53 protein-coding genes (2 of these 53 running past the window's edge) are annotated in these 57,671 nt (G+C 44.3%); 37 read left to right on the top strand and 16 right to left on the bottom strand.

Going from position 1 to position 57,671, the window contains the following annotated elements; translation table 11 throughout:
* The 11 genes from ACWPWY_RS20550 to ACWPWY_RS20600 form a co-directional block, all read left to right on the top strand.
* Positions 1–69: the 3' portion of a M56 family metallopeptidase gene (locus ACWPWY_RS20550; protein WP_454193453.1), read on the top strand. The gene continues 795 nt to the left of window position 1, outside the view; 69 of the gene's 864 nt are visible here — the last part of the coding sequence; its start codon lies beyond the left edge, outside the window; it ends in the stop codon at positions 67–69.
* A gap of 62 nt (positions 70–131) precedes the next feature.
* Positions 132–542 carry a DoxX family protein gene (locus tag ACWPWY_RS20555; protein ID WP_454193454.1) on the top strand — a complete coding sequence of 137 codons (411 nt, stop codon included), beginning with the start codon at positions 132–134 and terminating at the stop codon, positions 540–542.
* A 55-nt stretch (positions 543–597) separates the two neighbouring features.
* A complete protein-coding gene (locus ACWPWY_RS20560; RefSeq protein ID WP_454193455.1) occupies positions 598–1,419 on the top strand; it encodes a uroporphyrinogen-III synthase in 822 nt (273 codons plus the stop codon).
* A 215-nt stretch (positions 1,420–1,634) separates the two neighbouring features.
* Positions 1,635–2,984 (top strand): hemolysin family protein, encoded by a 1,350-nt coding sequence (locus ACWPWY_RS20565; RefSeq protein ID WP_454193456.1) that lies wholly within the window; start codon positions 1,635–1,637, stop codon positions 2,982–2,984.
* A 370-nt stretch (positions 2,985–3,354) separates the two neighbouring features.
* Complete coding sequence (locus ACWPWY_RS20570; RefSeq protein WP_454193457.1) at positions 3,355–4,005, top strand: ThuA domain-containing protein; 651 nt, start codon at positions 3,355–3,357, stop codon at positions 4,003–4,005.
* A gap of 84 nt (positions 4,006–4,089) precedes the next feature.
* Positions 4,090–4,479 (top strand): phasin family protein, encoded by a 390-nt coding sequence (locus ACWPWY_RS20575; protein WP_191800661.1) that lies wholly within the window; start codon positions 4,090–4,092, stop codon positions 4,477–4,479.
* Positions 4,480–6,144 (top strand): ABC1 kinase family protein, encoded by a 1,665-nt coding sequence (locus ACWPWY_RS20580; RefSeq protein WP_454193458.1) that lies wholly within the window; start codon positions 4,480–4,482, stop codon positions 6,142–6,144.
* Positions 6,145–6,287: 143 nt separating this feature from the next.
* Positions 6,288–7,652 (top strand): aldehyde dehydrogenase, encoded by a 1,365-nt coding sequence (locus tag ACWPWY_RS20585; RefSeq protein ID WP_454193459.1) that lies wholly within the window; start codon positions 6,288–6,290, stop codon positions 7,650–7,652.
* 64 nt (positions 7,653–7,716) lie between these two features.
* Positions 7,717–9,408 (top strand): DEAD/DEAH box helicase, encoded by a 1,692-nt coding sequence (locus ACWPWY_RS20590; protein WP_454193460.1) that lies wholly within the window; start codon positions 7,717–7,719, stop codon positions 9,406–9,408.
* 259 nt (positions 9,409–9,667) lie between these two features.
* Positions 9,668–10,522 (top strand): ABC transporter ATP-binding protein, encoded by an 855-nt coding sequence (locus ACWPWY_RS20595; RefSeq protein ID WP_454193461.1) that lies wholly within the window; start codon positions 9,668–9,670, stop codon positions 10,520–10,522.
* 46 nt (positions 10,523–10,568) lie between these two features.
* Complete coding sequence (locus tag ACWPWY_RS20600) at positions 10,569–11,372, top strand: hypothetical protein (RefSeq protein WP_454193462.1); 804 nt, start codon at positions 10,569–10,571, stop codon at positions 11,370–11,372.
* Between the two features lie 89 nt (positions 11,373–11,461).
* Here ACWPWY_RS20600 and ACWPWY_RS20605 read toward each other — a convergent pair whose 3' ends face one another.
* Positions 11,462–12,010 (bottom strand): GNAT family N-acetyltransferase, encoded by a 549-nt coding sequence (locus ACWPWY_RS20605; protein ID WP_454193463.1) that lies wholly within the window; start codon positions 12,008–12,010, stop codon positions 11,462–11,464.
* Between the two features lie 207 nt (positions 12,011–12,217).
* Here ACWPWY_RS20605 and ACWPWY_RS20610 point away from each other — a divergent pair, with 207 nt between their 5' ends.
* On the top strand, positions 12,218–13,873 hold the full coding sequence (locus tag ACWPWY_RS20610; protein WP_454193464.1) for an amidohydrolase: 1,656 nt from the start codon (positions 12,218–12,220) through the stop codon (positions 13,871–13,873).
* Between the two features lie 247 nt (positions 13,874–14,120).
* Positions 14,121–14,597, top strand: coding sequence for a glutathione peroxidase (locus ACWPWY_RS20615; RefSeq protein WP_454193465.1), 477 nt, complete (start codon positions 14,121–14,123; stop codon positions 14,595–14,597).
* Positions 14,598–14,689: 92 nt separating this feature from the next.
* Here the strand turns inward: ACWPWY_RS20615 and ACWPWY_RS20620 are convergent, their stop codons facing one another.
* Positions 14,690–15,940 carry an MFS transporter gene (locus tag ACWPWY_RS20620; protein ID WP_454193466.1) on the bottom strand — a complete coding sequence of 417 codons (1,251 nt, stop codon included), beginning with the start codon at positions 15,938–15,940 and terminating at the stop codon, positions 14,690–14,692.
* Positions 15,941–16,339: 399 nt separating this feature from the next.
* On the opposite strand from ACWPWY_RS20620, the gene ACWPWY_RS20625 reads away from it, so the two are divergent.
* The 3 genes from ACWPWY_RS20625 to ACWPWY_RS20635 all read left to right on the top strand — a co-directional run bounded on the left by ACWPWY_RS20625 (position 16,340) and on the right by ACWPWY_RS20635 (position 19,712).
* Positions 16,340–17,701, top strand: a complete 1,362-nt coding sequence (locus ACWPWY_RS20625; RefSeq protein WP_454193467.1) for an FAD-dependent oxidoreductase — start codon at positions 16,340–16,342, stop codon at positions 17,699–17,701.
* A gap of 167 nt (positions 17,702–17,868) precedes the next feature.
* On the top strand, positions 17,869–18,717 hold the full coding sequence (locus ACWPWY_RS20630; RefSeq protein WP_454193468.1) for a formate/nitrite transporter family protein: 849 nt from the start codon (positions 17,869–17,871) through the stop codon (positions 18,715–18,717).
* A 470-nt stretch (positions 18,718–19,187) separates the two neighbouring features.
* Positions 19,188–19,712 (top strand): N-acetyltransferase family protein, encoded by a 525-nt coding sequence (locus tag ACWPWY_RS20635; protein ID WP_454193469.1) that lies wholly within the window; start codon positions 19,188–19,190, stop codon positions 19,710–19,712.
* Positions 19,713–19,809: 97 nt separating this feature from the next.
* Here ACWPWY_RS20635 and ACWPWY_RS20640 read toward each other — a convergent pair whose 3' ends face one another.
* The 3 genes from ACWPWY_RS20640 to ACWPWY_RS20650 all read right to left on the bottom strand — a co-directional run bounded on the left by ACWPWY_RS20640 (position 19,810) and on the right by ACWPWY_RS20650 (position 21,112).
* Positions 19,810–20,046, bottom strand: a complete 237-nt coding sequence (locus tag ACWPWY_RS20640) for a hypothetical protein (protein ID WP_454193470.1) — start codon at positions 20,044–20,046, stop codon at positions 19,810–19,812.
* Positions 20,047–20,225: 179 nt separating this feature from the next.
* Complete coding sequence (locus ACWPWY_RS20645; protein ID WP_454193471.1) at positions 20,226–20,774, bottom strand: GNAT family N-acetyltransferase; 549 nt, start codon at positions 20,772–20,774, stop codon at positions 20,226–20,228.
* Between the two features lie 83 nt (positions 20,775–20,857).
* Positions 20,858–21,112: a DUF2164 domain-containing protein gene (locus tag ACWPWY_RS20650; protein ID WP_191800633.1), complete on the bottom strand. Its 255-nt coding sequence runs from the start codon at positions 21,110–21,112 to the stop codon at positions 20,858–20,860.
* A gap of 338 nt (positions 21,113–21,450) precedes the next feature.
* Between ACWPWY_RS20650 and ACWPWY_RS20655 the strand changes: the two genes are divergently transcribed.
* On the top strand, positions 21,451–23,154 hold the full coding sequence (locus ACWPWY_RS20655; protein WP_454193472.1) for a glutamine--tRNA ligase/YqeY domain fusion protein: 1,704 nt from the start codon (positions 21,451–21,453) through the stop codon (positions 23,152–23,154).
* Positions 23,155–23,207: 53 nt separating this feature from the next.
* On the opposite strand, the gene ACWPWY_RS20660 is transcribed toward ACWPWY_RS20655, so the two are convergent.
* Positions 23,208–24,173, bottom strand: coding sequence for a helix-turn-helix transcriptional regulator (locus ACWPWY_RS20660; protein ID WP_454193473.1), 966 nt, complete (start codon positions 24,171–24,173; stop codon positions 23,208–23,210).
* Between the two features lie 102 nt (positions 24,174–24,275).
* On the opposite strand from ACWPWY_RS20660, the gene ACWPWY_RS20665 reads away from it, so the two are divergent.
* On the top strand, positions 24,276–25,097 hold the full coding sequence (locus ACWPWY_RS20665; RefSeq protein WP_454193474.1) for an alpha/beta fold hydrolase: 822 nt from the start codon (positions 24,276–24,278) through the stop codon (positions 25,095–25,097).
* Between the two features lie 87 nt (positions 25,098–25,184).
* Here the strand turns inward: ACWPWY_RS20665 and ACWPWY_RS20670 are convergent, their stop codons facing one another.
* On the bottom strand, positions 25,185–26,387 hold the full coding sequence (locus tag ACWPWY_RS20670; protein WP_454193475.1) for an MFS transporter: 1,203 nt from the start codon (positions 26,385–26,387) through the stop codon (positions 25,185–25,187).
* Between the two features lie 219 nt (positions 26,388–26,606).
* Here ACWPWY_RS20670 and mobA point away from each other — a divergent pair, with 219 nt between their 5' ends.
* A complete protein-coding gene (gene mobA / locus ACWPWY_RS20675; RefSeq protein ID WP_454193476.1) occupies positions 26,607–27,239 on the top strand; it encodes a molybdenum cofactor guanylyltransferase in 633 nt (210 codons plus the stop codon).
* Positions 27,240–27,353: 114 nt separating this feature from the next.
* On the opposite strand, the gene ACWPWY_RS20680 is transcribed toward mobA, so the two are convergent.
* From ACWPWY_RS20680 to ACWPWY_RS20720, 9 genes are all read right to left on the bottom strand, one after another.
* Positions 27,354–28,187, bottom strand: a complete 834-nt coding sequence (locus tag ACWPWY_RS20680; RefSeq protein WP_454193477.1) for an aldo/keto reductase — start codon at positions 28,185–28,187, stop codon at positions 27,354–27,356.
* Between the two features lie 258 nt (positions 28,188–28,445).
* The gene (locus ACWPWY_RS20685; RefSeq protein WP_454193478.1) at positions 28,446–29,543 is read right to left on the bottom strand and encodes a stalk domain-containing protein; all 1,098 of its coding nucleotides are present in this window, start codon (positions 29,541–29,543) and stop codon (positions 28,446–28,448) included.
* 88 nt (positions 29,544–29,631) lie between these two features.
* Positions 29,632–30,609, bottom strand: a complete 978-nt coding sequence (locus ACWPWY_RS20690) for a 1-phosphofructokinase family hexose kinase (RefSeq protein WP_454193479.1) — start codon at positions 30,607–30,609, stop codon at positions 29,632–29,634.
* 130 nt (positions 30,610–30,739) lie between these two features.
* The gene (locus ACWPWY_RS20695) at positions 30,740–33,898 is read right to left on the bottom strand and encodes an efflux RND transporter permease subunit (RefSeq protein ID WP_454193480.1); all 3,159 of its coding nucleotides are present in this window, start codon (positions 33,896–33,898) and stop codon (positions 30,740–30,742) included.
* Positions 33,899–33,958: 60 nt separating this feature from the next.
* Positions 33,959–34,876 (bottom strand): TetR/AcrR family transcriptional regulator, encoded by a 918-nt coding sequence (locus ACWPWY_RS20700; RefSeq protein ID WP_454193481.1) that lies wholly within the window; start codon positions 34,874–34,876, stop codon positions 33,959–33,961.
* A gap of 220 nt (positions 34,877–35,096) precedes the next feature.
* The gene (locus ACWPWY_RS20705; RefSeq protein ID WP_454193482.1) at positions 35,097–35,411 is read right to left on the bottom strand and encodes a DMT family transporter; all 315 of its coding nucleotides are present in this window, start codon (positions 35,409–35,411) and stop codon (positions 35,097–35,099) included.
* Positions 35,412–35,771: a DMT family transporter gene (locus tag ACWPWY_RS20710; RefSeq protein ID WP_454193483.1), complete on the bottom strand. Its 360-nt coding sequence runs from the start codon at positions 35,769–35,771 to the stop codon at positions 35,412–35,414. It abuts the gene before it with no gap.
* Positions 35,768–36,379 carry a TetR/AcrR family transcriptional regulator gene (locus tag ACWPWY_RS20715; protein ID WP_454193484.1) on the bottom strand — a complete coding sequence of 204 codons (612 nt, stop codon included), beginning with the start codon at positions 36,377–36,379 and terminating at the stop codon, positions 35,768–35,770. Before ACWPWY_RS20715 ends, ACWPWY_RS20710 begins: the two co-directional genes overlap by 4 nt.
* Before the next feature lie 147 nt (positions 36,380–36,526).
* A complete protein-coding gene (locus ACWPWY_RS20720) occupies positions 36,527–38,038 on the bottom strand; it encodes a phospholipase D family protein (RefSeq protein ID WP_454193485.1) in 1,512 nt (503 codons plus the stop codon).
* Positions 38,039–38,300: 262 nt separating this feature from the next.
* On the opposite strand from ACWPWY_RS20720, the gene ACWPWY_RS20725 reads away from it, so the two are divergent.
* From ACWPWY_RS20725 to ACWPWY_RS20810, 18 genes are all read left to right on the top strand, one after another.
* Positions 38,301–39,242, top strand: coding sequence for a MerR family transcriptional regulator (locus ACWPWY_RS20725; RefSeq protein WP_454193486.1), 942 nt, complete (start codon positions 38,301–38,303; stop codon positions 39,240–39,242).
* A 276-nt stretch (positions 39,243–39,518) separates the two neighbouring features.
* Complete coding sequence (locus ACWPWY_RS20730) at positions 39,519–41,069, top strand: phytoene desaturase family protein (protein ID WP_454193487.1); 1,551 nt, start codon at positions 39,519–39,521, stop codon at positions 41,067–41,069.
* Positions 41,066–42,529: a phytoene desaturase family protein gene (locus ACWPWY_RS20735; RefSeq protein ID WP_454193488.1), complete on the top strand. Its 1,464-nt coding sequence runs from the start codon at positions 41,066–41,068 to the stop codon at positions 42,527–42,529. The genes ACWPWY_RS20730 and ACWPWY_RS20735 overlap by 4 nt, the downstream gene beginning before the upstream one ends.
* Entirely contained in the window at positions 42,526–43,398 is an 873-nt protein-coding gene (locus ACWPWY_RS20740) for a phytoene/squalene synthase family protein (protein ID WP_454193489.1), read from the top strand. Before ACWPWY_RS20735 ends, ACWPWY_RS20740 begins: the two co-directional genes overlap by 4 nt.
* Complete coding sequence (locus tag ACWPWY_RS20745) at positions 43,398–44,168, top strand: carotenoid biosynthesis protein (protein WP_454193490.1); 771 nt, start codon at positions 43,398–43,400, stop codon at positions 44,166–44,168. Before ACWPWY_RS20740 ends, ACWPWY_RS20745 begins: the two co-directional genes overlap by 1 nt.
* Entirely contained in the window at positions 44,137–44,874 is a 738-nt protein-coding gene (locus ACWPWY_RS20750; RefSeq protein WP_454193491.1) for a lysophospholipid acyltransferase family protein, read from the top strand. The genes ACWPWY_RS20745 and ACWPWY_RS20750 overlap by 32 nt, the downstream gene beginning before the upstream one ends.
* Positions 44,875–44,877: 3 nt before the next feature.
* On the top strand, positions 44,878–46,083 hold the full coding sequence (locus ACWPWY_RS20755; RefSeq protein ID WP_454193492.1) for a glycosyltransferase: 1,206 nt from the start codon (positions 44,878–44,880) through the stop codon (positions 46,081–46,083).
* The gene (locus ACWPWY_RS20760) at positions 46,080–47,567 is read left to right on the top strand and encodes a phytoene desaturase family protein (RefSeq protein WP_454193493.1); all 1,488 of its coding nucleotides are present in this window, start codon (positions 46,080–46,082) and stop codon (positions 47,565–47,567) included. The genes ACWPWY_RS20755 and ACWPWY_RS20760 overlap by 4 nt, the downstream gene beginning before the upstream one ends.
* Before the next feature lie 120 nt (positions 47,568–47,687).
* A complete protein-coding gene (gene fni, locus ACWPWY_RS20765; RefSeq protein ID WP_454193494.1) occupies positions 47,688–48,794 on the top strand; it encodes a type 2 isopentenyl-diphosphate Delta-isomerase in 1,107 nt (368 codons plus the stop codon).
* 13 nt (positions 48,795–48,807) lie between these two features.
* Complete coding sequence (locus ACWPWY_RS20770) at positions 48,808–49,290, top strand: GNAT family N-acetyltransferase (protein WP_454193495.1); 483 nt, start codon at positions 48,808–48,810, stop codon at positions 49,288–49,290.
* Between the two features lie 197 nt (positions 49,291–49,487).
* The gene (gene ychF / locus ACWPWY_RS20775; RefSeq protein WP_454193496.1) at positions 49,488–50,588 is read left to right on the top strand and encodes a redox-regulated ATPase YchF; all 1,101 of its coding nucleotides are present in this window, start codon (positions 49,488–49,490) and stop codon (positions 50,586–50,588) included.
* Positions 50,589–50,938: 350 nt separating this feature from the next.
* The gene (gene prfA, locus ACWPWY_RS20780; RefSeq protein ID WP_454193497.1) at positions 50,939–52,006 is read left to right on the top strand and encodes a peptide chain release factor 1; all 1,068 of its coding nucleotides are present in this window, start codon (positions 50,939–50,941) and stop codon (positions 52,004–52,006) included.
* Positions 52,007–52,012: 6 nt separating this feature from the next.
* Positions 52,013–52,909: a peptide chain release factor N(5)-glutamine methyltransferase gene (gene prmC, locus ACWPWY_RS20785; protein ID WP_454193907.1), complete on the top strand. Its 897-nt coding sequence runs from the start codon at positions 52,013–52,015 to the stop codon at positions 52,907–52,909.
* A 178-nt stretch (positions 52,910–53,087) separates the two neighbouring features.
* Complete coding sequence (locus tag ACWPWY_RS20790) at positions 53,088–54,296, top strand: FtsW/RodA/SpoVE family cell cycle protein (protein ID WP_454193498.1); 1,209 nt, start codon at positions 53,088–53,090, stop codon at positions 54,294–54,296.
* A gap of 247 nt (positions 54,297–54,543) precedes the next feature.
* Positions 54,544–55,194 (top strand): stage II sporulation protein R, encoded by a 651-nt coding sequence (gene spoIIR / locus ACWPWY_RS20795; RefSeq protein ID WP_454193499.1) that lies wholly within the window; start codon positions 54,544–54,546, stop codon positions 55,192–55,194.
* Between the two features lie 85 nt (positions 55,195–55,279).
* Positions 55,280–56,428 carry an L-threonylcarbamoyladenylate synthase gene (locus tag ACWPWY_RS20800; RefSeq protein ID WP_454193500.1) on the top strand — a complete coding sequence of 383 codons (1,149 nt, stop codon included), beginning with the start codon at positions 55,280–55,282 and terminating at the stop codon, positions 56,426–56,428.
* Between the two features lie 72 nt (positions 56,429–56,500).
* The gene (locus tag ACWPWY_RS20805; RefSeq protein WP_454193501.1) at positions 56,501–57,061 is read left to right on the top strand and encodes a manganese efflux pump MntP; all 561 of its coding nucleotides are present in this window, start codon (positions 56,501–56,503) and stop codon (positions 57,059–57,061) included.
* Positions 57,062–57,182: 121 nt separating this feature from the next.
* Positions 57,183–57,671: the 5' portion of a low molecular weight protein arginine phosphatase gene (locus tag ACWPWY_RS20810; RefSeq protein WP_454193502.1), read on the top strand. It continues 81 nt past the right edge of the window; only the first 489 of its 570 coding nucleotides appear in the window; its start codon is at positions 57,183–57,185; the stop codon falls past the right edge of the window.

The following is a 57,671-nucleotide window of genomic DNA, read 5'->3' on the forward strand; positions in this document are numbered from 1 at the left end:
TGGAGCTTGCTATGCTCAGTCTTCATTCTGATTGCATTATTTGTTGTATTTAACGTAGTTCCTCATTGATAGATAAATGAATAAAGGAAATAAAAAGAAACACATTATTAATCCGCAGGAGGAATGGGAAAATGTATAGCAATCGAAATCAAAGCCAAACTCGAAACATGGAACTTGGACTTCTAATTACTAGATTAGTACTTGGTATCATTTTTTTAATCCATGGCATTACCAAGTTCCAAGGCATGGAAGATACACAAAGCTATTTTGTTAGTTTGGGACTGCCAGGCTCGATGGCGACCATTGTAGGTTTGGTAGAGTTCTTTGGCGGAGTGTTTTTAATTATTGGTTTGTTTACACGAATCGTTAGTCTTCTATTTGTTGCTGTTCTATTCGTAGCTATCTTTACTGCAAAGGCAGAGAGTGGGTTTATTGGCGGCTATGAGCTCGATGTTGCACTGATTGGAATGGGAATCACACTTGCTGTAGCAGGCAGCAGGTATGTGGCAGTAGATCGTTTATTCCGAAGAAATCGCAGATAACATACGATTCATCTATACGTAGGACAACATAAGCATAGAGGGGGATTCATAAGAAATGGCACAAAATTTACTTGGAAAAAAAGTTGCACTCGCTGGACCCCGAAAGTCTGAAGAGATGTCCATGATCGTGAAAAAATTAGGCGGTACTCCGCTGCTGCGACCTGCACAAGGAACCGTTTTTGTGGATGATGAACATTTGAAAAGCAGTATAGAAGCTTGGGTGAAGAATCCACCGGATTGGACGATCCTTACGACAGGGATGGGGCTTGATGCCATCTTTCAGGCAGCCGAGCAACTTGAACTTGATGAAGAGCTACTGAAGGCTCTGAAGCAGTCACATATTGCTGCACGTGGTTATAAGACAGTGAATGCACTTCGTAAGCGGAATTTGATACCTGCCGTTAGAGATGATGATGGGAGTACATCGGGACTGATTCGAGAGCTTATGAATTATGATCTTCAGGAAAAACGTATCCTCGTTCAGCTTCATGGAGAGTCAGCTCCGCGCCTTATGGCATGGTTGAAAGAGAGAGGAACATCGGAGATCAGGGAAGTATTGCCTTATCGCCATGTGCCCCCTCAAGAGATGGATCTCGAAGAACTGCTCGAAGACATTCTTCAGCGAAGAATTGATGCGGTTACTTTTACGAGTGCTCCGCAGATTCGCTTTCTTACAGCTTATGCAGAAATGCATGGGAAGCTATCAGACATGAAACAGCGTTTTGAAGACGATGTGGTTGCTGCAGCGGTTGGTAGAGTAACTGCACAAGCCATGGTGGAGGAAGGGGTTACCCCTAAGGTGATTCCTGAGGAAGAGCGTATGGGAAGTATGATCGTTTCATTAGGTAAGTATTTTGCTGAGAAAGAGCGAGTATAAGAAGGCCCATCTTGTTACAACCTATAGGGCAAGAACACCTGACCAGGAGAGGTGAGGTGTTTTTGCGTTATTTAGCTAGAAGATGCATTCCTAAGCGTGTCGTTACTCGAATTTGTGTTTAGATAGGTAGGAGACTTATTATTTATAGTGTACATATTTCGACACTTACAGGAGTTCCTGAAAGTGGACTGATGAATTAGGAGGTGCAACAACCATTGGGGTTTGATATTTTAGTCATTCTTATCTTACTTGTAGTTAATGCTTTCTTTGCAGCTTCTGAGATGGCACTGATCTCCATTAATGACAACCGAATTCGCATTTTATCGCTCGAAGGAAATAAACGTGCACAGAAGCTGGAGAAGTTACTGGAGGAACCAACTGGCTTTCTATCCACGATTCAGATCGGAATCACACTTGCCGGATTTTTGAACAGTGCATTTGCAGCAGATAAATTTGCGTCCCTGCTTGTGGATTATGTGGTTTCGCTTGGTGTTGATATTTCACCGTCTGTGCTTTCTTCTGTATCGGTCATTGTTATTACCTTGATTCTTTCCTACTTTACGCTGGTATTCGGTGAGCTTGTTCCGAAACGGATTGCAATGAAAAAGGCAGAGGCGATTGCACTCGCGGTATCGACTCCGCTCAGTGTGTTGTCTAAGGTCGTCAATCCTTTTGTAAAACTGCTTACGGTATCAACAAACCTAACCGTCCGTTTATTTGGTATTGATCCCAATGCGGAAGATGAGGAAGCTTCTGAAGAAGAGATTCGGATGCTTGTAGATACAGGGCTTGAGAGAGGAACTATTCAGCAAAGCGAAAAGATGATCATCCACAACATATTTGATTTCGATAATAAAGATGTATCGGATATGATGACTCATCGTACGGATATGGTCGCGATTTCTGCGGACACTCCGCTAGAAGATGTGCTGGAAATTGTACAGTCCGAGCAGTATACCCGGTTCCCTGTATTTGAAGAACGTGTCGATAATATCATTGGAATCCTGCATGTCAAAGACTTGATTGTTCAATTTAGAAAAGATACTACAATGCCGAAAAGTATTATGGATATGATCCGTCCTGCTTATTTTGTATCTGAGTCAAAAAAAGGGGACGACCTTCTCGAAGAACTTCAGCAGAACCGGGTACATATGGCCATTGTGGTCGATGAATACGGAGGTACTGCAGGTATTATTACGATTGAAGATTTAATCGAAGAGATTGTAGGCTCTATTTATGATGAATATGATGAAGAAGAGTCGATCTTTGAACAAGTGGATGAAGACACCTACATTTTTACAGGGATTGCCCATTTGGATGAAGTAAGCCAGATTACAAAAGCAAGTTTGCCGGAAGAAGAGTACGATACGCTTAGTGGATTTGTAGTGGGTACCATCAGTCGTATTCCCACAAAACAAGAACGCCCTGAATTTGAATTCCGAGGCTTCCGTTATAAAGTGTTAGAAGTTGGAAAACAGCGTATTCGCCGGGTTCAAATGACAAGGCTGCCCGAAGAAGAAAAATCACTCCATCAAGATGGTGAGGAATTGCCTCCTGAAGAGTAAAGTTATTATAAAACAAATCGCAGAGATTTTTTTCTGTGGTTTGTTTGTTTTTATACGGAATTATATGACGAATATGGTAAACTCACAGAATGAATAAAGGGTATTTTCGAATAGCGCCGAATTCAAAAGTAGTGGTAAATACAAAGCTTTTTGTCTGTTATGTAACTTATGGATTTAGAAGAACGATTGCGGCTATACTAGGCAAATCAACAGACCATGAAGTTAATTCGTTTCTAATTTTACCTCTTTAGGGCGGTAAGGATAGATATGATCATATAAGCGAGTAAAGGGTTTACGAACTTTCTTGCTTTGCGTAAGCAAATGAAACGAAAATGAATCAGACAAAAGCAGAGCAAAGGAGAAATGGTTAATGAGTCGAAAAAAAGTATTACTATTGGGAGATTACACACACCCCATGTATCACCCCTTGCAAGGTGTTGACGCGGAAGTCAGCCGAATTTTGCAAGATGAGATGACTGTACAGTGCAGTGAAAATCGAAATTTGATGTTAATGGAAAACTTGGCTGGTTATGATCTGCTTATTTCTTATCTTGATGATTGGAAAGGAGCGATTGCTCCGCAGCAAGCTGCAGGATTACTTAGTTACGTCAGCGGAGGAGGTGCTCTCCTAGTGCTTCATAACGGTATTTCTATGCATAATCGTTACGAAATAGCTCAATTACTAGGCGGCAGATTCACGGGTCATCCTGCTCCGCGTGAACTCAGGTTCCAAGTCACAGATCCACTTCATCCCATTGTGTCGGGGATAGATAATTTTTCAATGGAAGAAGAGCCTTATGAGATTGAATTTGATAACTTCGCCGATATCACGGTTCTTCTTGAGTACATGAATGAAGATGGAAAGTCATGGCCTGCAGCTTGGGCTCATAACTATGGTATGGGGCGTGTCGTTTATCTGATGCCAGGACATTCAGTTCCATCTTTCAATAACGAATCATTCAGACGACTCCTCTTACAATCCGCAATGTGGGCTACACGTACGAAGCCAAAACGTAATTAGAGATCAGACGTACTTTCGCTTGATTGGGTAATATAGGTATATACTAGTATAGAATCAGATTTTTTCAGAAGGAGGACGAAAGGCATGAGCGATTTGTTTAAAAAGGCGGTTTCTCTAGGATTGGGACTTACTCTCGTTAGTAAAGAGAAAGTGGAGAGTGTTGTAGGCGACCTCGTCAAACGCGGTGAACTGGCACCATCCGAATCCAAGGCACTCGTTGATAAGCTTATGGAACGTGGAAATGAAGAACAAACAGGCTTTAAGAAAATGATTGAAGGTCAAGTGGAGAAAGTGCTGATTGACCTGGGTGTACCTACCAAAACAGATGTAAACCGACTAAACATGCGAATCGAGGAACTGGAACAGAAACTGTCTGCACTGGAAACAAGTCAGCCTGCGAAACATCCAGAAACACCGATTCTGACGTCAACGCCTGAAATAGAGCAGCCTCCTAAAGGAAACGAGATTGAATAAATGGTAGTGCATATTAAAAATGCCGGACGATATAGAGAAATTGCCATGGCGCTGATGCGTCATGGCTTCGGCTATATTGTGGAAGAAATCAGCTTTTTTCAGGTGTTATCTTTACCAAGAAGGTGGATTACCCATGAGACAGGTCCGGAAGCGAAGACCCTTGGTGAGCGGATAAGACACGTCTTGGAGGATCTTGGGCCTACTTTTGTTAAATTAGGACAACTTGCAAGTACCAGGTCTGACCTGCTGCCTCCCGGGATTATATCGGAACTGACCAAACTTCAAGATCAGGTTCCTCCTTTTTCGCCCGAGATTGCAAGAGGAATACTGGAACAAGAGCTGAACAGTCCCCTTGAAGAACTTCTCATTGAATTCGATGATACCCCCCTTGCAGCTGCGAGTATCGGTCAGGTACATATCGGCAGACTGCGAAGCGGGGAACAAGTGGCGATCAAGATTCAAAGGCCTGGTATATCGCCTGTAATTCAGCGTGACCTGAATATTCTCAAAGATTTTGTTGCCCTTGCCGAGCGCAGATGGGAATGGGTAACCAGATATCAACTGCGGGAGATGGTAAATGAGTTCGCTGTTTCTTTACTTGCAGAGCTGGATTACAGCTATGAAGGAAGGAATACTGAAAAGGTCGGACTGCAGTTTGCAGAGAATCCAGAGGTTCATGTTCCTGTTATTTATTGGGACTACACGACTGCAAGGGTACTGACGATGGAGTATATGGACGGGATCATGCTGAACCAGCGGGATGTACTCATCGCGAAAGGGTATGATCTAAAAAATATAGCGCAGCGGTTAGTAGATTCCATGCTGCATCAAATTTTTATGGAAGGCTTCTTCCATGCAGACCCCCATCCGGGCAATCTAATGGTCATGAAGAACGGAACACTGGCTTACCTTGATTTTGGAATGGTTGGACGTCTGAATGAGGAATTAAAAGAACAGCTATCTTCGCTGATCATCTCGCTGATGCGAAAAAATACAGAAGGAATGGTGCGTGCTATTCAGCGGCTCGGTATGATTCCGGACGGGACGAAGATGGCTTCCCTTCGCAGAGACCTCGACCGAATTCGGGATGATTATTACGATCTCCCCTTTTCGAGCATCAGTATTGGGCAAGCGCTGAATGACTTATTTGGCGTAGCGCAAAGACACCAAGTAACCATGCCTTCCGATGTCATCTTACTAGGTAAAGCACTGGTGACTCTCGAAGGGGTTATTGAAAATCTAGATCCTACCATTAGTATTATTGATATGGCAGAGCCTTTTGGCCGGAAGCTGATGCGTGAAAAGTTCAGTTCAAGACGGATCAAGGGAAAAGTGCTGGGCGGTATGACAGAGCTGTTTGAGACGTTGATCGACTTGCCGGGACAAGCACGACTGCTGTCTTCCATTATCAGTAAAGGGAAACTGAAGGTCGAAATCAGCATTCCCGAAATAGAACAATTTGAACATAAGCTAGACCAAATCACCAATAAACTATCACTCAGCATCGTATTGCTTTCTTTTAGTATTCTCATGGTAGGTTTGTTTATCGGAGCTTCTAAGATGGAGCAGGTCTGGCATGTACCACTGCTCGAAATAGGCATGAGTATTGCTGCTTTAATGGTATTATGGCTTATTATTTCTATTATTCGATCAAGAAAACAATAAATCAGATGAAGACAAAGCTCTCTTCCCTAGTTCAGGGCGGGGAGCTTTGTAGTTAAGGGGAATCCATGTATAATCAGGAACAAGAAACGAATTCATAGAGAATCGGAGTTTGGTAATGATTAATGTAAAGGGGGTAAGTCCTAATGAACGTAAGCGAAATGGTACATAAACAGAAACTTTACTATAGAACGGGCGCAACCCGGCGTTATGAAGCAAGGATACAACAGCTTGATTTACTGAAAGAGGCTATTCGGCGCAGAGAATCTGAAATCTTGGAAGCACTGAAGATTGATCTTAGCAAAGGCGAACAAGAAGCATATATGACCGAGATCGGTATTTTGTTTGAGGAAATCTCATTCGTATCTAAACGTTTGAAGCGGTGGATGAAGCCTCGAAAAGTAAAGACGGCAAAAACCCATATTGGCAGTAAGGGATACATTGTCCCTGAACCTTATGGCAGTGTACTGATTATTGCACCTTGGAACTATCCATTTCAGCTTGCGATCTCTCCCCTGATCGGAGCAATTGCAGCCGGGAATACGGCTGTCATTAAACCTTCGGAGCTGACACCGCATGTATCGGCTGTCATCACTTCGATGATCGGTGAAGTATTTGATCCTGCTTTTGTAACAGCTGTAGAGGGCGGTGTAGAGGCAAGCGAGATGCTGCTAGCTGAACCTTTTGATAAAATATTTTTCACAGGCAGTGTAGCCGTTGGTAAGGTGGTCATGAAAGCTGCTTCCGAGCGTCTGATTCCCGTGACGCTGGAGCTGGGCGGGAAAAGTCCTTGTATCGTTCACCATGATGCCAATATGAAGCTTGCTGCAAAGCGGATTGCTTTTGGTAAACTGACAAACAGCGGGCAAACTTGTATCGCTCCTGATTATTTACTGGTTCATGAGAGTGTAAGAGACGCATTTGTCACGGAATATGAAAAGGCGATCAAACAATTCTACGGTAAGGAACCGCTATTGAGTGATTATTATGGGAGAATCGTTACCCCTAGACATTTTGAGCGATTGGAATCCTTCCTTACGAATGGCTCTGTTGTTCTTGGCGGGGAGGCAGATCCTGAATCGCTGAAAATAGCACCAACCTTGCTTGATGAAGTGTCTTGGGAAAGTCCTGTTATGCAGGAAGAAATATTTGGCCCAATTTTACCAATGATGACCTATAAGCACCTGGATGAAGTCGTAGATATGGTAAATGCTAGGCCAAAACCGCTCGCTTTGTATCTCTTTACGGTCAATCAGTCCGTTCAAGACCGAATTGTTGAACAAATACCTTTTGGTGGAGGGTCTATTAATGATACACTTATGCATATAGCTACACCGTATCTGCCATTTGGCGGCGTAGGGGAAAGCGGCATGGGCAATTATCACGGAGAGTACAGCTTCACTGCATTCTCACATATGAAAAGTGTACTGAAGCAAACCAATGCTTTTGATATTAAATTTCGTTATCCTTCCAAGAGCGGGTCTGTTATGATGCGCCGGTTCATGAAGTAGAATAATTGCTAGTCATGTTGCTTAAGGTAGACGAATATAAAATAGCTGGAAATAAAACCATGAGGTGAAAAATTTGGTAGGTTTTGATAAGTTGGGCGTTCTGCCCGAATGGAATGAAGCACTGCGTTTGCAGGGAATTGCGGTACCGACACCGGTACAAGAAAAATCGATTCCGATCTTGCTCCAAGGATCGGATATTATTGCGGAAGCACAGACAGGAACAGGGAAGACCTTCGCCTTTATGCTGCCGATCTTGCAGCGTCTTAATGCGGAAGATCGTTCTCCGCAAGCACTGATTGTAGCTCCTACAAGAGAACTAGCTCTACAAATTACAACAGAAGCGAAGAAGCTGACGGAATCAAGAGAAGATATCCGGGTTCTCGCTGTTTACGGTGGACAAGATGTTGAGAAACAATTGCACAAACTTAAAGGTGGAGCACAGATCATCATTGGTACGCCGGGAAGACTGCTGGATCATTTAGGCCGTGGAACCCTTGTGCTTGATAAAGTGAAAATGCTGGTTCTGGATGAAGCAGATCAGATGCTGCATATGGGATTCCTAAATGATGTGGAAATGCTCATGAAGGCTCTTCCTTACAAGCGTCAAACGATGCTCTTCTCAGCAACGATGCCTTCTGGTATTCGTAATCTGGCTCGTGCTTACATGAAAGAACCTGTTGATGTGAAGGTACAGTCAAGTAATATAATTCCTGTAAAACAAATTCGTCAGTTAGTAGTAGAAGTAACGGACCGTACGAAACAAGAAGCACTGATCGGGGCAATTGAGCAATACCGTCCATACCTCGGCATTATTTTCTGTCGTACGAAACGTCGTGCATCGGTTCTTAATGAAGCTTTGCAAGATCTTGGATATGCGAGTGGCGAGCTTCATGGAGACCTCTCTCAAGCGAAGCGCGAGACAGTAATGAAAGCATTCCGCAATGCGAAGCTGCAACTTCTTGTGGCTACTGATGTAGCAGCCCGAGGTCTTGATGTGGAAGGCGTAACGCATGTATTCAATTACGATATTCCTCATGATGCGGAAAGCTATATTCACCGAATCGGAAGAACGGGCCGTGCAGGCGGCAAAGGGCTGGCAATTACATTTGCTGCTCAGAAAGACAAGCCGGAGATTGCACGCATTGAAGAAGGAACAGAGCAGCGTCTTGACCGCGCCGTATGGCAAAGCGGTGTTGCTGGTGAGCCGGGAACGATCGAGAAGCTTGCTCTTGGTACAAGCTCATGGGGCAGCGGTGGAGAAACACGCAGAGTTCGTCCTGATGCGAAACGAGAAGCTAGCCGTGCCGGCAGCGGAAGAAGCGGCGGTCGCAGTGGATCACGCAAGAGTGAAGATTCATCTGGTAATGGCCGAGGCAGAAGCCGCGGACAGCAAGGTGCCTTCTATGATCTAGAGCGCGGGGGCAGCAAGCGAAGCAGCGAACCTGTACGTCAAGATTCGGACAAACCACGCAGTAATGGACGCTCTGGAGGAAGTACGGGACCGAAAAGAACGGAAAGTGTTCGCTCTGGAGGCAGTGCTGGCCCGAAGAGAGCGGAAAGTGATCGCCCATGGCGTTCTGCTTCAGAAGGAGCAGCTGGCGCTGGCGGTAGATCACGTTCAAGCAGCGGCGGCTATGGCAGTGGAAGAAGCTCACAAAGCAGCAGTCGCAGCGGTTCATCATCTCAAAGCAGAGATAACCGTCGTTCCTCGAGCAGCAGTGACCGCAGTCGTTCTGGTGGACGAAAAGGACGTTAATTCGATTATAGGTATATCAAAAGTTCAAAACACGCCTTTGAAAAAAGGCGTGTTTTTTTGTGTTTATTTAGTCAATTGGCAGCAAAAACTAACAAAGCATGACTTGACAAGTGATAATGATTATCAGTATCTTTAAATAGATTACAAAAATCATCATGAATTATTCATTTGTTGTTCGTCTGAACTTCATATTACACATACATACATCATGCATGCCGCTTTTCAATAGATTAGCCAATTAAGTGGAGGAGATGATTTTATGTTTCGCCTGGAAACTGCAGGACTAAGCATTGCTTATGAAGACCGTTTGATCGTTGATGATCTGAATATACAAATACCTCAAGGCAAGATTACCGCACTAGTAGGTGCGAACGGCTCTGGGAAGTCTACAATTCTTAAAACAATGGCACGTCTAATGCAGCCGAAAAAGGGCCAAGTATTACTCGATGGGAAATCTATTCATAAGCAATCCACTCGGGAAGTGGCGAAACAACTGGCAATTCTTCCACAAAACCCAACTGCGCCGGAAGGACTGACGGTAACAGAGCTGGTGTCTTACGGACGCTTTCCTTATCAGAAGGGTTTTGGCTCACTGCAAGCGGAGGATAAGAAAATGATTGAGTGGGCCATTGAGTCTACTCGTCTTCATGAATTCCACGATCGTCCTATTGATCAATTGTCGGGTGGTCAACGTCAGCGTGCTTGGATTGCAATGGCACTGGCGCAAGATACAGACATTCTTTTTCTGGATGAACCAACGACATTTCTTGATATGGCGCATCAGCTTGAAGTACTGCAGTTACTCGAGGAACTGAATGTTACAGCAAAACGCACGATTGTCATGGTCGTCCATGATCTGAATCATGCATCTCGTTATGCGCACCATATGATTGCGATCAAACAAGGAAAGGCCGCTGCAACAGGATCACCGGTGGAAGTGATGACTCCAGACGTGCTGAGAGAAGTGTTCGGAATTGAAGCAGACATTGTAACGGATCCACGGACAGGCGTTCCGCTCTGTCTGCCATATGCACTTGCAGGTAAGGAGCAAAGAGGACTTATCGGTGTGGAAAGTTCAATACAAACTCAAGTACGCCAGGTTGCTGGTGTATAGATTTTATAGATAGAAATAATCTGAAAAGGAAAGTGGGGAGATGAAGATGGCGCTAGATTATGCTGTACTTGCTCAATATGGAGGAATTCACACAAAGCCCTCCCCAGAATCGGTAAGAGATATTAGTTTGCTTGAGCTGATCCGTCCGGAATATGGAAAGCCATGGCTAGAGATGTATCAGCGCCATCTTCAGGCTGAGACCATAGGAGTAGCTGCGGTGTATGTAATGCATACCATTCGCGGTCTGCTTGCAGCAGCCCATTATATGATCTCGAAGTGCGGTACCTATGTGGATCTCTCCCTCACGAACCTAAGTATACAGATGAAGTTGAATGATTCCGGTGTGCCGCAGTTATCCTTTGTACTTCACAAGACAGAAGAACGTGAACTCGTGAATCACGCGGATGCATCTGAACGCAGACAGATGCTGGAGCAGTTCTATGTTAGAACACTCAGTCCAATAATAGAGGGATTGGCAGCAGGAGGGAGAGTGCCTGTTTTAGCATTATGGAAGCAGTTACCCGCTGTCCTCGTTTATTATGTGGATCTGTTTAAGGGAGGACTGTCCTGCGGGGAGCAGGAGCTTGCGGATTATCTGACAGCAGACTTAGAGGCTGTGCAAGGTTTTGGTTCGGACGTATTTAATGTCAAAAAGAATCCATTTGATCTGGAGCCTGTATACATAGAGAATCCGCTAAATACGGAAGAACCGTTTCGAATGAAAGACGCATGCTGCGAGTTCTACCGGGTATCGGATGGGAAGAATCGCAAATGTTTTACATGCCCTAGAATGACAGCGGAGGAACGGAACGCTAGGGCTGAGGAAATGCGGGGTACAGTAACCATCTAGTGATGGACTAATGATAGATCCTAACAATTAAATTCTAAGAAGCGTATATAGAAAAGAGGCAGATACATTGGTATCTGCCTCTTTTATTTTTAATGTAGGGCTGTTTCATATTCGCTTATCGTTATACCGTAATAGACGAGATCTTCGTATTCTCCCCACTTCTTGATATGTTGTACGAGCGTTCCTTCATACTTCATTCCATTCTTCTGCATAACGGCGGAAGAAGCAGGATTTCTAGTCAAGGCAGCGGCCCAGAGCCGATTGAGCTTCAGCTCATCAAATCCATACTCCATCATACGCTGTACCGCCTCTGTCGCGTAGCCGCTTCCCCAATAAGGTTTGCCGATCCAGTAAGCGAGTTCCGCTCTGTTATAATCGCTGACGATATGCATTCCTGCACAGCCGAGAAGTTCACTCGTTTCCTTCGAGACCAAGGCAAAGGTGCTTCCGAGGTTCTTACGGTATCTATCATGAGTAGCCATAATGAAAGCCTCTGCTGCACCATCCGGATAAGGATGAGGAATAGATAAAGTAGTACTTGCTACTTCCTTCTCTCCAGCAAGTTTCTGTATCGACGGTGCGTCAGCTAGTTGAAGAGGTCTTAGTATCAGTCTTTCGGTTACGAATGTAGGCTGCATATCCACGGCTCCTTAACTCATGATTTTTTATATTATATATCAAAATATGGAAGATTCAAGGAATTGTTTTGAACCTGTGAGCCAATCCCTTCTAACCTCGAGAATATCTTAACCGAGCAGAATCATTAGTTGTTTTATTTTGGGCATATTAAATGGACTGGATTTTGTAGAAATCTCGAGCTTATAGGACAGGAGGATTTTTTAAAAATGATAGAACTTGATCTGTTGTTAATTAATGCGAATGTGCTGACCTTAGATGGTGATAACAATAAAGCAGGGGCAATTGGTGTGAAGAATGGTAAAATCAGCGCCTTGTGGAAGGAAACCAATCCTGCACGGGAAGAAATCTTAATGTCTGATGACAATGCGGTTATTGATCTTCAAGGGAAAACGGTGCTTCCAGGTTTTATTGAAACACACAATCACCTAATTAGTGCTATTATGCTGAAACGATTCATTGATTGCAAAAGCCCGCTGAATCAAACCATTGCTGATATTCAAAAGAGAATTTCTGAAAAGGCTGCGGAAGTGGGAGAAGATACCTGGATTGTAGGTTTTGGGTATGACGATACTTCTTTACTTGATATGAGACATCCGACCAAAGCAGATCTCGATGCGGCTGCCCCGAAACATCCGGTTGTGGTATATCACATCTCGGGGCATTTGTGTGTGGCGAATTCGGCTGCACTATCCATAGCGGGTATTCAGGATCAAATGCAGGACCCAAAGGGAGGACGTCTTGGCCGGGATGCGAGCGGACAATTGAACGGTATTCTTTATGAGGGGGCGACAATGCTTGTGGGCTCGCATCTGCCAGGACCAAGTGAAGAAGAAGTCCTCTCCTTACTTCGAGAAGAGGCACATACTTATGCTTCTCAGGGAATTACGATGTCTACGGATGCCAAAATAGGGGTGAGTATGGATATAGATGATATGGATTTATGTATGAAGGCAATCGAACAAGGAGCCATTCCATTTCGCCTGAAGCTGATGGTATCTAGCGATAAGCTGAATGAGGATAAGAAACTGCAATCGATGGATGCGGAAAAGGTGGATGCTTACATACGCGAGCGTTCAGGCGGCAGAGCTTCGCTCGACAGCGTCAAACTGTTTCAAGATGGATCTATTCAAGGGTTGACCGGTGCACTTCGAGAGCCGTACTTCTGTGATGCTGAGCGGTATGGTGAACTTATTAAATCGCAGGAGCAATTAAATAGGGAAGTGAAGGAATGGCATGATAAAGGGTTTCGTATCGCAGTACATGGGAATGGGGATCGGGCCATTGGTTCTATATTAGATGCATTTGAATATGCGTTGACATCGAATCCACGCAGTGATCATCGGCACCGGATTGAGCATGTTCAGACAGCTACCAAGGAAGATTTGAAGCGAATGCAGAAACTTGGGGTAGCAGGTTCCTTTTTTATCAATCATGTTTATTACTGGGGCGATCGGCATGAGAAGCTGTTTCTTGGACCGCAGCGAGCGGCGAGAATTAGTCCGCTTGCAGAGGCAAAGGAGCTTGAGGTTCTGTTCACTCTTCATTCCGATTGCCCTGTAACTCCTATCTCTCCTTTATTTTTAGTATGGGCCGCAGTGAATCGGGTAACAAGCAGTGGTAAAGTATTAGGTGCCGAGCAGAGAATCGATGTGCTGACTGCTCTGCGGGCGATGACAAGTTATGGTGCAGAACTGAGTTTTGAAGAAGCAGAGACAGGAACGATTGAACATGGAAAAAGGGCAGACTTCGTCATTCTAGAGGAAGATCCGACCGAGGTGGATCCGATTCGAATAAAGGACATTTCCATTGTCGCTACATTAATGGACGGCAAATTCATCTATGATAATGGTGTTAGCAGGTAGCTTCACCTTAATCATCCTAAGCTGAACAGGTATCGGTACAAACTATAAAAGAACTGACGGTGTGGTGAAGTAAGCCCGGTTTGGTTAGTATGCAGGCCAAGGGAAGTATCCTTGGTCTTTTTGGTCTTTGTTTTTTTGTTATAGCAGGGACAGCGGGTTTACATAGAGAATCTTTGAAGAGAAGGAAAATGGGTATAGTATAGAATACTAGAAGTAGTTAGTAAGAAAAAGAGGAGGAATTAAAAATATGTCTATATATTCGTATCAAGCAGAGACACCGACAAATCAGGAAGTCTCACTAGAGATGTATAAAGGTAAAGTAGTCATCATCGCTAATACAGCCAGTAAGTGTGGACTGACTCCACAATATGGGGAATTACAAAAGTTATATGATCGTTATAAAGACCAAGGATTGGTCGTTCTTGCGTTCCCATGCAATCAGTTTGGTGGACAAGAACCGGGTTCGAGTGAAGAAGCCGAAGAATTTTGCCAAATCAATTATGGTGTAAGTTTCCCCATCTTTGCTAAGGTTGATGTAAACGGAGAGAACACTCACCCCATCTTCCAATACCTAAAAGAACAAAAACCTGGAAGCGGAGAGAGCAGCGACATTCAATGGAACTTTACAAAGTTTGTGATTGATCGTAATGGGGAAGTTGTGGAGCGTTTTGAACCTAAGCAATCTCCGGAAGAGATGACAGCACTTATTGAGAAATTATTATAAGAGCTACTTAAATTTTATCATTCATTCCATTGAAAAATAGATATAAGAAAAGCATCATGGGATTGCCCATGATGCTTTTTCGTTTAAAAAAATTACGACCTCTGTTTGAGATGAGTCTGCTGCTTCACTGTGATTCGTTTTGATTTTGCAGATTTGATCATGAGATGGAGGTTGCCATTGCGAACAATAAGCCATGCGGCTACAAGGAGTGTCAAGCCGTTAAGAATGAAAATCCAGCGGATTGGCAGCCAGATGCCGAGTAATCCACCTACGATGGGTCCTGCCATTGTAGCCAGCTGCGAGGCCGATTGATTCAGACTGAACGCTCTTCCTCGGAAAGAGGAGTCTGTAGTTTCCACGATAAGTGCATTAATTGTGGGATAGACAGCTGCAAAAAACAAACCATAACCGAAGCGCAGAATTCCAAAACCGATATAGTCACTCACAAAGAATTGAGCGATGTTTCCCAGTCCGCCGCCGATCAGCCCAATCATAAGTACTTTAGAGTAACCGATCTTTCTCCCGATTTTACCCCAGCGAGGAGCCATAATAATCGTGGCGATCCCGACAGAAGAGAAGATGATGCCTGAAGTCAGGGAAGCACTACTTTTGTCTACACCCATCTCCATGACGTATACGGTAAGCAGCGGTTCTAAAATCATGACAGAGAAGGTAGTTACGGCCATAACCCCCAGCAGTGCCATAAAAGGTTTGTTGGCAGACGCTTGCTTAATGTCATCTCTTACTCTGGAACGGGGTGAGGAACGATCGAAATTATGCTCCTTCACAAAGAAAGTAGCAATCAGAGCAGAGACAAGCACGATAATTGCAGAGAATAAAAAGGCGTTCCGATTGCCATAGTAGTGACTGACCACACCTCCAATGAGCGGACCAATGATGCTGCCTGTCGCACCAGCTGTAGACATAATCCCAAGCGCATATCCTGTCTTTGCTTCTGGAGTATTGGTGGCGACAAGAGCAATGGATGCGGGAACAAATCCAGCCAGTAACCCTTGAAAGATTCGTACAATAATAAACAGATAAGGGTCATGTACGAAGTAGTTGATCAGGTAAAGAAGGGAAAGGGCGAAACCAGACCGTATAAGCATCGGTTTGCGCCCGTATTTATCAGCTAAAGAGCCCCAAAAGGGAGAAATGAGTGCACTGGCAAGGAAGGTAATCCCAAAGGCTACGCCAGACCATAATTCGAGTGTGTTTTCTCCGATACCAAGCTCTGTATTCATAAAGATAGGTAAGAAGGGAATAGAAATTGAATAGGCTGTACTGCAAAAAAAGACGCCGATCCAGAGTACAGCGAGATTTCGTTTCCAAGGGAAATCCATCGAGACACGTCCTTTCGCATGAACGACCCCCCGGCCCAATATGCATGACAATAAAATGCGAGGTCGTATAATCAATAAGTTAGCCTCTATTCTACTCCTAATAATTGTAAAAACAATTGAAATATGGTTCAAAAGTAGCCTAAGTGAGTGCGAAAAGCGAAAAAATCTTAGAGAAATGATAAAAAGGGCTTGAAATGTGAAAAAGATCACATTATAATCAGGATATAAACATTAGTGAATTAAATCACAAGAAAACAAATGCCTGAACATCTTTAAGAAAAATCGTCAGGCGGAATCGAAACGCATATCCATAACTTTTTTATAGCTTATTTAGTGAAAGTTTTCACAAATCAAATTCGATGTGATTTTATATCACTTACCTTTAGGAGGAACTTTATTATGAAAATTGCTGTTGTTGGATGTACACACGCAGGTACGGCGGCTATTGTGAATACGGCTAAGCTTTATCCCGATGCTCAGATTACGGTATACGAGCGTAATGATAACATTTCTTTTCTATCTTGCGGTATTGCGCTTTATGTTGGCGGGGTAGTGAAAGACCCGGATGGATTGTTTTACTCTTCTCCCGAGCAGCTGAAAGAACTTGGAGTCGAAACGAAAATGCTGCACGAAGTTACAGATATTGATACGGAAGGTCACAAGCTGACGGCGCGTAATCTAGAAACCGGCGAAGAAATCACAGACACTTACGATAAACTGATTATGACAACAGGGTCTTGGCCTATTATTCCAAACTTTGAAGGCGTTGGACTAGAAAACGTACTCCTGTGCAAAAATTATAATCATTCCAACACGATTATCGAGAAATCAAAAGATGTACGTCATGTGACCGTCGTCGGTGCAGGATACATCGGTATTGAGCTCGTCGAAGCATTCCAAATGAATGGAAAAGAAGTTACCCTAATCGATGCGGAAGATCGGATTCTAAGTAAATATCTCGATGCTGAATTCACGGATCGTGTCCAAAAGTCGCTTACGGATAAAGGAATTGAAATTGTTCTTGGCGAGAAAGTAAGCCGATTTGAAGGAAAAGATGGAAAAGTCACTGCGGTCGTAACCGATAAAGGAGAATACCAAACGGATCTAGTTATCCTCTGTATCGGTTTCCGTCCGAATACAGCCTTACTCAAGGGTAAAGTTGATATGATGCCAAATGGAGCGATTCTTGTGGATCGTTATATGCGCACAAGTAATCCTGATATTTTCGCAGCAGGGGACAGCGCAGCCATCTATTATAACCCAACTCGTCAAAGCGCATATATTCCACTAGCAACAAATGCGGTTCGTATGGGCATGCTTGTAGCTCGAAACCTGGTAAACCCTACTATGCCTTATATGGGTACTCAAGGGACATCAGGAATTAAAATTTATGAACAAAATATTGCAGGAACGGGAGTAACAGAAGCTGCGGCAAAAGCAGCAGGTATGGCGGTTCAAGCGGTGACGATTGAAGATAGTTATCGTCCTGAGTTTATGCCTACTTCGGAGAAAGTCCTTATAAAAGTCATCTATGAGACAGAATCCCGCCGAATTGTGGGTGCTCAGATGATGAGTGAAGCCGATCTAACACAGTCAATCAATACAATTTCCGTATGCATTCAGAATGAAATGACGGTAGATCAGCTGGCCTTTATCGACTTTTTCTTCCAGCCTCATTACAATAAGCCTTGGAATTTCCTCAACACTGTAGGGCAAGCAGCACTAGAGCCGGTACCAACAAGAGAAACCGTATCTGTATAACAAGAACCATCCGTACATCATTGTACGGATGGTTTTTTATTGCTTCTTAAGACCAGAAGTTGTGAAAATTCTGTACTGTGTGATTTTAGTAACAAACTTGAGTTGGAAGAAGATTTACAATAAACCTTAGATACGTAATCTATAGGTGAAAGGAAGTTATTCCGACTATGGCAGCATTAAAACCGGCAACAGTTGCTGAGTTAACGGCGGATACAGGTGAACATAAAGCCCATAATCCCGCTATCGTGGTTCTGATATTAGGTTTTTTGGCAGGTGCGTACATTGCCTTAGGATATCTATTGTATATACGAGTGATTGCTGCAGCTCCTGAAGCATGGGGGAGTATGAATGGACTCATTGGGGCTCTTGTTTTCCCCATAGGACTTACACTAGTCTTGATTGCAGGCGGGGAGTTGCTCACCGGAAATATGATGGCATTATCACTTGCACGATTGGCGCGTAAAATTACAACGCGGGAAGTATTTTGGAATTTAACGCTAGTCACATTTTCGAACTTTGTAGGAGCTATTTTTGTAGCTTACTTATTTGGTCATGTACTAGGATTGACAGGCCAAGGCGTATACCTTGATAAAGTGGTGGATGTAGCAGGACATAAAATAGATGAGTCTTTTCTGCAAGCTTTTGTTTCTGGTATTGGCTGTAACTGGCTGGTAGCTTTAGCCGTTTGGCTTGCTTATGCTGCGGATTCAATGAGTGCTAAAATTGTGGGGATCTGGATTCCGACCACTGCTTTTGTAGCTTTAGGATTTCAGCACGTGGTAGCTAATATGTTCCTTATCCCAGCTGCGATTTTTGAAGGACATTTTACTTGGGGACAATACATCATGAACTTTATTCCTGTCTGGCTTGGAAATCTGACGGGGGGAGCCATCTTCGTAGCTGCAGCCTATTATGCTGTTTATCTCCATAAACCAGTCAATACAGTAGTCACGAAGGAAGAGACAGATATCCCGATGAGTTCCAATCCAACTACGATGCAGTCCATTACAGAGTAGTATCTTTCGTTTCCAAGAATCATTGTAGTATATAAAAAAATCCGTCATGGCCAGGTTCGGGGGAACGAAACCTGTTCATGACGGATTTTCGGGAGTGGTCCATGATATGGCATGTGGAGGAGGTCTTTTGCCTGTCTCATAATGCCTTGATCTTCATTACCCGCCCTTATATGAGGTGAAACATCAGAGAATAAAAATTTTTATATGATAATTTGAAGCCATCAGTGAACGATTGAGATCCGTTCACTGATGGCTTTTTTGCTTTTTTTGCACATTAATTTTGCTAGCGTATGCAGAAACTTTGCTTTAGGAAATCTCATGTCAGGATCCTCCTAGAGGATATGTGTGGAACAAGCCATGATGTATGTCTTTGAAGAGCTGATCCGGAGCACATCACAGGCCAAAAAAACTCGGATTTTGTGCTGTTTTGTCTAGTTATGTATAGCATGTGGTAGAATAGGAAAAATACAATGGCTTGCAAAAAGAAAGGTAGATCGCAGATGGTATTAACCAGAGAAGCTCTGACAGTGCGAAGATCGAATCTTCAGGATGTAGCGCAGCTGATGGAGCTGGATGCTCTAATATGGGACGAGCATAATGCACCTGCACCCGTTCTTTGGAAATCAAAAGAAGCATATTTATTGGCATCTCCGCCAGGAAATCAGTTCATTGCTCTGAAGAATAACAAGCTTTGCGGATATATTGGTTTTAGACCTCCAACCTCCTTGTGTAGCAACAATCATGTATATGAGATTCATATTGCCGTGCATCCGGCTTATCAGCGGCAGGGGATCGGCAAGTCACTTATGGACTCGATGATGAAACATGCGAAAAGTGAAGGGATTCGCAAACTTCGTCTGCGTGTATTATCTAGCAACCTTACTGCACTTGCTTTCTATAAGCAATATGGGTTTATGGAAGAGGGAAGACTTAGTTCAGAGTTTTACATCGCAGGAAAATATGTTGACGACATTTTAATGAGGTATATGCTATAAACGGTCATCCAAAAGAGGCTAACCTAATTGCCTAGGTCAGCCTCTTTGTCAATTGTATGAATTCTTGTACTTGCTTAAGGAGACACTCAGGAACATCTTATTTATTATTTTGCTTATTTGAATGGTCTGAACGTTCTGTTTCCTGCGGGGTTACAGCTACGTTTTGTTGTCGTCCTGCTGTACTTCGGTTATCAATAGTGGAGTGCTGTGATTTGTCTGTGTTTGAAGCGGGTTGACCACTGCTCGCATAAGGACTGGTGCTGACAGCCATCCCAATGGTTAACATCATGGCAAACGAGCTTGACATGACCCAATTTGATACTTTGTCATTCATTAATAATACCTTCCCTTCATTCGCGGCTATTTAAAGATAACCGATCAGAATGAGTGCGGTATGAACACAGCCTTAAGAGTAGATTAAATATAAAAAGCATTCTGCATAACCGAGCGGGTTAGCAAAATGCCTGTATACATCATAAATCATCTTTTTATGTAGGAATGTAACGATGCTGATTAACGAAGTAATTTCCATTCACTTTGAAGCATGCCGTATACAGCATGGTTTACATAGCCGAGCGGTAATTTCTCTGCTTGGCGGATAATGCCCTCAAGGACGAACCCGAGTCTTTCTGGAACCCCGCGGCTGCGATGATTGTTGGTTGCACAGCGAATCTCCACCCGGTTCAAATCCAGGTCGAGCAAGGCGTAATCAACGAGAGCGCGGCAAGCTGAGCTCATGATCCCTTGCCCCTCATGAACTTTACCAAGCCAATAACCGATACCTACGGTGCGATTATGCCAATCGATCTCATGAAACCCGATGACACCGGCAAGTTCGCCTTTTACCCAGATCCCTGCAGTAAATCCACCATTATCCGCAGCTTGGCGAATCGCATTCTTGATAAACTGAACGGTGTGTGTTTCTTCTGTTACATTGTCCACCCAAGGAAGCCATTCCCGAAGCCGCTCACGAGACTTATCTGTCAAACTATACAAGGCACCCGTATGCTCCATGGACAGGGGCTTAAGTTCAATATCATCATCTAACTTGTACGCAAACATGATCAAACCTTCCTTCTAATTAAAATCATAGAAATCAAAGTAAAAGAACATATATGAGATAAAGACTAACTAAAAAACAAGAATCAACGGGATAATTTGATGTTTTTCTCTAGTGCATAAACATCCTCTTCTAAGGAGATCATTCGCTGATTCAATAACACTCGGCAGTCACTTAGAGCTTGATTGTAAACATAGGGTGAAAGCTGTGTCATGAAAAAATCGAGAACGCCATCTGCCGCCAAATCACCGATGGTTTCTCCGCGCTCTGTTTCAAAATAAGCTTGAATCAATCGTATCATTTGATCCTTCTGTTCTTTGGGCAGCTTCATCGCTTTCATCACTAATACTCCTTTAACACCTCATTTCCTTCATGCTACCTTATATTAAGCCTGTCGTCAAAAGGCGAGAGATGCTGTAGTTATACCAATTTAAGGGATAGAAGTTCTATCAATTTACGAACATTTCGCATGCTTCAGGTTATCTGTACCAGATAACTTGGGAATGCTGATCGTAAGGGGTATACTGCTCTGCAGGGAATATATTTAGAATAGATATGATCCCTGCGTGCTTTTCCTCATTATCCTACATTATTGCTGAATAACGCCTGAAAAGGTATATTTAATAGAAGGTATTTTTTGAACTACAGAACTTATCACGTAAAGAAAGGTTGATCATCATGGAGAAGCCGTTAACACCCTCCAATTTCATAAAAAATGTGATCTCTGAGGATCTTCGTACAGGAAAAGTAAAAGAAGTGGTGACCCGGTTTCCTCCGGAACCCAATGGTTACCTTCATATTGGACATGCCAAAGCGATTTGGATTAACTTTGCTCTCGCTGAGGAATTTGGCGGGACGACAAATTTGCGTTTTGACGATACGAACCCAGCTAAAGAAGATACGGAGTATGTAAACTCGATCCGTGAGGATGTAAAATGGCTTGGTTATGAATGGAAAGAGAATCCATTTGCATCTGACTATTTTGAAGAAATGTACAACCGTGCTGTAATCCTTATCAAAAAGGGACTTGCCTATGTGGATGATTCTAGTCCTGATCAAATTCGTGAAATGCGCGGAACCTTAAAAGAGCCAGGTACAAACAGTCCTTACCGGGATCGCAGTGTTGAAGAGAACCTTGATCTGTTCACTCGTATGCGTAACGGGGAGTTTAAAGACGGAGAGCGTGTGCTTCGTGCCAAAATCAATATGGCTTCGCCGAATATCAATCTTCGCGATCCTATTATTTACCGTATCGCGCATATCCCGCATCATAATACAGGGGATAAGTGGTGCATCTATCCGATGTATACCTTTGCTCATCCTATTGAAGATGCAATTGAAGGAATTACTCATTCCCTTTGCTCCCTGGAATTTGAGGACCAACGTCCATTTTATGACTGGGTGATTGAGCATTGTGAACTTGAAGCGAAGCCGCATCAATATGAATTTGGCCGTTTGAATCTCGCGCAAACCGTAACGAGCAAACGGAAGCTGAAGCTTCTCGTCGATGAGAAACATGTAGACGGATGGGATGATCCGCGTATGCCGACCATTTCTGGTCTGCGTCGCCGTGGTTATACACCGGAAGCTCTGCGCGAGTTCGTCTATGAGACAGGAATCTCGAAGAGCCAAGGACTGGTTGATCTCGGAATGCTTGAGCATTTTATCAGAGAAGACTTGAAGCTGAAGGCACCGCGTACGATGGCCGTACTTGATCCAATCAAAGTGGTAATTACCAACTACCCAGAAGGACAAGTCGAAATGCTTGAAGCAGAGAATAATCAAGAGAATGAAGAGATGGGCAAACGCGAGATTCCTTTCTCCCGTGAGATTTATATTGAGCGTGAAGATTTCATGGAGAATCCGCCGAATAAATACTTCCGCTTGTTCCCAGGGAACGAAGTTCGCCTGAAACATGCTTACTTTATCAAGTGTAACGATGTGATTAAAGACGAAGAAGGTAATATTGTGGAGATCCACTGTACCTATGATCCTGAAACGAAGAGCGGCTCTGGATTTACCGGCCGTAAAGTAAAAGGAACGATTCACTGGGTAGAAGCGACTCAAGCAATTCCTGCGGAATTCCGTTTGTTCGAACCACTCATTAACAAAGAAGAGCCGGAAAGCGATGATGAGCTTGAGGAAGAGAAGGAAGCAGGGGAACCTGTGGAGAAATCATTCCTTGATGAGCTGAACCCGAATTCGCTTACGATTGTTCAAGGTTTTGTGGAGCCGAACATGAAAGATGCGAAACCACAAGATAAGTTCCAATTCTTCCGTCATGGATACTTTAATGTGGATCCTAAATATTCAGAGCCAGGCAAACCGGTATTTAACCGGGTGGTATCTCTGAAGAGTTCATTCCATTTGCCAAAAGCATAAGAAAATAAAAATAAGCCCCTTTTCTGTTTCTGACAGAGAAGGGGCTTTTGTTTTTATTCTGCACTTATGTCTTTGTTGTACTTTATGACAAGCTCAGCTAGACAGAGACGTATGACCTTTTCAAGTTCATAAGATTCTATGATGCGGACGTCTTCGCCTAGACCAATAAAAAACTGAGCAAAATAAGGGAGATCTTTTTTCTGGATCACTCCTTCGAGCCAGCCTGTTTGGTCTTCCCGGATATAAAGCTGTGGTTCTGACCAAGGCTCGGCTTCGCATCGTTCAATTCCTCTACTAGTCAGTTCTGCACGAATGGAGACGGAATCTATGTTCGGTGTGGAGTTTTCTATATCACTCTTTATAGAGGGAAGGGTTCCGCTCCGATGTTTTGGCTTAACTGGAGAAAGAGTAACAGACTTCATCTTGTCACAGCGAAATACACGGTTACTTTGTTTTTCGTAACAATAGGCTAAGCAGTACCAAAGTCCGCTTCTTGCATAAATCTGTAGGGGCTGAATTTCGCGGATAGAGCATTGGGTTTGCGAGTCATATTCTACACACAATATTTTTTGATCGATTGCCGCATCCAGTAAAAGAGTGAGGTAAGGGGCAAGAGCTGTCCGTTTAGGTGTAATAAAATCAACTCTGTTTTTCATTTGATCAATGCGATCTCGTGTATCTTGCGGCATAAAGTTATAAAATTTCCCTAGTGCGGAAACGGTTTCTGACTCAAATGGAAGAGAATTATAATGACGAAGGGCGTGCACGGCAAAAAAGATCGCTACAGATTCTTCCACGGAAAAAGCAATGGGCGGAAGCATCCGGTCTTGCAATATGCGGTAGCCCCCGTGCGGTCCAACTTCTGAATAAAGAGGAACTCCAAGTTCACTCAGCTCTTGAAGATCTCGAAGTATGGTACGTTTGGATACTCCAAATTCACCAGCAAGTTCTCCTACCGTAAAGATTCGCTTCTGGTTTACAGTCAGCATTAATTCCAGGAGCCTTTTGGATTTAGACATGAAATCATCCTTTATGATCTTAATAATGACTATTTCTGTCACTATTATCTGTTATTTTGTTGATAAGAACCAGAGTTCTTATCAAATTGGAGGAAACATGATATGTATCAAAAGAGTGAAAATCAGACCCTCAGTAGAAAGTATTTTTACTCAGGGTCATTACGGCTATCGTATCTAGATTACGGCGGTGACGGGGATCACCATCTTCTTATGCTGCATGGACATATGGGAGATGCTAAAACATTCTCTGAGTTGGCTCCTCGGTTATCAGGTTGGCGTGTTCTATGTCTCGACCAACGTGGTCACGGATGGAGTGACCACCCTCCTGCTGGAGAATATACAAGAGAAAGTTATATAGAGGACATTTATCGTTTCATCCAAAGTGAGCTACATGGACAGCAAGTTACCATTCTTGGCCATTCACTTGGTGGAGCCAACGCATACCAGTTTGCAGCACAATACCCCGAACTCGTAGAAGCCTTAATAATAGAAGACATTGGAGCAGTCATAAATAGTGATATGTCGTTTACGAAGTCTCTCCCGAATCAATCAGGTTCACTGAAAGAGTTGCGAGCGTTGCTCAAAAAGAATGGGATGAACAACATTGAATATTTTATGGAGAGTATATATGAAAATGAAATTGGGTGGGGATTTCGAGCTGATCTGAAAGGAATACCTATTTCTCAACAGCTACTGAACGGAGATTGGTGGGAAGAATGGATGAGGACAGTCTGCCCTGCATTACTAATTCATGGAGGTAAAAGCTTCGTTCTAGATAAAGATCAGGCTGTGCTTATGGCAGAACGCCGGGTTAATACGAAGCTTACTCATTTTGAGGAGTGCGGGCATGGGGTTCATTTGGATGATCCAGAAGGTTTTTATAAGGTAGTGGGTTCTTTTCTAGAAGAAATATCTCAGAAATAAGGTTATGATTTCATAAAAAGGCAGGAATGGGTTGAATTATTTTCAGCCCACTCCTGCCCTTTATGATTTGGAAAACAACTTATTCTATCAACTAGATTTCACATTGTAGCTTGATGGAAGTGGAGGCTGATAACCGTATCTTCGTACAATGTAGTACATTACACCAAAACCAATGGTTCCGACCGCAGCCATGAATACGCCAACCTGGTACATCACGGACGCTCCAAAGTTCTGGAACATAAAACCACCAAATATACCGGCGATAACACCTGAAACTCCACTCCAGGAAAGCGTGTAGAGCGCTTGGCCCGAGGACCGGTATGGTTTTGGAATGAAGAGCATGGTCAGCTGGGTTCCTACATAAAAATATCCGCCAAATGTAACCGAATGTAGCAGCTGGATAAAGGCAATCTGCATCGGAGTTGTTGCCAGTGCCATCAGTTCCCATCGTAGCACAAAGAGCAGACTGACAACCGTGAGACAAGCGAGCATAACGGTCATTTTCCGTTTCAGAAAACGGTCAAATAATAGAAAGACAACAATCTCTAGAATAGAAGACATAAATACGGCAAGACCTACCATTTGCTTGCTTCCGCCAAGTTCAGTAATGTACAAGGAAATAAATGAGCTATTCATTGCATTGGGAATGGATACTAGAATTCCAAGGATCACAAATGTCATGAAATAGGGATTCAGTATCACCTGAGAGAATCCGCGCATGGTAACAATCGGTGCATCCGATGATCGTTGTAGACGAGGCAGAAGAAGCGCAAACCCAAAGGCTATAATGAGCAAAACACTAAAGACCAGAGACATCTGGGAGTCTCCGAGCCTATCCATGATCGGCCCTGCTAAAATGGCAGTGAAAGCCCAGCCCATGGATCCCCATAAACGGAAGGAACCAAATTTATAGTCCGTTCCATCAATATAGGTCAGAATCATACTGTTTGTCTGTGCAAATAAAGGACTCTGAAAGAAATAGTAAAAGATCATTGCCGTAAAAATAAGACTGTAACTCTGCGCTAAAAATACAGCTTGTACAAATAGTAGCGTACCCGCCACCATAATAAGTACGGTCTTACGGATGTTCTGGGTACGATCACTCATATATCCCCAGAAAGGGTTAGCAAACAGAGAAACAAAAGGACCAATTGCCATCAGGCTGCCGATTTCGATTTTCGTCAGACCGATATCTTGAAGATAGATTTGAAAGAAGCTGGTAAAGACTGCAATGGCTCCATAGACAAAGAAATTATACAGCTTCAGCTGCGAAAAAGAGGACGTACGCAAAGGTAAGCCATTCCTTTCGGTGGTATCTTATATTTTGGCGTAAATTCATGTTTTGTTAACACTTTAGCACGTAATTGTAAGGGGATACAATTTATTTTTATTCTAAGATGTTAATGATGTGGATAATAGGTGAACAGGAAATGGACCCTGTTCGTTATATAGTATTCTTAAGAAGGAACGTAGATCTCATATTTTATTAAGAACGGAGAGGTTTGGCAGATGAAGATGGCAGGCATTGTTTTGGCTGGCGGAGCATCCCGGCGTATGGGGATAGATAAGGCTGCACTCGAGCTTGGGAATAGCAGGGTTCTGGACATCATAGCAAGGGAGCTGTCCAGCATGACATCAAAAGTTTATATTGCAACAGGGTCTGTAAGCAGAGAAGACATGGATTCTGAGTATATAGAGGTCAAAGATATCTATTCGGGGAGCGGCCCGCTAGCAGGGATTCAAGCAGGAATGCTTCGGGGGGAAGCGGATCTGTATGTGGTTGCTTCCTGTGATATTCCTTTGATTCGTGCAGAACTATTATCTGCGATGGTTCAGGTAATGGAGGTCGATCTTGATTCGGGAGTTCAGGCTCTTGTACCGCAGATCAGAGACCAGATTCATCCCCTAGCAGCAGTGTATCATCATAGCGTGATGGATATGCTCGAGAACCAGCTTAGGAAAGATAATCGCAGAGTAAGGGATGCGCTCTCTAAGCTTACCGTTCGTTATATAACCGAATCCGAGCTGGAAGCCATTACTGACATTCCTGCTGCTCGGATTGAAGAGATGTTTATAAATATGAACGAGAAAGAAGACTATGAGCGGGTGAAACAAATATATGGGTCCAGAGATCAGAATTAGTAAGCAGAAAAAAACATGTCCTTAAAGACATGAAATTACATCCTGGCTAAAAGGACAAATTCAATACTTTAAGGACATGCGCTGTTAGAATTTTTCTGCGTAGCTGCCGTTTTATTAGAAGTTAAAGTTATCTGGGTCCGGGCCTGTACGCTCATCTTTGTTCAAGCTGTTAATTGTGTTCATGTCTTCTGCCGTTAATTCGAAGTCAAAAATCGCTACATTTTCTTCGATACGGCTTGGTGTAACGGATTTAGGAATCGTAATCGCATCATTCTGCAGATGCCAGCGAAGAATAACTTGAGCAACTGTTTTGTTATAATTATTTGCAATTTCCTGGATCGAAGCATTGTCTAGCAGTTTACCATTACCAAGTGGTGACCAGCCCTCGAAATAAATTCCTTTGGATTTACAGAATTCACGAAGCGGTTCTTGTGTAAGATACGGATGGAATTCGGACTGATTGACCGCAGGAACCGTTTTGGCTTCGCTGAGCAGATCCTCCAGATGATGAATATTGAAATTACATACTCCAATCGCACGGACTTTACCGTCACTGTATAGGCGTTCGAGTGCTTTCCACGTATCTTTATATTTATCTTTTACCGGCCAGTGGATCAAATATAAATCAAGATATTCAAGGCCAAGTTTTTCTAAACTGGTTTCAAAAGCACGAATGGTAGCATCATAACCATGGTCTGCATTCCATACTTTGGTTGTAATGAAAAGTTCTTCGCGAGGAACACCGGAATCTTTTATTGCTTTTCCGACACTTTCTTCATTCTTATATGCGGCAGCTGTGTCAATTGCACGATATCCGTGCTGAATTGCATGCTTAACGGCTGCGTAAGTTTCTTCTCCGTCTTTCGCTTTCCATACCCCAAGGCCGAGCTGAGGCATTTTCACACCGTTGTTAAGAGTTACTGTATCTTGCAAGTGAGTAATGGTCATAGATAATCCCTCCGTGAATAGATTCTTACTATTATTACACCTATATGGAGCAAGTAACACAAAGCTGTTCAATACTTACATGCGCATACATATAGTTTCTTATTCATTTTAGACTTCAGGTTAGTTGAAAGCAAGCTAGTCCACACTTCATACGTAAACAAAAGGCCCCGAGGGGCCTTTTGTTGTGTTACATGGTATAGGAACTTGAAGACTTATATTTTGAAAATTACGGGTAGGTCAATATTTTAATCTAATCCCTCAGCGTTTTGTAAAGGCAGAGTATGGGATAACAAACTTCGGCATGCCTTCCGCGAAGGCAGTATACTCGTATTGCGTAAAGTAGATAACGATTCCTTTATGACTTAGGAAAAAATCACGATCTCGTTCAATTGTCTTGAACGGAGCGATTAGAGGCAGTTTGCGATCAGAAATCTGTTTCTTTATTTTCTGATTAATGATCGTAACATAATCAGAATGGTCACCTGTGGCCTCTTTCAATGTGAGTAGCTCGCCTGTCGAGAGGTCAAAGGTATAGGCTTTTCGAGCGGTAAAACTGTGCGCCCCACCTGTGTAGATGTAGTAATCAACATAGATGCTTAGCAGTCCCTTTTCGTTATACGTGACGGTAAATCGTCCATCGAGGCTCGGGCGCCGGATCGAAGCATTAGGATCTTTAGCTAACAGGGAGTCATTTTCTTTGACGGCCGGTTCCATTTCTTTTAATCCAGCGGAAACGGATTGATCGGCTTCTTGTTTCAGGAAGTTGTTGATTTTTTGCTGTACCTCGGTATTTTTAAATTTAGACAAGACAGGGTAGAATACAAGCAGTGATTTTCCGTCCCCGTCTGCTCCGATCGTTTCGGCAGTAACGGAGAGCGCGTTCTCCGATATGGCTTTCAATTCGGCAGTCTTTGATTTATTTTCGTACGTTACCTCGTAACCGAAGCTCTCTGACAAGAAACGAAGCGGAAGATATGTCGTGCCGTCCTGTAGGATAACCTCAGGACCTAAGACTGGCTGACCGTTCAGAAGGTAAGAACTATTGGACAGACTAATTTCCATCGTTCGATTTCTCCCTGTCACTTGAACGAGCTGGGTAGAAGGAACGTACTTCGTTTTTAATCCTAACGAGGTGTTTAGATTCCGGAGTGCGATGTACGTCGAACCATTTTTATTTATCGTGCCAATACGTGAGTTTGTCCCTTCGATTTTAAAGGGCTGCGAGATAATCGGATATTTTTTAACCGCTGCTGAAGCGTCGTTTGTGGGTATATAGGCTGCGATAGGAAACACCATAATGGCGGCAAGTGATAAGGTTAGCGCCCGAGAACGCCACCCCTTTTTTTGATTAATCAATGAATTCACTATCCCTTCGTATATTGACGTCGTTACAATTAATAAACGAGACGAATGGCAGAAAGGTTACGAAAACAGGAATATCCGTTTATTCCTGTTGAACAGATATTTGCAGCTCCAGTTTGGTTACATCTTCTGTTGATAGGACACCGGCCATGGGATGGAGCGCTGCTGAAGTACCGCATGCAGCACCTTGCCTTAGAATCGATGGAATGTCATCCGGGTGTTTCAGGGCTGCTGCCACCATGCCTGCTACCATAGCATCTCCGCTGCCGAGCGGACTTACGATGGAGACAGCAGGAACCTCTACGCGGTATATAGTGTCTGCTGTTGCAGCTATAGCACCATCTGCGCCGAGAGAGACAACGGCAAGCTTGGCCCCAGCTTTTACGAGCTGTACAGCAGCTGTCCTAGCCGTATCCGGGGTGATCGCGGAAACCCCGGCATAGCGGGCCGCCTCCTCTGCGTTTGGCTTCACCAGATCCGGTCCGCCTTGGAGCCCTTCCGCGAGCGCCTCGCCGCTTGCATCGAGCGCGGTGCGTGCACCTTGCGCCTTCGCCAGAGCGATCAGCTCGGCGTACAGCCCAGCAGGGCAGCCTTGCGGCAGGCTGCCCGAGAACACGACCCAGGCGGAGCTTCGCGCCAGGGTCATTACTTTGCGGCGCAGCGCCGCAAGCTCATCACGGGTGACGGGTGGCCCCGTCTCGATGAGCTCAGTCTGGGTGCTGGGCGATGACCCCAGCACCGTAATGGCCAGCCGCGTTTCTCCGTTCGCGGCTTCCACAAAGTCGGCTGCGATGCCTTCGCTGCGCAGCCCGTCCAGCACTTGCCGGCCCGTGTGTCCGGCAACGATACCCGTGGCGCCTACAGGTGCTCCGAGTAGGCGCAGGACTCGGGCGGCATTAATGCCTTTGCCGCCCGGAACAGTAACCGCATGTTCAAGGCGATGCACCTGATCTAGCTGAAAATTCGGCAGGGTATACACTTTGTCTAGTGCAGCATTTAAGGTAACGGTGGTAATCATAAGTGTAGACAACTCCTTAATGGATATGGATTCTTTCATCATACAGGAAGGCTTGAAAAGATTCCGCTATGCTTCCTTCTTAAACGAAAAAAAGAGCACCGAATACGCGAGGTATTCGGTGCTCTTATCCTATACAAAGGATTTAATTATCAAGTCTCTTTACGAAAGGTAATTAATCTTCAATCCGTTTTTTCTTAAATTTCATCAAGAATTCGTACACGATCGGTACAATAACGAGCGTGAGCAACGTAGAACTGATCAAACCGCCAATAACCGTAACGCCTAGACCTTTGGAAATAATACCTGCACTGTTCTCCCATCCAAATACAAGCGGGAGAAGAGCTCCAATGGTAGCCAGAGCAGTCATGAGAATCGGACGAAGACGAGTTGAACCTGCTTCAAGCAAAGCGTCTCTTGTCGACATGCCTTCGTTTTCCTTGTGGATAACGCGGTCGATCAGTACGATCGCATTCGTAACAACGATACCGATCAGCATCAGCGCACCCATCAAAGAGGAGACGTTTAAGGTCTCGCCTGTAATAAGCAAACCGATTAATGCTCCAATCACGGTAAATGGCAAGGAGAACAGGATTGCAAATGGTGCAAGTCCGCCGCCAAACGTTACGACAAGTACAAAATACACGATAGCGATCGCAGCCAGCATAGCAAGGCCCAGCTGAGTGAAGGTTTCGTTGATCTGTTCAGTTACCCCGCCAAATTCAACGTGAACCCCTTCTGGTAAATCCATAGCTTCTACTGCTTCTTCAATCGTAGTTGAAGCAGAACCGACATCGGAAGAGAGGATGTTAGCAGTCACCTGTACGACCATATCACTGTCAATACGCATAATGGAGTCAGGAGTCGTTCCTTTTTCCACGGTAGCTACTTCACCAATGGGAACTTCAATACCAAGCGGGGAAGTGATCGTTTCTTTTTCAATCGCTTCAATGCTTCCATATTCTTTACTATCTGTTTCAATGTAGACATTGTAGGACTTACCGTCCACTTCAACTTCAGTTAGTACAGGACGTTCTCTCTCTGGACTGAGCGCCATTGCGAGTTGTCCAGCAGTAAGCCCGAGAGAGCTGAGTTTCTCTTGATCAGCTACGAGGGTATACTGCTCATATCCTTCTGCTAGAGAAGATTCAGCATCTTCAAAGTTTGCTGTATCTTCTTGTACCACTTTTAGAATATCATCAGCAACGGGTTTGATTTGATCAAGACTGTCACCGAATACGCTGACCGTTAGTGTGCTGCCGCCCATAGCTCCAGCAGCCATATCCATTGTAGCCCATTCTCCTTCAGGTACACGTTCTTGGAGTCCCGTCAGAATAGTTTCACTTGCTTCACTTACATTGACACCATCTTTAAAGATGAGATAGAACAAACCGGAGTTGGAGGAACCCATACTCATCGGATTGCCGCCGCCAACAGAGTATTGCATACTTTCAACACCGCTGGAATCAAGAATGAATTTCTCAACGCTTTGCGTACGTTCTTCTACCGTTTCTTGTGTTGCTCCTGGTTCAGGACTGTAAGTTACAAGAGTATAATTGGTTCCTTGCTCTGGCAAGAAGCTGGTGCCGATAAAGCGAGTAAGGAACAAACTTCCGACAAGCAGCAGGACTGCTAATCCTACTGTAATGAGCTTATGCTTCAGTGTCCATTTCAAAATTCGAGTATAACCACCTGCCAGTCGGCTAGGCTTATGCTCATGGTTCTTTTTGTTTTTCAGCCCGCCTCTAAAGAGGGTGTGAGCCATGGCAGGTACGATCGTGATCGCTACAACGAGTGAAGCGAGAAGGGCAAAGACCATCGTAAGTGCGAACGGCATAAAGAGTTCACCGACCATACCGCTAACGAGTGCCAGCGGAAGGAATACCGCAATGGTAACGATGGTTGAGGACATAATCGGTACAAACATTTCACGCGTAGCAGCACCGATCAATTCTCTGCCTTTTAGTTTCTCTCCTGGTAGAGAGAGACGCCGGTAAATATTTTCAATAACAACAATAGAGTCATCGACTACCCGGCCAATCGCAACCGTCATTGCTCCGAGAGTCATTACGTTAAGCGTAATATCCATTAGATAGAGTACGGTTAAGGCAATCAGCAGAGAAAGGGGAATCGAAATGACGGAAATGATAGTCGATCTCCAGTCTCGTAAGAAGAGCAAAATGATAAGTACCGCAAAGATGGCACCAAATAAAGCTTTGGATAACATCGTATGGACGGAGTCTTCAATAGGTTGACCCTGATCAAGAAGAATATCGACATTAATATGATCGTATAGTTCTTCCAGCTCAGCGGACGCCTCTTTCACTCCGTTTACAACGTCCACGGTGTTGGCATCATTTGCTTTTACAATGGAGAATCCGATGGATTCTGCACCGTTTGTGCGAGAGATCGACTCTGCTTTACCGACGACTTCAATAGAAGCAATATCAGAAAGCTTAACGGTAGGTATGCCTGTCATTTGCGCTGCAGCATTACCCGTACTCGGCATTGCTTCAGTGCTTTGCCCAGCACCTGCTCCGCTACTCACATCAGCACTACCCGCAGCATTGCCTTGGGCAGAATTAGAAGGAACAACAGGAATCTCTAGGTTCTTCAGATCATCTACGTCAATCACATTGCCGTCTACAACAACAGCATTCTCTGTGTCTTCCATCGTGAACAGACCTAGAGGAACACGTAAAGAAGAGGCTTGGACTATGTTTTGTACCGTATCTTCTGTTAATCCAAGTTCATTCATTTTGTTTTGGTCGAATGTAAGAGTGACTTCTCTAGTGTATTGACCCGATACCTGAACGGATGCCACACCATCTACATCTTCAAAGGCAGGTGCGATCTCATTCTCTGCAAGCCGAGTCAAGTCTTCGAGTGATTCACCATCTTTACCAGATAAACTTATGGAAGCTACTGGGAAAGAGTTTATACTGAACTTGGAGATGGTAGGCTTCTGAGCATCGTCGGGAAGTGGAACATCGTTCAGCACTTCACGTACCGCAGCCGTCGCATTGTCCAGGTTTGTGCCATAATCAAATTCAATCATGACGGAAGAAACATTCTCCATCGATGTAGACGTAATACTCTTTATCCCATCTACATTTCTCAGGGTTTCTTCGAGGGGCTTGGTTACATCCTCAACGACACCTTCCGGGGCTGCCCCTGGATATACCGCAGTGATGTTTAGGAACGGAATACTGATATTCGGAATCGTTTCCTGCTTCATGGTCAAACCGCTGTACAGTCCGCCAAAGGTCAAGATAATGGTCAGAATCCAGATTGCCAGCTTGTTTCTTAGTGAGAAATTAATTATCCCTTTCATCCGTAGGTTTCTTCTCCTCTCTCATTCAAAAAAATATTCATCTTATATAATAGCGCTTATTTATTTGCGCCAAGATAAATACGTATGAAACAAATACTCTAATTGTTGAACTTTTTCTTCCGTACCCGGCACTGAACTTAAATTACGGAGCATACCTGACAGGATCACGCGGCGAGGCTCCATTTCAGTAAGTTCCTGTTCTAGTACGAGAATAGACTCCAGCGCCTCGGAGCGAACGATCTCAGACAGTTCCGCATTTTCTTCCATGCATTGACGCAGTTCTTTCAGCAATAGCAAAGGGTGTTTTTTAGAAGGACCTTTTGGTATTCCTTCTTCAATCCAAGGGAGCCACAGTTCCTTTGGAATAAACGGTTCTCGTCCTAGACGTAGTTTAGCTTCCGCTAAATCATCAAGCGTTTCCACGAGATATTCCGCCATTCGCTTAATGGATATGGGCACTATTTTCGAGAACATAATTTTTATGTAAGAACCCATCAAACTTTGTACTTGAAGCGCCATATCAAGAGTATAAGGATGAATCTCCGGTCCATACACATCCATCATTTTCTGATTGAATTGTTTTAAGGTGAGTTTGAACATATCTTCGGGGCAATTTTTCTGCGTTAGACCAGTGTTACCTTGACTAATTGCATCTTGAAACTGAGCGAGGAAGAATTCTTTAAGTTCAAGGAAATTTTCCAGCAAAATTTCAATTTGTCTGCAAAAGATCTCTTTCGGTGATAAGTGCTGTTCACTCTCCACAAGCACTATTTTGTCATAAATAGATTGTATGCAGTAATGAATCACACTCTGCTGTAATTCTTCTTTGGATTTAAAATGAAGGTACAGACTCCCTTTAGAGATGCCGCAGATTTCTGCGATTTCTTGCATAGAGGTTGCAGCGGTTCCTTTAGTAGAAAATAATCCGAGTGCAGTGACTACGATATGCTTTTTTTTATCCGTGGTTGAGTTCATCATCGTTGATCACCCCTCTCTAGAACTCCACGGTTCTCATTTTGACTAAGAAGTCATGAAAATTATAGCTTAATTGAGGGGGCGATACAACTTCACGCTATATGTAAGCAGTGTTGAGATAACGGGGATAACAGGAAGGAGATATAAAGAAAAGCCAAGAATGAAAAATCAGCATATGCTTCCTTTTCACTTTGGCTTTTGAGCCTTATTATGATACGAACGATCAGCCAATAAGTTTCAGGCCGACAGCGGAACAGAGAATCATGGCAATAAATAATAAACGTTTCGCTTCTTTTGGTTCACCAAATACGAACATACCGACAAGTGTACTTCCTACGGTACCGATCCCTGTCCATACAGCATAAGCTGTACCCATAGAGAGGGATTGCATAGCATAAGAAAGAAGAGAGAAACTGAGGAGGAAACTAAGTCCCATGAGCAGGAAATATTTTTTACCTTTACCTGTCGTGAGTCCCTTAATCCCAATGACTCCAATAATTTCACTCATTCCTGCGAGAATGACTGCTAACCATGCCATCTAGACTGCACCTCCTTGTGGAGAAGAAGACTCTGCTTTGGAAGACTCGTCCGTAACCAGCTTGAGTCCGATGACTCCCACGAGCAAAAGCGCGATCAGCAACACTTTTGATATACGGAAGGGTTCCCCAAACAGGAGCATTTCAGTTAAAACGGTACCTGCTGTACCGAGTCCAGTAAATACGGCATATACGGTGCCGACCGGAAGTTTTCTAGATGCTTCAATGATCAGCCAGAAGCTAGCCGCAATGGATAGTATGGTTCCAATCCATTCCAGCGGGGTGGAGGCGTGCTTAAGACCAGATACCCAAATGATCTCAATAACCCCTCCGAGCACAACAAATAACCAATAGCGATTCATGATGTAGACTCCTTTTTCTCATATTGATGAATAATTCCTTGCCAAAATATAGGCCAAGCTGCCAGAATTCTTCTCTGATAACGAGCAGAGTCTCCATAGAGTAGCTCTACGCATACCCCGTCAATCAGTGTCATATAGGCAATAGCAAATTGCTTAGCTTCTTCCTGAGAAAGCTCACCGTCCCAAGCTTCTGATGCGATAAACTTGGCGAGTGTTCGCTCTAGCCCGTCTAAGAAGGGATATACAATATCCATGACTTCTCGATACAAAGCTTGAGGAGGGAAGTAAGACATTCGCATCAGGAATCGGGCGGCATCCTGAGATTCGAATTCTTCTTGAAGCCAGTCGAATAACCCTCGCAGCCTAAGTTCCAGTGGTGATTCCAGATTTTTTTGTTCCTGAAAAAAGGTGAGAATTCTCCTGCGTTCCAAATCAAATACGTAGCGTACCACATGAAGGAATAGATCTTCCTTGTTTTTATAGTGCGCATAAATGGAAGGCTTCTTGATCCCGACTTCCTCGGCAATTTTACGAAGCGAAGCTCCTTCATAACCTTCACGAGCGAACTGGGTCAGAGCCACTTGTTTAATAGAGGTTGAACTCATCATCTATCACCTACCTAACGATCGTTAGTCCAATGTATTTTTTCATAATCGAATTTCGTTGTCAACTTATTTTTGATCCCATAACCACTAGGTATACATAACAAAACCCGCTTATATAGCGGGTTTTTATCTATCGTTATTAAAGATGAGTTAGAACGTAGTGAAACCAAGGGAGTACTGCAGTTTATATAACATATCTTTGAAAAATGGAATATCATCCTCATATTCAGCTAGATCGAGCGTGAACTCTGCATCTTTATTCGTCCACAAACGCTCAAAGTATTGATTCATTTGGGTAACGAGTTTACTGTCTTCGGGTGCTTCCATATAGAGATCATTCTCCAGATTATAATTATTCAGATTACGCGGCGTAAAATTAGTTGAACCTCCCAAAATAAGCTGAGGTCCGTCACTGCGTGAGAGATAGATAAGTTTTGTATGATACTGCTCTTTGGTGGTATTGTACCATCGAATCTCGATGTTACCCTCCGATTCCTCCGTCAATTCCTGGGCAACGGGCCGGTTTGGAATCCCAATTTTTTTCTGACCAAACGCATTTTCGTTCGGGTCTAGAATCAGTTTTACCGAAGCTCCGCGGGAAGCGGCCTCAAGCAGTGCTGATTTAATATCACGGTCCGCCAGATAGAACATGCCCATCCAGAGCGTGTCTCCGTCTTTCGCTTCATTGATGAGATTAACCGCGTATTCAGCAACTTTCCCTTCGGTCAGGTATTGAACTCCGATGGGACCTTGCTCGTCTTCAGGAGAAGGAGTAAAAGCAGGCAGTTGTCCTCCGCCTGAAATATCTAGTACCGCTTGTTCCGCTTTGAGCATATCTCCAATGATATTCCCACTGACTTCAAAGGCAATATTAGAATGATAAATACTAGGGTCATGGACATTAGCCGAGGCTACAATCGCATTTTTCTCACTTGCTACCAGTTTTCGGTGATTGGCTTTTACATTCATGAGTTTAAGATACGAGCGTAGGGTGACATCGGGACCATTGCTTGCCATGAGATTTGGCAGCCAACCGTTACCGGACTGTCCAAACCATTGAAAATAGGTACGCCATACAGCTGAATACAGCGGCGTAGGATCGCGAAGTGAATCCACATCGGTCATAACAACTCGTATTCCATGTTGCTTCATTCGTTCGAGCAGCTCATTTGGATGAGAATTATAATTGGTGTTTACCTCATCTGTAATGAAGACAATGTCCATTTCCGGGTTCTTTTCCTTTTTATTCACAAGCAAGTTCGTAAATCGTTCACTCGCTTCGGGAAATTTCTGATCGGTATGCTGGTAGTTGTTAAATAAAAATAGATCAATCACTAGAAATTGTTCTGCTTCGTTCACAATCTTCTCCATGCGTTTAATGATCTGCTGTTCATGTTCCATCTTTCCATCAGAGGAGGGGTAGGTAAGGTCTGTTAACAAATCAATATCCTGAACTTGATGGATCTGACCTTCAAAAGCGACTCCCTCAGGCAGAGGTTTGTTCATTTGATAGACCACAACGGCACTAAGCCAAACGATATTAACAAGTAAAAACCAGAAAATAAATTTCTTTACCGGCCTATTTTTTTTGGTTGCTGATCGTATAGGGGAAGAGGAAGTGGAATGATGTATTAATGGATTGTTATTAGAATGCTTGTTCATACGAAACATCCCTTCAAGTCAATTAGTGAATATGTACACAGGCATTAATAGGGAGGTAAGTAGGTAGCCTGAACACTATTAACACCAACACACATCTGTTGAAGCACTACCCTCTTATCCTGTATGCAGGAGTAGAGAAATAGGGGTTATCGACAGTGAATTTTGGTTTGTGTATAATGAATGTACTATTTTTGTAGAATGTTTAAGGGGACTTCTCCTTAAGGCTCGGACCGGATGATAGAAGAGAGTGAGTGAATGCCTTTTGTATTCAATTAAACAGGTTACTGAAATGTTGGGTATTCCTGCGGTAACACTGCGGGCATGGGAGAACAGATATCATGCAGTGGAACCCCTGCGAACGGATTCCGGATACCGAATCTATACGGAAGAAAATGTAGAGGATCTGCGCTGGCTCAAAGAGCAGGTCCATTCCAACCATATGAGCATTTCGCATGCGGTACGGTTGTTAAAAGTCCATAAGGAAGAACAAAGCAAAGCGGATGCAATACTCGCAGAGCCTCTGCCACAGAGTGGAAATGAAGATGCATTTCGGAAAATGGAAGATCAGATTTACCAGTCTTTGTTTCAATTTCAGGGGGAACGAGCAAACGCACTGATTGATTTTGGATTTACGATGTATGGGTACGATGCGATGTTTTATCAAGTATTGGTGCCTATACTGATTCGCGTAGGAGATGCATGGGAGAATGGACGAGCCTCGGTTGCTCAAGAACATTATATGACACAGCTGATTTCGCAGCGATTTTATCAGTTCTTTCACTTGTTTCCGATTTACCCGCATTTACCAAAGGTTCTTGCCATGTGTCCAGAAGGAGAACATCATCAGGTCGGGCTCATGCTGTTTAGTCTATTCTTGAGGAAGAATGGAGCAGAGGTGCTTTATCTAGGCGCCAATACACCTACCGAGGGAGTACTGCCCATTCTTAAGGAACAGAAGATTGATCTGGTGTGTATTTCAGTGACGAATGAAGTGATGGCGAAAGCAGCAGAGGATGTGATAACAACGATACTGAAACATGCTCCAGGCATGGAGTTTGTGCTCGGCGGTCAAGGATATGAAAAAATAAAAAAACCGAAGTATCCGCAGTGGATCATGACGGGAAGTGTTCATGATTGGCAAGACTGGTTTACAGAAACGTATATGACCAAATCCCATCCAGGAGATTTATTTTTGAAAAGATAGGCATAACATACTTTTAAAACAGCAACGATAAATCATATATTAGCACGCTCTTTGTTTTGAAAAGAGGGTGCTTTTTTTGTTTTTTAAGGGTGTTTTTATGATGGAACGAAGAAGTTAATGTAATAGGTTTGTATAATGTTTGTCTTACCTTTACTTTACTTGCGATGATTTGTATTATATTTGTATAACGTTAGAGATGAATATATTGGGAAGCTTGTGAATATTGTCTATCATATCCGCTAATCCTAACCGTAATTATAGAAAGGTGAGTCTACAATGAATCAAAATCAGAACAAGAGACAAGCTGTTGTCATTGGAGCTGGGCCTGGGGGGTTGGCGGCAGGGATGCTGCTTGCCGGACAGGGATACAAAGTTGATATATATGAAAAACAAGCAGTGATTGGAGGACGATCTGCGAGACTTGAGCTTGGAGACTATCGTTTTGATCGCGGGGCGACCTTTTTGATGATGCCTCATCTGCTTGAGGAAATGTTCCAGAAGGTAGGCAGGTCTTTATATGATTATGTGGATATGCAGCAACTCGATCCACTGTATTCTCTCCATTTTGGAGATACCGTATTCAGACCCTCCAGTGATGAAGAGAAGACGGTAGCAGAAATTGCACGCGTGTTTCCCGGAGATGAGCAGAACTACAAGAATTTTATGCGGGATGAATCTGTTAAATACCAAAAGGTAGAGCCTCTTCTACGCAGACCTTTTGGCAAGCTATCTGATTACATAAAACAAGATGCGATCAAGGCACTGCCTTATCTCCATCTGCAAGATACGGTATACGGCAGACTCTCTCGGTATTTTCAGGACGAACGGCTCAGATGGGGATTTACATTCCAGGCTAAATATTTAGGGATGTCAGCTTGGGATTGCCCAGGAACGTTTACGATTCTTTCCTACATAGAACATCATTTTGGATTACATCATCCAAAAGGCGGAGTGAATCGGATCTTCCAAGCGATGGCAGACGTCATTCGGGAATATGGAGGAACGATTCACACAAGTACGGCTGTGCAGAAGATTCAAGTGAAGCAAGGTAGAGCGCAAGGTCTTCTATTAGAGAATGGTGAAGAAATTAAGGCAGATCATGTTGTGCTTAACGGAGATTTCGCTGCATCAATGAACAAACTATTTGAGCCTGGGGTACTGAAGAAATATACGCCCGAGCGAATTAAGGATATGAAATATTCCTGCTCCGGTGCCATGCTTTATCTCGGTGTGAATAAGAAAATAGACCTTGCTCATCATTCCGTTCATTTTGCCTCGGATTATCGTAAAAATGTAGATGAGATGACGATACATAAGGTTTTATCAGAAGATCCATCCATTTATGTTCATAATCCGTCTGTACTTGACCCAACTCTGGCGCCGGAAGGCAAGTCATCCCTTTATGTGCTGATGCCTACACCGAATACGACAGCGGATATTGATTGGGATGTACAGCGAGCAGAGATCCGGCAGCGAATGATGGATCGTCTGGAACAAATTCCGGAACTTGCAGGTTTGTCTGAATGCATCGAAGAAGAGATGTTTTTCACCCCGCTTCAGTGGGAAAAAGAGCTGGATATATACAATGGAGCACTCTTTAATCTCTCACATAAGCTTGGTCAGATGATGTATTTAAGACCGCATAACCGATTCGAGGAAGTGGAAGGTGTCTATCTCGTCGGCGGAGGAACCCATCCAGGCAGCGGTCTGCCTACCATTTTTGAATCCGCCAAAATCTCTGTGGGATTAATTCAAGAAGATGACGCAAAAAAACAAACCGCACGTCCCCTCTTTAAAAAAGGGAAGGAAGCAGGGCAATGGACATGAACAAGAAACAAGTTGCCATTGTAGGCTCCGGAATTGGCGGGCTGACAGCCGCGCTGTTATTAACGAACCAAGGATATCAAGTGACGATCTATGAAAAATCCCATCGTACAGGCGGCCGGCTAGCCTACGAGGAAGAAGGGATTTATCGAATTGATCAGGGCCCGACGATTGTTTTATTGCCGGATATGCTCCTGAATATTCTAGAAGAAGCCGGCGTGGATCGTTCCAAAGTGGAACTGATTCGCTGCGATCCGATGCACCGGTTTTATTTTGAAGATGGAAGAGTACTGAATAAGTGGTCAAGCCGGGAAGAACAAGTAGACGAGATTAACCGGGTATTTCCAGGGGAAGGCAAAGGGTTTGAGCAGTTTATGGCAGATATGGACCCGCTGTTCCCAAGAGGAGTAAGCGCGGTTCTTGAAAGGCCTTTCCCGAAGCAAAGAGATTTCTATACTCGCGAGATGACGGGCCTTCTAAAACAGATGAGAGCCTATACGAGTCTGCGTTCTGCAATGAGCCGTTATTTCCGCAGTGAACAACTGAGAGATGCCTATTCCTTGCAAAGTTTATACATCGGCGGATCACCGCTGTCGACACCAGGTATTTATACTTTGTTACCTTATGCAGAACATGAGTATGGGGTATGGATTCTCAAAGGCGGATACGCTTCGCTTGCTTCCATACTGGAAGAAGAACTAAAGAACCGAGGGGTAATCTTTCATTTCGGTGAAGAGGTTACATCGTTAGTAATAGAAGAAGAAAGCTGTAAAGGAATTGTGACTTCAAAAGGAACAGCTCATTATGATGCTACCTTATACAATGGTGATTTTCCGCAGATTACAGAGCTTATGGCTCCGAAGTACAGACGAAAAAGACGTACTTACAAAGCGTCCTCCGGTTGTTTGCTAGTATATTTGGGCGTAGAAAAACGGTTTGAGGAGGCAACAACTCATCAATTTTTCCTTCCAAGCGCTTTTGTTTCTAACATGAAAGAGGTATTCCAGAAGCATAGACTTCCTGAACATCCTTCCTTCTATGTTTTTAATCCCGTTCATGCTGATGCTTCCGCAGCACCAGAAGGACATAGCGTTCTCTATTTTCTAATTCCTGTACCAAATGCCGAAAGATTCTCTCATGGGGAGGAAACCGGTAAGCTAATAGAGAAAGTGCTTGAAGAGGCAGAGAAAAAAGCATTCCCAGGTCTTAGGGAAAATATCCGCTGGCAAAAAGTACGTACACCAAACGATGCCAAACGTGATGGATTGTATGGAGGAGGAAGCTTTGGGATCGCGCCGGTATTGTCTCAATCCGGAGTTTATCGTCCTCAGCCGAAACCTTATCCGAATATCCAAGGCTTGTATGCGGCAGGCGCTTCTATTCATCCAGGCGGCGGCGTGCCGATCGTGATGCAGGGCGCGAAGCTTGCAGTTAATCAACTAATAAAGGAGTTGAGATCATGAACGAAATGATATTCGAACGTTGCGAGGAAATGATCAAGAAAGGTTCGACTTCTTTTTATCATGCTTTTTATGGTTTACCAAGTCCCAGGCGTGAAGCCGTATTTGTAATATATGCATTCTGCCGGATTATCGATGACAGTGTAGATGAGCCAGAGGAGGCTCCTTATTCTATTCATGAGCTTCGAGAACAACTACATGAGCTTGAAAAGGCAGAGGGTCACTTTATATGGCCGGCATTGCGCTGGTTATTTGATACTTTCCCTACGTTGTCAAAAGCCCCTTTCTTCAGGCAAATGGATGGACAATTGTCAGACTTAACCCTGACTCAGTATTCTACGGTAGATGAGCTTGAACACTACTGCTATCTGGTTGCAGGGACGGTCGGTGAGATGCTGCTTCCCGTGCTTCGCGATGACAGCGGAATAAAGGTCATGGAATCAGGAATTGCACTGGGTAAAGCAATGCAGATTGTGAACATCATTCGAGATGTCGGGGAAGATCAAAGGAGAGGTCGCCGCTATCTTCCGCTAGAGATGATGAAGGCCCATGGCTATACAGAAGAAGACTTTTATAACGGCATCATAGATGAACGGTTTATGTCTTTGCTTACCGAGTTAAAGAAGATGGCACTTACGTGGTTTGAAATAGGCTTATCGGATATAGGGACTTATCCTCAAGTAAGTGGCTTTGCCATTGAACTTGCATCATCGTATTATGCCTCGATCTTACAGGCAGTAGAGAGTAATGAATATGATGTATTCACAAAGCGGGCTTATGTTGATGATGAAACGAAAATGCAAATATTTTTAGGAGTAGCTTCGAGATATCCTGCTCTATTAGAAGAAGGATCGAAAGCGGCGGTATCCTAATGGTTCAGCTTATTTACTGGATTTGGTACAGCATTGGAGCGGTTTTGTTATTAACGATCGGCGTACCCGATGCGCTTTCGTTTTCTAATGGTCTATTTCTTATTTTCTATGCACTATGTGCGATTGATCTTATTTTTAGTAATGACTTGAAAAATCCACTGTCCGACCAGTCAGTCAGTTGGTGGAAGAAACGACAATTCTGGGTGATGGCTGTCGTCATTTGGACTGGGGGAATGGGTGTAGAATGGGTAGGGGTTCATACGGGTTGGCCGTTTGGATCCTATCACTATTCTTATTTATTTGGACCTCATTTATTTGCCGTTCCATTTACGCTCGGATTTGCCTGGATTGCCGTGGTCGGAAATTCAGCTCTTCTCAGCGGGGGAGGAGCCGGCTGGAAGAGCAAAGGAATAAGAGCGATAAAAACAGGGGCATGGGCTCTTATGATGGACTTGGTACTTGATCCGGTAGCTCATCACCGGGAATTCTGGATCTGGGATGCTCCTGAGGGGTTTTATGGAGTTCCGTTAATGAATTTTGTCAGCTGGTTTGTCATGGGAGGCCTATTGTCACTCTTTATTCCACCGATCCCGAATGATCCTGTCGTTCAGCGAAAAGCAAAAGTTCTATATCAAATGTTTATATTGCTGTTTGGATTACTTGCTCTTCAAGCCGGACTCTATGGAAGTGCCATGATTGCTGCGCTCGGTATTCTGCTTGCTGAAGGGAGACATCAGTATGCTGTCCGCAAACAAGTCTCGGCTCTTTGATCAGATATTTTTTCATTATCACCAAAAATACTTGCTCGAGCGGCGGTTTAGATATGTCGGTTTTACCGGAGATCTAGACCCTTCGCTCGTTCAAGATAAACCTGTGTTATATATCATGAATCACAGTTCATGGTGGGATGGTTTGCTGGCTTATCAAGCTTTTCGTAAACTTACGTCCCATGATCACTATGTCATGATGGAAGAGAAACAGCTAAACAAGTTCACCTTTTTTCGCAAATTAGGAGCCTTTTCGATCAATAAAGAGTCTGCCTCTGATGTGAGGGCTTCCTTTGAATATACAACGAAGTTATTACGTGCTGGAAAACGGGTATGGATGTATCCCCAAGGAAAAATCATGCACCAAGATTTGCGTCCACTCTCTTTTCAGCGCGGGATTGGAGTTCTGCTGAGACGAGTGCCGGATGCAGCTGTGATACCGGTGACTCTAGTACACGGGATGTATGGGCAGGATAAGCCGGAAGCACTACTTATGGCTGGCCCACCGCTGCTGGATCATTGGGGAATGATGGATAGCAGAATGATTACGAGCAGGCTTGAGACCGTAATGGAAGAACAACTAAACAGTCAAAAATTAGAGGTAATGAAGGCTGTGAATAATCGTCCCGAGCGATATCAACCTCTAACCAAATCAGGACGTTCCACAAGCGAACATTTTGATGATGTATTTGTAAGGAAGCGGGGATGAATAATGAATATTTATCACATTCTGCTGCTGATCCTCTGCGGTATTCTTGCCGTTCAGCTGCTCTTCTCCATCTGGAATCGGTCAAAGCTTCCACTCCTTGGAGAACCAGATGGTGACAGAGATTGCACTGAAAATCACCATGCAAACCGCCCCGATGACATTCGGTTATCTCATGTTAATAAGGATGCAAAGACAAAGATCTCTGTTCTGATCCCTGCCCGGAATGAACAGATTCATATTAAGGATTGTGTAGAGAGTGTGCTGGCTGCGGATACAGAGGGTATACAGCTGGAGGTTATCGTTCTGAATGATCGATCCGAAGATAAAACCGGTGAGATTCTAGAACAATTGGCAAGAAAAGATCATCGTCTGCGCATTCTGGAAGGGAAGGATCTTCCCTCAGGATGGATGGGCAAATCATATGCATGTCATCAGCTTGCTCAGCAGGCTACCGGGGAGTGGTGGCTGTATATGGATGCGGACGTCAGATTAGAAAAAGAGGCACTGACCGCGGTACTTACCACCGCGCTTGCTCAAAAAAAGGGTCTTGTTACGGGTTTCCCCCGCCAAATGACAGCAACATGGCTTGAGAAACTGGTTGTACCTATGATGAAATTTACGATCATCAGTCATCTGCCTATTGTGCTAGTGAGAGGTTCACAGAATCCCCGTTTTGTTGCGGCTACTGGTGCTTTTATGTTTATTCATCGGGATACCTATAAAGCAACCGGAGGGCATGAAGCAATCAAGGCAGACTTGCTGGATGATATGCAGCTTGCTCGTGCTGTGAAAAAAGCAGGTCATCCGGTTACTCTCGCTGATGTTCATCGCCATACTCGCACAAGGATGTACCAGAATGCAGCCGAGGTATGGAACGGATATAAGAAAAATATGTACGAGGGCCTCGGGCGCAGTGGTTTTCTTTTAGCTGGGGTTCTTTTGATGTATGCTGCTCTTTATCTTCTTCCGCCAATCAGCTTTCTGTTTGGAATGTTTACTGGCGACTTTAAAGCAATGGCTTTGGGCGCGGTGGGGACTTTACTAGGAATGCTAGTGAAAAGAGTAGCTGATCTTACGGGAAGCCATCCATTTTGGTTAAGTTTTCTGCACCCAGTCAGCATTCTTTTTGTCATTGCGATTGGAATCTCATCCTGGCTTGGAGCCGTTACCGGCAAAGGTTATGTGTGGAAAGGGAGGCACTATCATTGAACAACCATAAAGCAGTCATTATTGGAGCCGGATTCGGAGGGTTGTCTTCCGCGATACGTCTTGCCACATTAGGTTTTGATGTAACAATCATTGAGCGGCAGCAACATGCGGGCGGTAAACTGCAGCGAATTCAGCTGGGGGGTTACTATTTTGATCGGGGACCGAGCACCATTACGATGCCCCATGTTTTTCGGGAAGTGTTCGAACTAGCTGGTGTACAGATGGAAGACTATGTGAAAATGTATGATCTCGAGCCAAGAACAAGAAATGTGTTTGCTGACGGGACAACGGTAGACCTGTCTAGCGACTGTGCATTTATGAAAGAACAGATTGCTGCATACAGCGGGAAAGATGCACAAAACTATGATGCCTTTATGGATGAATCAAAAGCGCTGTATAGGGAAGCGAATCAAAAATTTCTTGGGCAGTTGATGATTCGTCCTCAGGATAAATATAATCTATCGATGTTAAAAAGCTTACTGCGTGTCAGACCCGTGACGAAGCTGAATACACTGCTTCAGCGTTATTTCACGCATCCAAATACGCTCCAAATGTTCGGCAGATACGCTACTTATGTTGGTTCTTCGCCTTATGAAGCACCTTCGATCTTCGCCATGCTCGCTCATGTGGAAGCTGAGCTTGGGGTGTATGGCGTAGAAGGAGGCACATATTCACTGGTGTCTGGAATGGAGAAGCTGGCGCGAGAGAAAGGGGTTATCTTTCGCACCGGAGAAGAAGTGAAAAGAATTAAGACACACCGTAAGAAGGTTACTGGAGTAGAGACCGACAAGAACGAATATGCGGCAGACGTTGTTATCGCTAACGGGGATGTACTTCGTATTCATCAGCTGCTGATTCCTGAATCGGAACGCCCATCGATGGACAATCGGAAGATTGAACAGTATGAGCCGTCCTTATCAGGATTCGTCACACTTGCTGGTATTCAAAAGAAGTACGACAAACTACTTCATCATACCGTCTTTTTTCCAGACAATTATCAAGCAGAATTCACGGATATTTTCGATAAAAAAAGAGCTCCTCAAGACCCGACGCTATATCTTTGTTACTCTGGGTATTCGGAGCAGGGAATGGCCCCGGAGGGGGGCAGCAATCTTTTCATTCTTGCTAATGCACCTTATGTATCAAAAGAATGGGACTGGGAACTTGAATCGTCTGCTTACCAGAATAAACTGATCCACCGGCTTTCGGAGCTCGGGGTTGCTGGTTTGGAACGATCCGATGTGATGAATCACTACACGCCAGAAGATATTCAGCGGGATACCCTTGCTTACCGAGGCAGTATCTATGGGATTTCATCCAACAATCCGAAGCAAACCTTCACAAGACCGTCTAATCGTTCCAAAGATATAGAAGGGTTATGGTTTGTGGGAGGGACAACGCATCCTGGAGGGGGAACACCGATTGTGACTCGGTCTGGAAGGCTCGTAGCGGAGGAGATTGCTCGTAACAGCTCATCTAGGTAAACATAGAACAGGAAGAGAAAGCTGTACTGTAAATCAAGGCGAGATCATTATTTATAAGGTATAATGTCTCTATCTAAAAAAACGATAAGTTTGAAATGGAATGGGTAAAGGAGACGGGATATGCGGGAAGCGGGACGAGATAATAAATTACATAAGGATCAAGATTTTCAGGGGGTTAGCGAGCATTTGTTGCCTGAAGTGCCGACTGGCGAACGGAAAATAGAACATGTCCGGCTCTGTCTTAATGAAGACGTGAATGCACAGGGGATTAAAGCCGGATTTGAATCTTACCGATTTCGACATGCAGCTCTGCCTGAGCTTGATTTCGCTGATGTTCAGCTGAATACGATGTTTCTCGGACAAGAGCTTCGTACACCGTTTCTTATCAGTTCTATGACAGGCGGAAGTAAAGCAACAGGGAAGATTAATGAACGCCTGGCAGCGGTTGCCGAAGCAAGAGGCTGGGCTTTTGGCGTTGGTTCTGTAAGGGCAGCGGTCGAAAAAGAAGAATTGGCAGCTTCTTTCTCGATGAGAAAGTTTGCGCCCACGATTCCCATTATTGCGAACCTCGGAGCCGTTCAGCTGAACTATGGGTTTGGCAGGGAAGCATGTCAGCGGGCAGTTGATATCGCGGGAGCATCGATGCTTGTACTTCATTTAAATGGTCTGCAGGAAATTTTTCAGCCTGAAGGGAACACCAATTTCAGCGGGCTGCTGAAGAAGATAGAAAAGCTCTGCGGAGAACTCTCGGTACCTGTTGGGGTCAAAGAAGTAGGCTGGGGGATTGATGGAGAGACAGCAGCAAAACTTTATGATGCGGGAGTTTCTTTTGTAGATGTTGCAGGGGCCGGCGGGACAAGCTGGGTTCAGGTAGAGAAGTTTAGAAATGAAGACAAGATGAAAAAAGCAGCGGCGGAAGCATTTGTAGATTGGGGCATTTCTACAGCTGAATGTATAACAGAAGTGCGGCAGATGAACCCGGGGAAAGCAGTGATTGGTAGCGGTGGGCTGACTTCCGGTGTAGATGCTGCCAAAGCAATTGCGCTGGGTGCTGATCTCGCTGGTTTCGGAAGATCACTCCTTGGAGCAGCGGTCCAATCAGAAGAAGCTCTTCATCAACGACTTCATCAAGTAGAATTTGAACTGCGAACAGCGATGTTCGGGGTAGGCGCCCCACGTCCAATTGAATTGCAAGGTACGAAACGGTTGATCAGAACGATCAAGTAAGGACGGTGTCACCATGCAGCTTGAATTGATAGCAATGGATAAAGAACAATATGAAGACTTTATGGCGTTTACACTTGTGACCTATGTGAAAGAGAAGATAAAGGCAGGTACCTGGATTCCAGAACATGCAGAAAGTCGAGCGCTAGAGGATATGAGCAGGATTCTTCCAAAAGGGTACTCCACCGAAAATGCTTATTTTTACCGGGTGATTGATATGGCGCTCCCCACTCCTGCTGTCATTGGATTTATTTGGTTTAATCTATATAGAAGAAATAATTTGAATGAATTATTCCTATACGACATTACCATTCTGGATGAATATCAGGACCGAGGATATGGGACAAAGACCATGTTCCTGCTGGAAGAAGAGGCAAGAAAACTTGAGGTGAATCTAATTGGGTTGCATGTTTTTGGACACAATGAACGGGCTTTGCATTTGTATCATAAAATGGGATATGATGCTAGAAGTATTACGCTTTACAAAGAGTTGTCTTGATTTTTTATAGATCATAAGGGAAAAAGGTACATAACAAATTCTCTGCAGTGGAATATGTGGCTTATGAAAAGTAGCAAGAGGGGAAAGCTGCCATAGGTAATATCCTTGAAGCCCTTCTTGTTCTCATATATAATTAGAAAGATTGTTTGATGGAAATCGTAATATACACCAAATACATTTGAGGAGTGTTTATATAAATGGCTTTGAAAGCAGGGATTGTAGGGTTACCGAACGTAGGGAAATCAACCCTTTTTAATGCAATTACACAAGCAGGCGCAGAAAGTGCCAACTACCCATTCTGTACGATTGATCCGAACGTGGGGATCGTTGAAGTTCCGGATGAGCGTCTTGATAAATTGACAGAACTCGTTGTACCGAAAAAAACAGTACCCACTGCTTTTGAATTTGTAGATATCGCAGGACTCGTGCGTGGTGCAAGTAAAGGGGAAGGGCTAGGTAACAAATTCCTTGCTCATATTCGTGAAGTAGATGCGATTGTGCATGTGGTTCGTTGTTTTGAAGATGAGAACGTAACCCATGTGGATGGCAAAGTGGACCCAATCTCCGACATCCAGACGATTAACCTGGAACTGATTCTCGCTGACATTGAAACGGTTGAGAAACGTATTGATCGTGCGCGTAAGAATATGAAGGGCGGCAACAAGCAGACTGCTCAAGAAGTGGAAGTTCTTGAAAAAGTGAAAGCCGTACTTTATGATGACAAGCCAGCTCGCAGTATAGAACTGACAGATGATGAGCAGTTGATTGTTCGTGATCTTCACTTGTTGACAATGAAGCCAGTTCTTTATGCGGCGAACGTAAGCGAAGAAGAAGTTTCTTCGGCAGACAGCAATCCTTATGTACTAAAAGTGAAAGAATTTGCAGCAGATGAGAATGCAGAAGTAGTTCCAATCAGTGCGAAGGTAGAGTCAGAGATCGCTGAGCTTGAAGGAGAAGACAAAGCTATGTTCCTTGAAGAGCTGGGACTTGCAGAGTCTGGTCTAAACCGTCTGATTAAAGCAGCTTACCGTTTGCTTGGTCTGTACACTTATTTCACAGCAGGTGTACAAGAAGTTCGTGCATGGACCATTCGTAAAGGAACAAAAGCACCAGGTGCTGCAGGCGTGATCCATACTGACTTTGAACGTGGATTTATTCGTGCAGAAGTGGTGTCTTACGATGATCTTGTTGCTGCAGGTTCAATGAACGGGGCCAAAGAACGCGGCCAACTTCGACTTGAAGGTAAAGAATATTTGGTGCAAGACGGCGACGTAATGCACTTCCGTTTTAATGTATAAAATAGCTTCTGGCAAGAAAGCCTCAGACTCCTCCCCATGGGATGAGCCTGGGGCTTTCTTTATGAATTGGCATCGAAAGCTATGTATGATACTGGGCGCCAGTCCGTATCTTCTCAAGGGCTTTGCCGTATGATATAATAAAGAGTCGCCAGAGTACGCGGCAACAGGTGTTTATTTTATACTAAAAGGATGGATGACATTGTAGCGATACAAATCATCAATAACACGGATGGATAAGAAGCTGTCAGGCGGGCACCAGATGCTTGCAGGCACAATCAATATTAATTTCAACAGTTGGAAGCTTTCATCATATATAGACAAACATTGAATATGGAGAGGTGATTTTACTTATGCTGGATCGTTTACAAGCATTGGTTGATCGTTATGAGAAACTGAGCGAACTTTTGTGTGACCCGGATGTAGTTAGTGATAATAAGAAGCTGAGAGACTACTCTAAAGAGCAGTCCGATCTGCAGCCGGCTTATGAAGCTTACATGGAATACAAGACCGTAATGGAAGAGCTAGAAGCGGCTAAGCAGATGCAAGCAGAGAAACTGGACGATGAAATGCGTGAAATGGTCAAAATGGAAATTGATGAACTGAGCACGCGTCAGAAAGAGCTGGAAGATAAGATTCATATTCTTCTGCTGCCAAAAGACCCGAATGATGATAAGAACGTAATTATCGAGATTCGCGGCGCGGCTGGCGGAGATGAAGCGGCCTTGTTTGCAGCGGATTTGTACCGGATGTATACACGTTATGCGGAATCTCAGGGCTGGAAAGTAGAACTGATGGACGTCAATGAGAATGACCTCGGTGGATTCAAAGAGGTAATCTTCATGATCAACGGACGCGGTGCATACAGCAAAATGAAATATGAGAGTGGTGCCCACCGTGTTCAGCGTATCCCTGCAACCGAATCCGGCGGACGGATTCACACCTCTACTTCTACAGTAGCGGTGATGCCGGAAGCAGAAGATCTGGACATCGTTATTCATGATAAAGATATTCGTGTAGATACATTCTGCTCCAGTGGTGCTGGCGGACAGTCCGTAAATACGACCAAATCAGCAGTTCGTGTAACTCACGTTCCTACGGGGATCGTAGCAACTTGTCAGGACGGCAAATCCCAGAACTCGAATAAGGAAAAGGCATTGCAAGTTCTTCGTACACGTATTTTTGATATGATCCGTCAAGAAGAAGAAGCAAAAATTTCCGGCGAACGGAAGAGTAAAGTGGGAACAGGAGACCGCAGTGAGCGGATTCGTACGTATAATTTCCCGCAAAGCCGTGTAACAGATCACCGCATCGGTTTAACCGTGCATAGACTCGATCAGGTGATGAACGGTGATATCGAAGACATTCTGTCTGCTCTCACTGTTGCACAACAAGCAGAACTAATGGAAAAAGGGGAATAATGCTTGATGCGGCAAGAATTTAGCTTACCGCAGGGAAGCAGTAATCGGGAAGCCTTTGTGAAGGCTTCCTCTTTTTTAGAGGATTGCGGTGTAATGGAGCCGCAAAACAATGCACGGCTTCTGCTGATGCATGTGCTTGACCTCGAAGGAGCTGCTTATTATATGGCACAGCCGGAACCATTTCCGGCGCAGCGGATCACAGCTTTCACGGATGCTGTGAATCGGAAAGGCCGCGGAGAACCGGTTCAATATATTATTGGGCAGCAGGAGTTCTATGGACTGCCGTTTGAAGTAACCCCAGCCGTGCTGATTCCAAGACCCGAGACGGAACTGCTGGTCGAGGCGATTATGAAGCATGGTGATGTACTGTGGCCAAGCGGAACACCGCGGGTCATTGATATCGGTACAGGCAGCGGCGCGATTGCGGTGACGCTGAAAACCGAGCGTCCGCGCTGGGACGTCGCAGCCAGTGACATCAGCGCAGATGCGCTGGAAGTTGCCGCGAAGAACGCAGCGGCAAACGGCGCAGCCGTGTCATTTCGTGAGGGCGACTTACTTGTGCCCTTCGCGGGAGAGCGGTTCGATATCTTGGTGTCGAACCCGCCTTATATCCCGGCGGGAGATATCGCCGGATTGCAGCGCGAAGTGCGTGAGCATGAACCGCGCACAGCTCTTGACGGAGGACCGGACGGGCTGGCTCCGTACCGGATCATGATGGCGCAGCTTGACCTACTTGCTGCGCCTCCTGCCTTGGTGGGGTTTGAGCTCGGAGAGGGACAGGCACAGGATGTGGCAGAGCTGTTAAGGCAGGCTGGTTACTGGGATCAAATCGAGATCGTGTCCGATCTAGCGGGCATCGAAAGACATGTCATTGGAATTTATACAAAAGTGACGAAATTGTAAGCTGCCGAACATTTTCTTTTTACGATTTCATCCTTTACAATAGAGGATAGTGTCGTTTCATATCAGTATAGATCGTTGGAAACATAGGGGTTATAAACCTCCCTTTTGTGTTACAAAGCTAATTATTATGTAAGGCTGGTTAGATTAATGCCCAGTCTCGCCTTTAGGGGGACGGTTCATGCTGCAAAAGTTTAAGAAAATGGATGTGCCAGTACTAATGATCATCTTTATGTTGATGATTATCAGTATTGTATGTCTGTATAGCGCTACCCATGGTGATGCAAAACTCGAAGGACATCATATTAAGATGCTTGCCTTTTATATCCTTGGATTTGGCGCTGTGTTTGCTATAACACTGGTCGATTACAGATTGCTCGTCAAATATGCGCTTTATATTTATTTCTTCGGGCTGCTTATTCTGTTGGCTGCTAATTTCTTCGGAGGAAAACTGAATAATGCAACAGGATGGATTAATCTTGGTCCGATTTCTATTCAACCTGCTGAGTTGTTTAAGCTGATCTTGGTTATTTTCCTTGCTTCGGTGCTCATCAAAAGAGGCAAGGCTAAGCTAGAGTTCTGGAGAGATGTAGTTCCGATTGGACTGATGACCTTTGTTCCATTTGGTCTTGTTATGCTTCAGAATGACCTTGGTAATGCGATGGCTTATGTCGTGATTTTGATCGGACTGCTCTGGATCGGGAATATTAAAGCATCCCATGCCTTAATCGGATTTGTCATTATTGCCGTACTCGTGGGCGGCGGGATCAAACTTTATAAGGTATATCATGATAACATTTATGATTATTTGGATAAGCTCGGTCGCGCCCACTGGGCAGAGCGGTTTGATCCATGGCTCGTGCCCGAAAAGGCTACAGCCAAAGCTTCCTGGCATACAGATAATGCTAAACTTGCGATTGGTTCAGGCGGAATTACAGGTAAAGGATTTATGCAGGGGACTTCCGTTCAATCTGGTCGTGTTCCATACACCTACTCTGACTCCATCTTTGTACTGATTGCAGAAGAGTTTGGGTTCGTAGGTTCTTCGGTCGTCTTGCTGTTATATTTCATACTGATACATAGGATGATCCTGATTGCACTGGAAACGAAGGAGCGATCAGGACCCTATATTATCGTCGGAATTGTCGCGATGTATTTGTACCAAGTATTTGAGAATATTGGAGCCTTTATTGGACTTATGCCGCTGACCGGGATTACACTGCCGTTTATCAGTTACGGGGGTACGTCACTGCTCATTAATATGGCGAGTATCGGACTCATTATGAGCATCAAAGTGCATGGACAAGAAGTCGATGATGATATTCTTGCTCCAGGGGCAAACGGTCAGAACAAGAAACGCGTGTTTGGTCGTAAACAAGCCAAGGCGTAGACTCAATCTTAATTAAATAATCTTAATTAAATAATTCAATAACCTATATGTTACATCTATAAAAAGAAGCATCATCACGGGTATCCTTTTAAAGAAGGATCGTGAGGATGCTTCTTTTTGTACAGGGTAAGCTCATCTCATTCTATGAATCTATGAGTTCTTTTTAATAAAAATAAGTTTGATAGGTTTAACTCTACCAACTCGCGGACATACTGATAGACATGAAGAGTTCGAGGGGGAGAAGAACATGCGGAAGAGTATAAAGCAGTTTTTCATGATTGTGGTGTGTATGATGATTGTTATGATGAGCTGGGAAGGTCAGAAATCAGATGCAGCCATACATCAAGCTGTCATTCCGCATGATTCGATCCGGTTACGTATTCTGGCAAATTCGGATATGCCTCACGACCAGTTGGTCAAAAGAGAGATTCGTGATGCAGTGGTTGAGCAAATGAATGAGTGGGTGCCGGCACTCGCTGACCCGCATAATTTAGAAGAAGCTAGAACCATGGTTCGCGGACATTTACCAGAGTTAAACGAACTTGTAGGACAGGAACTCAAAAGCCGCGGGCTGACTTATGAATATAATGTAGAGCTTGCGACAGTACCTTTTCCAACAAAAATGTACGGTAAACTGATCTATCCTGCAGGAGATTATGAAGCAGTTCGAGTTACCCTTGGTAAAGGGGAAGGACAGAACTGGTGGTGCGTGTTATTCCCTCCTCTATGTTTTGTTGGTGGTAAAAATGGAGATGTAGCGGAGAAGAATGTGACCGTGAGTAATGAACAAACAGGGCAGGTATCAGAAAATGAGGGCACTGCTGAGCCTCAAGTCCGATTTTTCCTATGGGATATGTTGGTAAAGGCTTGGGATTTTGTAGGGAGTATAGTGGCATAATTGAAGGATATACTCTCAGCCCGAAGAGCGCATGAATTGTGATATAATGTACGATAATTAATATATGAGACTGGATGATAATAACATGTGTGATGAAAAGAATGTGGTAGAGAGTACAGCGCACTCCATGGCGGAGATGAGACCGGACATGGTGACGCACATCTGGGATGTGACAGGGGATATCGATAAAGAGCAGACAATGGAACACTTGAAGGAAGCGGCAGCCTTGCTTCAAGACGGTTCCATTGTTGCGTTTCCCACAGAAACCGTATATGGACTTGGTGCAGATGCCAGAAATACGGTAGCTGTTGAGTCTGTATTTGCTGCAAAAGGACGACCTTCTGATAACCCGCTTATCGTTCATGTCGCTAATAGAGCGCAGCTGGGCGGATTTACAGAACCGGTTAATGAATTGTCGAGCAGGTTAATGGATACATTTTGGCCCGGGCCCCTTACTTTAATCCTTCCGCTAAAACAAAAAAGCTTGTCGGAGAAAGTTTCAGCAGGGCTAAGTACGGTGGGGGTACGTATGCCGGATCATCCGGTTGCACTTGAACTGATTGCCGCTGCCGATTGCCCGATTGCTGCACCAAGTGCAAATCGTTCAGGACGTCCTAGTCCGACGACAGCTTCACATGTACGAGAGGATCTTATGGGCCGAATTGCGGGAATTGTAGATGGCGGACCTACAGGAGTAGGGGTGGAATCTACCGTGGTAGAGGCTCATGATGATGGGACAGTCACGATTCTTAGACCTGGCGGCATCACAGCGGAACAACTTGCCGAGGTAGCTGCCGAGGTATACCTTGATCCTGGCCTCACTGTAGATCCAATCAAGGCAGATGCTTCCTCTCCTGCCCCTCGCTCGCCAGGGATGAAGTACACGCACTATGCTCCTAAAGGGGAGCTTAGAGTCGTGCAAGGCGCACCTGATGCGGTAGCCGCATATGTGAATGGTGCGCTCTTAGCAGCGACTGCGCGCGGCGAACGAACTGCGGTGCTTGCCTTCAGCGAGCACCTGCATCTGTACCGCGCAGACGCTGTCTATTCTCTCGGCAGCCTAGAGCGGCTTGCCGAAGCAGCTCACCGTCTGTACGCTGCACTGCGCAGCTGTGACGAGATCGGTGCCTCGGTACTTTACGCCGAGGCGTGCCCTCGGGATGGCCTGGGGGATGCCATTATGAATCGCTTACTGAAAGCAGCCGGTCATCAGATCATCCATGTAGCTGAATAAACGTACTCGTCATGTTTCTATTCTTGTCCGCATATGGTGTACAAGAATGCTTTGTACATGGGGGTATGAACAATGCTGGAGGCTTCTGCGCATTGGGGCCAGCTTATTACCATTTTAATAATGGCGGTGGCACTGGGTTTGGATGCATTTTCTCTAGGAATAGGGATTGGTATGAAGGGTATTCGATTATTGCATGTACTCCGTCTGAGTATTTTAATTGCAATATTTCATGTCCTCATGCCGCTCGTGGGATTTTATGCAGGTGAGTATTTTAGTTCGCTGCTTGGACAAGTTACCTCATATGTAGCCGGGGGACTGTTGCTTCTGCTGGGAGCTCATATGATTTTTAATGCGTTTCGTTCGGGAGAGACTAGTTTCATGGATCACCGTACGTTTACGGGTACACTGATGTTTGCCTTTAGTGTGAGTATTGACTCCTTTTCCGTTGGGGTGACTCTTGGCATGTTCCGCACTGACTTATGGCTCACGTTATTTGCTTTTGGGCTGTGTGGATTTCTAATGTCGGTTGTAGGGCTATTAATTGGCAGAAGGGTAAATCGCAATATGGGTGAATATGGAGAGGCAGTAGGGGGCGCGATTTTGCTTGCATTTGGTCTCTTGTTTATTCTCTGACATAAGGCAGTTTGCTGAATGATTTTGCGTATTAGGTCAAAGCAATTTACAATAGAAATGATCTCCTGCGGATGGGGAAAGATTGATATAGGCTTTATAGGCCCTGATGGAGGTGAAGAATATGAAACATATTTTATTTGTTTGTACAGGCAATACATGTAGAAGTCCGATGGCAGAAGGGTTACTCCGAAAAGCTGCAGCAGAACGAGGAGTTGATCTGAAAGTTCGATCTGCCGGTGTTGCAGCAACAGATGGGAGTATGATTTCTCGTCATGCAAGAGCGGTGCTTCAGGATCACAACATTCACGACTCGATTACATCTTCCTCACTTACCTCGGAACACGTAGAGTGGGCTGATCTTATTTTGACGTTAACCGGTTCTCATAAGCAGCATGTGCTTCACTTCTTCCCAAATGCAGCCGACCGAATCTACACGCTGAAGGAATATACGGAGGATGATGTACAAATCCTGGAGGATCTTAAAGAGCGAGATCGTCTATATGCAGAGCTCGAAATGAAACTTTCACTTGGTCATGAGATTGAAGCATCCGAACGTCAGCGTATGATTGAGATACAACAGCGTATCCCAAGTTTTGATATATCTGATCCG

This window comes from Paenibacillus sp. Marseille-Q7038 (assembly GCF_965111595.1).

Coding starts and splice junctions, on each gene's coding strand:
- ACWPWY_RS20555 (WP_454193454.1), top strand. CDS start 132: ATGTATAGCAATCGAAATCAAAGCCAAACTCGAAACATGGAACTTGGA.
- ACWPWY_RS20560 (WP_454193455.1), top strand. CDS start 598: ATGGCACAAAATTTACTTGGAAAAAAAGTTGCACTCGCTGGACCCCGA.
- ACWPWY_RS20570 (WP_454193457.1), top strand. CDS start 3,355: ATGAGTCGAAAAAAAGTATTACTATTGGGAGATTACACACACCCCATG.
- ACWPWY_RS20575 (WP_191800661.1), top strand. CDS start 4,090: ATGAGCGATTTGTTTAAAAAGGCGGTTTCTCTAGGATTGGGACTTACT.
- ACWPWY_RS20580 (WP_454193458.1), top strand. CDS start 4,480: ATGGTAGTGCATATTAAAAATGCCGGACGATATAGAGAAATTGCCATG.
- ACWPWY_RS20585 (WP_454193459.1), top strand. CDS start 6,288: ATGAACGTAAGCGAAATGGTACATAAACAGAAACTTTACTATAGAACG.
- ACWPWY_RS20595 (WP_454193461.1), top strand. CDS start 9,668: ATGTTTCGCCTGGAAACTGCAGGACTAAGCATTGCTTATGAAGACCGT.
- ACWPWY_RS20600 (WP_454193462.1), top strand. CDS start 10,569: ATGGCGCTAGATTATGCTGTACTTGCTCAATATGGAGGAATTCACACA.
- ACWPWY_RS20605 (WP_454193463.1), bottom strand. CDS start 12,010: ATGCAGCCTACATTCGTAACCGAAAGACTGATACTAAGACCTCTTCAA.
- ACWPWY_RS20610 (WP_454193464.1), top strand. CDS start 12,218: ATGATAGAACTTGATCTGTTGTTAATTAATGCGAATGTGCTGACCTTA.
- ACWPWY_RS20615 (WP_454193465.1), top strand. CDS start 14,121: ATGTCTATATATTCGTATCAAGCAGAGACACCGACAAATCAGGAAGTC.
- ACWPWY_RS20620 (WP_454193466.1), bottom strand. CDS start 15,940: ATGGATTTCCCTTGGAAACGAAATCTCGCTGTACTCTGGATCGGCGTC.
- ACWPWY_RS20625 (WP_454193467.1), top strand. CDS start 16,340: ATGAAAATTGCTGTTGTTGGATGTACACACGCAGGTACGGCGGCTATT.
- ACWPWY_RS20630 (WP_454193468.1), top strand. CDS start 17,869: ATGGCAGCATTAAAACCGGCAACAGTTGCTGAGTTAACGGCGGATACA.
- ACWPWY_RS20635 (WP_454193469.1), top strand. CDS start 19,188: ATGGCTTGCAAAAAGAAAGGTAGATCGCAGATGGTATTAACCAGAGAA.
- ACWPWY_RS20640 (WP_454193470.1), bottom strand. CDS start 20,046: ATGAATGACAAAGTATCAAATTGGGTCATGTCAAGCTCGTTTGCCATG.
- ACWPWY_RS20645 (WP_454193471.1), bottom strand. CDS start 20,774: ATGTTTGCGTACAAGTTAGATGATGATATTGAACTTAAGCCCCTGTCC.
- ACWPWY_RS20650 (WP_191800633.1), bottom strand. CDS start 21,112: ATGAAAGCGATGAAGCTGCCCAAAGAACAGAAGGATCAAATGATACGA.
- ACWPWY_RS20655 (WP_454193472.1), top strand. CDS start 21,451: ATGGAGAAGCCGTTAACACCCTCCAATTTCATAAAAAATGTGATCTCT.
- ACWPWY_RS20660 (WP_454193473.1), bottom strand. CDS start 24,173: ATGTCTAAATCCAAAAGGCTCCTGGAATTAATGCTGACTGTAAACCAG.
- ACWPWY_RS20665 (WP_454193474.1), top strand. CDS start 24,276: ATGTATCAAAAGAGTGAAAATCAGACCCTCAGTAGAAAGTATTTTTAC.
- mobA (WP_454193476.1), top strand. CDS start 26,607: ATGAAGATGGCAGGCATTGTTTTGGCTGGCGGAGCATCCCGGCGTATG.
- ACWPWY_RS20680 (WP_454193477.1), bottom strand. CDS start 28,187: ATGACCATTACTCACTTGCAAGATACAGTAACTCTTAACAACGGTGTG.
- ACWPWY_RS20690 (WP_454193479.1), bottom strand. CDS start 30,609: ATGATGAAAGAATCCATATCCATTAAGGAGTTGTCTACACTTATGATT.
- ACWPWY_RS20695 (WP_454193480.1), bottom strand. CDS start 33,898: ATGAAAGGGATAATTAATTTCTCACTAAGAAACAAGCTGGCAATCTGG.
- ACWPWY_RS20700 (WP_454193481.1), bottom strand. CDS start 34,876: ATGATGAACTCAACCACGGATAAAAAAAAGCATATCGTAGTCACTGCA.
- ACWPWY_RS20705 (WP_454193482.1), bottom strand. CDS start 35,411: ATGGCATGGTTAGCAGTCATTCTCGCAGGAATGAGTGAAATTATTGGA.
- ACWPWY_RS20710 (WP_454193483.1), bottom strand. CDS start 35,771: ATGAATCGCTATTGGTTATTTGTTGTGCTCGGAGGGGTTATTGAGATC.
- ACWPWY_RS20715 (WP_454193484.1), bottom strand. CDS start 36,379: ATGATGAGTTCAACCTCTATTAAACAAGTGGCTCTGACCCAGTTCGCT.
- ACWPWY_RS20720 (WP_454193485.1), bottom strand. CDS start 38,038: ATGAACAAGCATTCTAATAACAATCCATTAATACATCATTCCACTTCC.
- ACWPWY_RS20730 (WP_454193487.1), top strand. CDS start 39,519: ATGAATCAAAATCAGAACAAGAGACAAGCTGTTGTCATTGGAGCTGGG.
- ACWPWY_RS20735 (WP_454193488.1), top strand. CDS start 41,066: ATGAACAAGAAACAAGTTGCCATTGTAGGCTCCGGAATTGGCGGGCTG.
- ACWPWY_RS20740 (WP_454193489.1), top strand. CDS start 42,526: ATGAACGAAATGATATTCGAACGTTGCGAGGAAATGATCAAGAAAGGT.
- ACWPWY_RS20745 (WP_454193490.1), top strand. CDS start 43,398: ATGGTTCAGCTTATTTACTGGATTTGGTACAGCATTGGAGCGGTTTTG.
- ACWPWY_RS20750 (WP_454193491.1), top strand. CDS start 44,137: ATGCTGTCCGCAAACAAGTCTCGGCTCTTTGATCAGATATTTTTTCAT.
- ACWPWY_RS20755 (WP_454193492.1), top strand. CDS start 44,878: ATGAATATTTATCACATTCTGCTGCTGATCCTCTGCGGTATTCTTGCC.
- fni (WP_454193494.1), top strand. CDS start 47,688: ATGCGGGAAGCGGGACGAGATAATAAATTACATAAGGATCAAGATTTT.
- ACWPWY_RS20770 (WP_454193495.1), top strand. CDS start 48,808: ATGCAGCTTGAATTGATAGCAATGGATAAAGAACAATATGAAGACTTT.
- ychF (WP_454193496.1), top strand. CDS start 49,488: ATGGCTTTGAAAGCAGGGATTGTAGGGTTACCGAACGTAGGGAAATCA.
- prfA (WP_454193497.1), top strand. CDS start 50,939: ATGCTGGATCGTTTACAAGCATTGGTTGATCGTTATGAGAAACTGAGC.
- prmC (WP_454193907.1), top strand. CDS start 52,013: ATGCGGCAAGAATTTAGCTTACCGCAGGGAAGCAGTAATCGGGAAGCC.
- ACWPWY_RS20790 (WP_454193498.1), top strand. CDS start 53,088: ATGCTGCAAAAGTTTAAGAAAATGGATGTGCCAGTACTAATGATCATC.
- spoIIR (WP_454193499.1), top strand. CDS start 54,544: ATGCGGAAGAGTATAAAGCAGTTTTTCATGATTGTGGTGTGTATGATG.
- ACWPWY_RS20800 (WP_454193500.1), top strand. CDS start 55,280: ATGTGTGATGAAAAGAATGTGGTAGAGAGTACAGCGCACTCCATGGCG.
- ACWPWY_RS20805 (WP_454193501.1), top strand. CDS start 56,501: ATGCTGGAGGCTTCTGCGCATTGGGGCCAGCTTATTACCATTTTAATA.